The organism is Amorphus sp. 3PC139-8 (assembly GCF_040750475.1).
Taxonomy (GTDB): Bacteria; Pseudomonadota; Alphaproteobacteria; order Rhizobiales; family Amorphaceae; genus Amorphus.
This window is the reverse complement of the sequence record NZ_JABJVY010000002.1, coordinates 115,344-171,976: the sequence shown is the minus strand read 5'-3', so window position 1 is coordinate 171,976 and position 56,633 is coordinate 115,344. Positions and strand designations below refer to the sequence as shown.

Genomic DNA, 56,633 nt, shown 5'->3' with positions numbered 1-56,633 from the left:
GCCGGCACCGTTCGGCCCGAGCATGCCGACGTCGTCGACATGCGCTCCTATTGTGCGACAGGGAGCAACCGTGCCCTCGCCTCGGCCGGCTGCCTCGACATCCTGCCGAGCCACTATTCGGCTTTGGCTCGACAGCTCGGGCACACCGTCGACGTTCTGTTTCTGCAGCTCGCGCCGACGGCCGACCCGGGCCGGTTCAGCTTCGCGCTCGCGTGCGACTATCCCCATTCGGCAATCGCCAAGGCTCGCGTGGTCGTCGCCGAAGTCAACGATCAGGTGCCGTCCACCCGATCGGACTGGACGATCGGACTGGACGACATCGATATCATCGTGCGCACCTCCCGTGCGCCGGTTCCCGCCCCCGAGGCACCACCCAATCCGCTCGATGCCGCCATTGCCGCCAACGTCGCCGATCTGATCCCCGATGGCGCGACACTTCAGGTCGGGCTCGGCGCAATGCCTGCCGCCATTCTCGAGGCCCTTTCCGGCCACCGCGATCTCGGAATCCATTCCGGCCTTCTGAATCCGGGGCTGATCAAGCTGATCAACGCGGGGGTCGTAACCAATACCCACAAGGGCCTGCAGCAGGACGCGTCGATCGCCGGCGTGATCGTGGGCGATGCCGACACCTTCCGCTTCTGCCACGACCACCCCACGATCAAGCTCGCGCCCACGAGCTTCACCCACGACCCCAAGGTACTGGCCGGTTTGTCTCGCTTCGCGGCCATCAACTCCGCGATCGAGGTGGACCTCACCGGCCAGATCAACGCCGAGGTCGCGGGTGGCCGCTATGTGGGCGCGGTCGGGGGCGGGACCGACTTCCTGCGCGGCGCGGCCGCCTCGGATGATGGGCTGCCGATCATTGCCTTGCCGTCATCCACGCTGACCAAGGACGGCCGGCGCGTCAGCCGGATCGTTCCGACCCTCTCGGGCCCGGCCAGCATCGCTCGGGCCGATGCTGGCGTGATCGTGACGGAGTTCGGCCACGCCGACCTGCGCGGCAAGACCGACGCCGAACGCCGCAAGGCCTTGATCGCCATCGCGCATCCGGAGCTGCGGGAGGCGTTGGGCTAAACCGAGAACCGCGGACAAAACGCTTTGGCGCCTCGTATCGCCCTGTCCGGACGCGCCCACACCTCTTTACTTAAGACGACTGTTCGGTTTATTTTTTAATGCGCAATCGATGACCGTCAGAGAAGACATCGCCGCGCGGGAGGAAAGATCCAACGATGAGAAAGTGCACGACGGCGTCCCGCGCCGGGGCCCGCGACGGCCTAGAGCGTTTCCAGTCGAAGCGGGAAGAGGCTCGTCGACCTAAACTCCGCCCGGACCGGACCTCATGAGCGGATCGCACGAGCCGGACGGTGAGATCTGGACCTTCGCCGATTTCCAGCCCGGCATGGCGCTCGGTACAATCGATCTCGCGCTGGATGCCGATCGCCGCGCCCATTGGAACGAGGTCTATGGCGAAAGTGTCGGAGCGGCCGGGGCGATGGTGCCTCAAGGCCTCGCCGTCGCGCTGATGATGGACGCCTATGTGAAGGTCATCCAGCCGCGCCCGCCGGGAAATGTCCACGCGATGCAAACGCTTTCGTTCACTGGAACGGACGCCGCCTGGGGCGATCTCATGCATTTTGATTTCAACGTCGGCGGCAAGGAGATGAAGCGCGAGCGCCGCTGGGTCACCTTCTCCGTCACGGGCCGAACCGACGCCGACATCATCCTGACCGGCGAGATCCGCGCGATCTGGGCCGCATAGAGGGAGCACCGGAGTTGAACCCCATGTCATTGCCCCCCTCTCCGCTCATTCCCGCGCAAGCGGGAATGAGCGGAGCAAATGGCGGCCCCATCGGTTCGACCCGGGGAAATGCCCGATGACCTCAATCTTTCCTCAAGACCTGCCGGCCGTGTCTCTCGACTGCACCGCACAGACCACCCTCGCCTATGCGGGGCTCACCAACGACTTCAATCCACTCCATGTCGATGCCGAGTTTGCCGCCGGCACACCATTCGGCGGCCCGATCGCCCACGGTACGATGGCGCTCAATCTACTGCTTGCCGGGATCGAACGACGCGTCGGGCCGGACCTCATGGTCGCGGACGTGTCGGTGCGTTTCGTTGCCCCAACCCCGCTCCCGAACCGGCTGACCTCGAGCGCCACGCGTCGCGATGACGGTGGTGCTTACGATGTCGCGGTCGTCCGCGAAGACGGTACGGCCGTTATGGCCGGCTCCCTCACGCTCGCGCCCCGCGCAGCCTCGGAGGCGCAATCGTGACCGCGCCGGAGACGAGCGAGGCCCAAGTCCTGTCGGAGCGACGCGGATCGACCCTGATCCTGACGCTCAACAATCCCGCTCGCCGAAACGCGCTGAATCCGCATGTGGTGCAAGGCCTGGAAGCCGGCTTTGCAGAACAGGAGAATGATCGGGAAATCCGTGCGATCGTGCTCACTGGCGCCGGAGGCCATTTCTGCTCCGGCGGCGACCTCTCCGCGATGGACCTGGGGCGCGGCGCAAAACGGGTCCAGTTCGATATCTCCCGCAAGCTTGCGCTTCAGATCGCGAGCGCGTCGGTGCCGGTCGTCAGCGCGGTTGAGGGATGGGCGGCCGGCGCCGGGTTCGGCTTCGCGCTTCTCGGCGATACCATCGTTGCCTCACGCGAGGCCGGCTTCCTGCCCGCCTTTCCCAAGGTCGGGCTCATTCCGGACTATGGCCTTCTGGAGACCCTGCCCCGCCGCATCGGTCTCGCCAGGGCCAAGCAGATCCTGCTCTATGCACGTACCGTAAAGGGGCCAGAGGCGCTCGACATTGGTCTGGTCGATGAACTGGTCGAGCCCGGGGCGACATTGGACCGCGCCCTTGAGCTTGCCGGTACTCTGACGGCTCTTGCGCCGCGTCCCTTGCGGGCCATCAAAGACTACTATGCCCTGAAAATCGCGCCGGCCCTGGATTTCGAACGCTTGATCCAGCCCGAGCTCCTATTAAGCGACGATGCCGCCGAAGGCCGGGCCGCCTTCCTGGAAAAGCGGCCGCCGGAGTTCAAGGACCGGTAGAGCAACCCGAAGCGCCGGATCCGGCGAGAACGATGAGCCAAAGGCCGTCGGCAGACGACAAGCCGACCGGCTCCAAACGCGCACAAGGAGGACTCCCCGACCATGCTGGACGGCAAAGTGGTGCTGATTACCGGCGCCGGAAACGGCATCGGACGCGACCTGGCACTGGCCTGCGCCGATGCCGGCGCGGCGATCGTGGTCAACGATGTCGGCGTGACGCTCAGCGGCGAAACGGAGAACCAGGGCGCCGCACAAGTGGTCGTCGACGAGATCGTCGCCAAAGGCGGCCGCGCGCTCGCCTCCACCGCCAGCGTCACCGATGCCGACGCCGTGCGGGCCACCGTTGCGGAGGCCGTCGACACCTTCGGCGGCCTCGACGCGGTGGTGAACAACGCCGGCATCACGCGCGACGGCTTCTTCCACAAGATGGAGGAGAGCGACTTCGACGCGGTCCTGAAGGTCCATCTCTACGGCGCCTTCAACGTGTCTCGGGCAGCGGCCGATGTGTTCCGCAATCAGAACTCCGGCTCGCTGATCCACATGACCTCCACTTCCGGCATGATCGGCAATCTCGCCCAGGCCAACTATTCCGCCGCCAAGATGGGGATTCTCGCCCTCTCCAAGTCGATCGCGCTCGATCTGGCGCGCTGGGGCGTGCGCTCCAACTGCGTTGCACCCTTCGCGTGGAGCCGCATGACCTCCTCGATCAAGGTCGACAGCCCCGAGCAGGAGGAGCGCGTTCGCCGGCTGAAGGAGATGAAGCCAGAAAAAATCGCACCGCTGGTGATCTACCTTGCCTCGGATCGGTCCGAAGACGTAACCGGCCAGATCTTCTCCGTGCGCAACAACGAGATCTTCCTATTCAGCCAGCCGCGGCCTGTTCGCTCCGTCCATCGCGGCGAAGGCTGGACCGCCGAAACGGTGGCCGAGCATGCGATCCCCGCACTCAAGGCGAACTTCTACGATCTCGAGGTCTCGGCCGACGTCTTTAGCTGGGATCCGATTTAATCGCCTTCAGACCCAACGCATGCGAGGACGCCCCCTTTGAAGACCAGCGCGCCCACTGCCCACGACGATTTGCGCGAGGCCCTGCGCGATCTCTCTGCCCAGTTTCCGCCCGAATATCACCGCGACCACGGCGCTCGCGAAACCTATCCGGAGCAGTTCGTCGACGCCCTGACCAAGGCGGGATGGCTTGCCGCGATGATCCCGGAATCCTATGGCGGCTCCGGGCTCGGTCTGACCGAAGCCTCCATCGTCATGGAGGAGATCAACCGTGGCGGCGGCAACGCCGGCCATTGCCATGGCCAGATGTACAACATGGGCACGGTGCTTCGGCACGGCTCGGAGGCACAAAAGCAGAAATATCTGCCGAAGATCGCCGCGGGCGAGCTGCGCTTGCAGTCGATGGCGGTCACCGAGCCGACCACGGGCACCGACACCACCAAGCTCAAGACCACTGCCGTGAAGCGTGGCGACCGCTACGTCGTCAACGGCCAGAAGGTCTGGATCAGCCGGATCAAACACTCCGACCTGATGATCTTGCTTGCCCGCACCACGCCGCTCGCCGATGTGAAGAAGAAATCCGATGGGCTGTCGGTCTTCATCGTGGAGCTGAAGGACGCGCTCGGCAAAGGCATGGAGATCAAGCCGATCCGCAACATGGTCGGCCACGAGACCTACGAGGTCTTTTTCGACGATTTGGAGATCCCCGAGGAGAACATCATTGGCGAGGAAGGCCGGGGCTTCCGTTGCATCCTGTCCGGGCTCAATGCCGAACGCGTCCTGATCGGCGCGGAGTGTATCGGCGACGGCTATTGGTTTCTGGAAAAGGCGGCTGCCTATGGCAAGGAACGGCTCGTCTTCGACCGCCCGATCGGCCAGAATCAGGGTGTGCAGTTCCCCCTCGCCCGCGCCTATGTCAACGTCGAGGCGGCCAACCTGATGCGCTTCGAGGCCTGCCGGCGGTTCGACGCCAACGAGGACTGCGGCGCCCAGGCAAACATGACCAAGCTGCTTGCCGCCGATGCGTCCTGGGAGGCGGCCAACGCCTGCCTGCAGATCCATGGCGGCTTTGGCTTTGCCGAAGAATATGATGTGGAGCGGAAGTTCCGGGAGACACGACTCTACCAGGTAGCGCCGATCTCGACGAACCTGATCCTCTCCTATATCGCCGAGCATGTGCTCGAAATGCCCCGATCGTTTTAAGATGGCACAGTTCTCGCGTTTCTCCTTCCCGCTGTTCGTTCCCGGCACCCGGCCGGATCGCTTCGCCAAGGCCCGCGCGGCCGGTGCCGATCTCGTGATCGTCGATCTGGAGGACGCCGTCGCGGAAAGCGAGAAGGATGCGGCCCGCGACGCGGTTGCCGCCGCCCTTTCCGAGTCCGGTGACGGCGCTCCAGTCTTCGTAAGGATCAATGGAGCGGACACCGAGTGGCATCCGCGGGATCTTTCGGCCGTGTCGGGGCTCCCAATCGATGGCCTCGTCTTGCCAAAGGCCGAGGATGGCGCCGGCCTGGACCGGGTCAGGACCGCTCTTGGCGACGAGATGAAGCTGATCGCACTGGTGGAATCGGCTACCGGGATCGCCAATGTGCGCGAGGTGGCGCGGCATTGCGATCGCATAGCCTTCGGTTCCATCGACTTTGCCGCCGATGTCGGATGCGCTCATGAGCGAGACGCGCTGCTGTTTGCCCGCTCCGAAGTGGTGCTGGCCGCCCGGCTTTCCGGCCAACCCGCCCCGGTGGATGGGGTCACCACAGCCGTTTCCGATGCCGCGCTAATCGAGGCAGACGCCGCCTACGGCGCGATGCTCGGCTTTGCGGGAAAGCTGCTGATTCACCCCGCCCAGCTGGCACCAGCCAAGCGCGGCTACGCACCCGCCCCCGATCGGGTCGACTGGGCGAAGCGTATCATCGCCGCCAGCGTCGACGGCGCGGCCCGATCGGTCGACGGTCAAATGGTCGATGCCCCCGTTCTCGCCCAGGCCCGCGACATTCTCGGGCGGCTGGAGGCCCTGACATGAGCGAACTGGACATCGACCACTATAAGAGCTGGATCGGACGCAGCCATGAGGCCAGCGACCTCGTCACGGAGGCGCTTGTCGCCAAGTTCCGCGCGACCTTCGGCGAGCGGCTTGCCACCGTGGACGGCGCCCCTCTCGGTCTGCACTGGTGCCTGTCGCCGGAGATCGCCCCGCCGGAGGGCATTGCTGCCGACGGCCACCCGAAGCGCGGCGGCTTTCTGCCGCCGATTCCGCTTCCTTCGCGCATGTGGGCCGGCGGCGAGCTCCACTTTCACAGCCCGCTTGCGGTCGGCGATACAGTCCGTCGGGTGTCGACCATCACGGACGTGTCCGCGAAATCCGGCCGCAGCGGCCAGCTCGTCTTCGTCACCGTAACGCACGAGAATTTCGTCGGGCAACGCCTTGCGATCACCGACATCCAGCACCTCGTCTACAAGGACCTGACCGCCGCACCGCCCGCGCCGGAACGGACGACGGCGGCACCTGATGCACTCGTGGCCGACCCGGTGCTGCTGTTTCGCTACTCCGCGATCACCTTCAACGGTCACCGGATCCACTATGATCGCGACTATGCGGTCAACGAGGAAGGCTATCCCCGGCTTGTTGTGCACGGGCCTCTTCAGGCGACGCTGCTGATGAACCACGCGGCCGGGCAGAAGGGCGCGACCCCGTCCGTCTTCCGCTATCGTGGCCAGACGCCGCTGTTCGAAGGCCAGCCGTTCCACCTGAAAAGCGCCGGCGAGGAAGTCTGGGTGGAGGCCGTCACCGGCGCCAAAACGATGACGGCGAGCCACTCCTGATCGTGCATGAGGCTTCGATGACCGACCCGGCCACTTCCCGAACCGCCACCCGCCCGACGAGCGAAGCCGCCGATACGCTCGAGCGCCTGCTGCGCGGACGCTACAGTTGCCGGGGCTTCCGGCCCGATCCCGTTCCTCGCGAAACGGTCGTTCGTATCCTTGAAATCGCCGGCCGCACACCATCCTGGTGCAACGTTCAGCCGTGGCACCTGACCATCGTTGAAGGCGCGCGTCTGAAAGCTCTGAGCGAGCGCCTTTACGATCACGTCCAATCCCACTCCGACACGCCGGACTTCGCATTTCCAACGGGATATTCCGAAGAGCGCCATGCCCGGCGTCGCGAATGCGGCTTCCAGCTCTATGAATGTGTCGGCGTCGCGCGCGGCGATCGGGAGGCCGCCCGGCGACAGGCGCTGGAAAATTTCCGCTTTTTCGGCGCGCCGCACGTGGCCTTCGTCACGTCGCACAAGGAACTCGGTCCCTACGGCGCCATCGATTGCGGCGGCTTCGTCACCGCGTTCCTGCTCGCAGCCCGTAGCCTTGACGTGGACACCATTCCACAGGCGGCGGTGGCGGGCTTTCCGGATTTCCTGCGCCAAGAGCTCGGTATCCAGGACGACCGGGCGCTGATCTGCGCCATCTCCTTCGGCTACGGCGACGAGACCCACCCGGCCAACGCGTTCCGCACCCGTCGCGCCTCGGTCGACGAGATCGCCACGTGGCTGGATTGAGCCGCAGAACACCTTACCGATCAGGCCGCGTTGTCGGCCGCATCCAGGCCATTGGACCGCCGATCCCCGATCAATGCCTTGAGTGCTTCGAACACCGTCTCGGGCGAGCGCTCCGAAAGACCAACGGCATTGAGCGCGCCCAGGATCGCGTCGCGCAGCAGCTCCGGATCGGGTTCCCGGGCAAGCATATCTTCACGCTGCGCCGCATCGACGAGCTCTGTCCATCGCGCCACGTAGTCCCGTCGCAGCCGGCGCGCGTTGGCCCCTGCCGCATCCTTCGGAAAGGACGGTCCAAGCACGGCAATCGTATAGTCCCGCATGTCACGCACCGCGCCGATATGTGCACGCAGCGCCGCATACAGCCTGACGGCGGGATCGGCATCCGCGGGACAATCGGCGAGCGCGGCGTCGAGGCGATCGAGAGAGGCGGAGAGACCTGCCTCAAACATTGCCTCGACGAGCTTGTCTTTCGATTCGAAATGAAAATAGAGGCTGCCCGTCTTCAGACGCGCAGCCGCCGCAATCGAGTTGATGCTGGTTCCTTCGACACTACAGCGCGCCACTTCCGCGGCTGTTGCATCGAGGATCCGCTTACGAGTCCGTTCGCCCTTCGACCCCGTAGCGGCTTCATCGCCGGCCTTGGCCCTGTCCTTTCTCACAGCATCCTTTCGATCGCTCCGGTTGGCCGCTCAGTTTATGCGACGATCATAACCCCGCCAATACGGCTCCCTGAGCACGTGTTTGAGCACTTTGCCCGTCGCCGTGCGGGGCAAGGCCGTCACCACGTCGACAACGGTCGGGCATTTGAATTTGGCAAGCCGTTGACGCACGAAGGCGATTACGTCCTCGCCGTCAACGGTCTCGCCGGCGCGGGGGACGACGATCGCCATCACGGTCTCTCCCCACCGGTCGTGCGGCACGCCGATGACCGCAACTTCGGCCAGTTGCGGATGAGCGGCGAGCACATTTTCCACCTCCACCGGATAGACGTTTTCGCCACCGGAAATCACGAGATCCTTGGCGCGATCGACCAAGAAAATATGGCCGTTCTCGTCGACGCGGCCCAGATCTCCCGTCTTGAGCCACCCATCCGCCGTCAACACCTGGCTGGTGCGCTCCGGATCGTTCCAATAGCCCACGAGGTTCTGCTCCGAGCGTGTCCAGATTTCGCCGATCTCCCCGACCGGCATGTCCCGTTCGTCCGTCATCGAGACGACACGCACCTCCACCCAGGGATATGCCCGCCCGGCCGACAGCAACAGATGCGCAAGCGGTCCTTCCGGATCATGCTCATGCGGCTGAAGCTGCGCGAACGCGCCCGTCGCCTCCGTCAATCCATAGATCTGGACAAAGTCGCAGTGGAGCGCCGCCATCGCGCTCAAGAGCGCGGTCGGACTTATCGGCGCACCGGAATAGAACACCCTGCGAAGGGCCAAGCGTCTATCGCCGATCCCGGGAACTGCGCAGATCGCGGACAGCATCGCCGGAACGAAGAAGGCGATCGTCACGCCTTCGCGCTCGATCATGTCGACGACTTGGGCCGGGTCGAAATCTCGGACGACGACCGCACGTGCACCGCGCGCCATGCCGGCCAGCGCCCAGGCGAGGCCGCCCATATGAAAAAGCGGCAGCGCGACGAGGCTAACATCGTTCTCCGTGAAACCCCATTCGACGGAAATCCGCTCCAGAAGGACACGAAGGTTGGTGGCATTTTCGAACATGGCCCCTTTGGGTCGGCCTGTCGTGCCGCTGGTATAGAGCTGGAACGCGATGTGATCGGCGGCGACCGGAATCGCCGGATCTTCGGCGGGCCCGATCCAGTCCGCGTAAGGTGCCCACGTTTCGTGGTCTCCCAACGCAACGACCCTGCCGGGCCCAACATCCAGCGAGGTGACCACCGAAGTATCGAGAAACGCGATCTTCGCTTCGGCATTGGCAACGATCGCGGCAAGCTCGCCGGGCGCAAGTCGCCAGTTCACCGGAACGATCACCGCGCCCGCAAGCGCGCAACCAAACATCACCTCGAAGAAGCGAGGGCTGTTCTTCCCGATGTAGATTACCCGCTCTTGGGGCGCGACGCCGTCGCGGACCAGCGCCGACGCTACGCGACAGGCCGCCTCCTTCAATTCCGACCAGGTCATTTCTTCCGCACCCGCCGTCACGATCACTTTATCCGGTGTGGATGCCGCGTTGAATTCCAAAAACTCCCTCAGGCTTCCCGCCATCAAGTCCCTCCCAAGACTATAATTTTATTTTATTCGAAGGCTGTATTACCGCGCGGTCACTCCCTTATAGAGACCGACCTGCTTCATAAGACCGATCAGATCGTAGGTGGCGTAAAGACGACACGCGCGATCGCCACGGAATTCAAAGACCTCGATGCCGGCGAATTCAAAAGGACGCCCAGTCCCTTCGACGCCCGGAGGATCTATTCTTCCAGAAAAGTGCCCGGTTCCGTTCCAGAAATAGCCCACACGGGCGATGCCGTCGGCGAACATTGGAGGGGCAGTCACCTGCCATTGCAGGTCGGGATAAGCAGTCAGGACGTATTTGACATAGGCGACAGTGGCCTCGTGGCCCTGGACCCGCCAGCCGGTGTGACGCGTGGTGGGGCTGTCCAATACGAAGTCTTCGGTCACGATCTCGCGGACACGCTCGGGCCGGTTGCTGTTCCAGCAATCGATCCATCCATCGGCATACCAGTTCACTGCGAATGCGCGATCGAGGGACACGGCATCGGGCACGGGGGATTGAAAAGACACATCTACCTCGCTCAAAAAATCTAACTTGTATAAGAAAATTATAGTATTTAGTTTTTTGGTCAAGCCCGGATCCGAAAGGGAGGAAACGATTTGACGATCGAGACGACGAAAACGCAGCTGGTGCGCGACTTTTACGCCGCGCTGGCCGCTGGCGATCGCGACACGCTGGAGGCTTTGATCGATCCTGCGTTCGTGGGGCACGGCGCGGAGGGGATGCCATTTGGAATCGGCGGGGCGCATGACGGCGCGGAGGCCATGCGGCGCAACTTCTGGGGCGTCATCGCGCGCAATTTCGAAGCCCGCGCCGAGGCAGACGAGATCGTCGCCCTGGACGACGGACGCCTTCTCGTGACGGGTCGCTACCGCGGCAAAGGGCGTAACGGCGGCGGCCCTCTGGATGCCGCCTTCGCCCATCTGATCTCGACCGCGAACGGCCGGATCACATCGCTCTCCCAGTTTACCGACACCGCCCGTTGGCAGGACGCTGCCCGCACGCGCACCTTGGATCTTGCCATCGCCGATGGCGTGGCCACCCTGCGGCTCAACCGACCCGACAAGGGCAACGCAATCAACGAAGCCATGGCCTATGAGCTGCTCGACATGGCAACCGAAATCGCCGAACGTGACGATGTCCGGGCGATCCTGATCGCCGGAAACGGACCGAATTTCACCGTCGGCGGCGATGTGGGCCTGTTTGCGAAAACGTCCCGCGAGGATCTGCCGAAGCGATTGCGGCGGATGATCGATCGCTTCCATCTGGCAATCGAAAAACTGACGAGCCAAGACGCCCCGATTGTCGCAGCCGTACGCGGCGGCATCGGCGGCGGCGGGCTCGGCCTGCTCTATGTGTCGGATATCGTGCTCGCATCCGACACCGCGCAGTTTGCGCTTGGCTACGGCCGGCTCGGCCTCACCGCCGACGGCGGCAACACCTGGTTTCTCCCGCGCCTGGTCGGCATGCAGCGGGCCAAGGAACTCTTTCTCCTGAATCGACGTCTGAACGCCCAGGAAGCTGCGGACATCGGTCTGGTGTCGCGGGTTGTGGCGGACGACGCGCTCGACGCAGAAGCGGCCGCGGCCGCTGCAACGCTCGCAGCCGGCCCGACCAACGCCTACGGAAAGATGCGCCGGCTGCTGCGTCAGTCGTTCGAGACCAGCCTTGCCGACCAGCTCAACGACGAGGTGGAGGCGATCGTTGACGCCAGCCGGTCCGACGACGTTGCCGAAGGCATTGCCGCTTTCGTCGAAAAGCGCCCGGCCGTCTTTCGCGGCAAGTGAGACAGCAATACGTCAGACCGACCCCGGTTCGGCCTGACGTCCCGATCACGTGATCACGCCGCGCGTGGTCATCTCCGCAATTTCGGCGTCCGAATAGCCGGCCTCGGCGAGGACATCGGCACTGTCGCCGCCCTGGGCGCACGGCGAACGTACAGCGCCGGCCGGAGTGCGGGCAAAACGCGGAGCCGGGGCCGCCTGCAACACTTCCCCCTCCCCTCGAAACACGACGTCGCGCGCGCTCAAATGCGGATGTCGTTCCGACTCCTCGATCGTCAGCACCGGCGCCACGCAGGCATCGCTGCCGGCAAAAATCGCCGCCCACTCGTCCCGCGTCTTCTGCCGGAAGATCTCGGCGAACTTTTCCGTCAATCCCGGCCACGCGCCCTTGTCGTACTGCACCTCCGGCGGATCGTGAGGCAACCCCGCCTTCTCGCAGAGTTCGGCATAGAACTGCGGCTCGATGGCACCGACGGACACCGCCTTGCCATCCTTGGTCTCGTAGCAGCGATAGAAATGCGCGCCGCCGTCGAGCATGTTCGCTTCGCGCTCCGACGACCACGCGCCCCGCGCCCGCATGGTGTAGAACATGGACATCATCGCCGACACGCCATCGACCATCGCGGCATCGACGACCTGTCCCTGGCCCGACTTTTCGCGCTCCAGGAGGGCGGCGAGCACCCCGAAGATCAGGAACATCGAACCGCCGCCGTAGTCGCCGAAAAAGTTCAACGGCGGCACCGGCGGTCGATCCTTGTGGCCAACGGCATTGAGCGCCCCGGACAGCGAAATGTAGTTGATGTCGTGGCCGGCCGCCTTCGCCCAAGGCCCCTCCTGCCCCCAGCCCGTCATCCGTCCGTAGACGAGCCGCGGATTGGTTTCGAAGCAGGACTGCGGGCCGAGGCCAAGGCGCTCCATCACCCCGGGGCGGAACCCCTCGATCAACACGTCAGCGCCATCGATCAGGCGCCGGCAAGCGCGCGTCCCGTCGGGATCTTTCAGGTTAAGCGCCACCGAGCGCTTGTTGCGGCGACTGACGTCGGTCGGATCGACCGGTCCCGACTTTCGATCGACCGTGATGACGTCCGCCCCGAGATCAGCCAAGAGCTGCGCCGCAAGCGGTGCGGGTCCAAGCCCGGCCATCTCGATGATCCGTATCCCGTGAAGGGGACCTTTGTTCTCCATCTCTTTCCTGACCGCTTGCGAGACACAAAAAAGGGGCACGCTGGGCCGCCCGCGGCGCGGGCGCCACCTCAAGTCCGAGTATTGCGGAAAGTGCTACCCCATCACAATCGCTGGCGTGCCCGACAGGATCTTGTCGACGACCACTTTCGCGGTTTCCGCGCAGGCCTGAGTGCCACCGTTGCCGTAGAGCTTGACGGCATCGCCAACGCACCAAAGGCCGTCGATCCCCGTCGCCCGATCCATATCGTAACCTGCGCCGCTGCGCTGGGCCGGCCAGTCGTCCCGCATGACGCGAACCGACAGCATCTTCACCTTGTCGTCGAAGCCGGGAAACTGCTCGCGCAGGTCTTCCAGACCGAGCGTCACTTCCGCGTCGCTCTCGAAATCGCCGATCGCGGGTTTGGGTACCGCATAAGCGACATATTGGTGCCAGCCATCGGGCGCCAGCTCGGGGCACGTGGCCGTCAGGTTGGCCATATTGCACAGCCGCCGCGTCTTGCCGAAGGTCATGATCCCCGGCGCCGGCATAATGTCCTCGCGGGAGGCGAAGTTGTAGACGATGTTCGCGGCCGGCTTCAGCAGATCCCTGGTCTGCCGCACGTAGTCGGCGGAAAGATGGTCTTCGCCCGCGAGGGTGACCACCGCTTTCGGGCCGCCATTGCAGATGATCGTGTCGGCTTCCACGCGAACGGCCTCGCCGCCCTCGCGCCGGATCCGCACGGCAACCGCTCGGCCGTTCTCGACTTCGATCTTCTCCGCCGGAGAGGACAGCCAAACCTCGCCGCCCAACCTGACAACCGCATCGGCAAGCGCCTGCCAGGCCCCCATGGTGCCTTCGGGATGGAAACCGAAACGCTTGAAGGCGCCTTTCGACGTGAAATAAGTGAGAAAGGCGCGGGCCGGGATCTCGTCGGCGTTCATGGCGAAGATCGCCGCGCAGAGATTGCGAAAGATCGCGTGGACGGTCTCGTTCTTGGTGTAGCCTTTGAGCCAGTCCTCCGTCGACTGGCGGCCGTCCGGCAAATCGCCGCTGCGCGCCTTGGCAAACTGGTCCAGCACGCGGGACGCATGTTTCGTCAGGCCGCCAAGGAGCAGCCCCAGGCCGCCTTTCTGTACGTTCACGACTTTGCCTTCGAGAAAGAACACGGTGGCCGGGTTGGGCTCGCGAATCTCCAACGGCGCACCGCAGAGCGCGAAGGTCTCCTCGAACACGCCACCCGGCTCGAGCGCGATGGCGCCCATGTTGACCTTGTGGCCGTCGATGATCTCGGTACCGGCCCGCCCCCCGAGATAGTCGTGATCATCGATCAAGAGCGTACGCCGCCCCGCAGCCGCCAACCGCGCGGCCGCATGGCATCCCCCCGCCCCGGCACCGATGACAATCGCGTCGAAGCGCATGGCTGCATTCATGGCGTTCTCTCCCGGATCTATTGGTTGGGAGGAACTTGCTTTATATTAAACCGACCGTCCAGCTTTTTATTCCCTGCAATGCGGCTGACGCTGCTGACTGCACTGGCCCTCGGCGGCTCAGTAGCCGCGGCCGAGATCGACGAGATTTTGCAGCGGCCGTCACCAAATAGGCCGGCTCTCCTCAAAACGCGGTGAGTGAGGACGGGACGTCGGCAGACAGCCGCCCCCTTTTTTTGCGGCGCGCCCTATGCCGTCGCATGGCCGCCAGCGGCACAGACCGACGAAAGATCTCCTAGAGAGTGTTTCCAGGCCGAGCGGAAACCGGGTGGCTGCAAGCGCGTCGAAACAAGAATTTAGCCCCGCCCCGCGAGTCCGAGAGAAACGGAACACGCTCAAGGAGAACATTGGCCCAATGCCGGCTTCCGCGTCACACTGTGGCAGGACCCAGCCGGTTGACAGCATTGCGCACAAAAATATAACAAGTTAATTATTTGGGAGGAAAAATATGAAACTGGCGAGTTTCGGGTATCGTGGGGAGGATTTTGTCGGGTTCGAAGGAGTCGGCGGCATTGTCGAGCTGACCGCTGCCGCTCACGCGGCGGGCCTCTCCTGCGACTATCGCAACATGAGCGATCTGATCCAGGCCGGCGCTTCGGCGCGCGACACCCTGCAGGCCGTCTTTCGCCACGTCAGCGACAATCCTGGCGCCGTCGAGGCGATCCCGCTCGACGAGATCACCTGGCACCCGCCGGTTCGGCGACCCTATAAGATCATCGGGATCGCCTTGAACAACTCCGCCTCCAATGCCCGCAAGATCAGCGCGCCCGACCATCCGCTGTTCTTCCTGAAGCCCGCCTCCTGCCTCGTCGGCCATCAGCAGCCGATCGTGACGCGCAGCGAGATGGGTTCCGTCCATCCCGAGCCCGAGCTTGCCGTCGTGATCGGCAAGGACTGCAAGGACGTCGCGGCAGAAGACGCGATGGACTGCGTGTTCGGCTACTCCATCATGAACGACATGACCGGCAACGCGATGCGGGCGGAGGACATGGTCCATTACTATGCGCTCTATCCGAAGAAGGACGATCCGGATATCGTGGAAAAGCGCGAGCAGCATCTGAGCTATACCGCGCGCTACAAAGGCTCCGACACCTTCGGGCCGATGGGGCCGTGGCTCGTCACAAAGGACGAGCTGACCGATCCGCACAATCTTTCGGTCAAATGCTGGCACAAGGACACCCAGATCGCCGAGGATTCGACGGCCTTCTACACCTACTCCGTGGAGCAGGTGATCGCCTTCGTGACGCGCTTTCACACGCTCTGGGCCGGCGACGTCATTTCGATGGGCACGGCCTTCCGGCCGCAGCCGGGCGTTAAGCGCAGCCTTCACACAGCCGACGTGACGTCGCTGGGCGGTCCCGTCAGCGTCGAGATTTCCGGGATCGGGCGGCTGGAAAATCCGGTGGTGAACCAGTGACCGACTTGCGGCTCGACGATCGGCTGGCCATTCAGGCGCTGAACGACGAGTTCGGCCACCGCCTCGACCATGGTGACCTCGACGGCTTCGTCGACCTGTTCACCGAGGACGTCCGCTATGCCAATGGTGCGCGGCAGTTGAACGGACAAAAGGAAATGCGCGCATTCTTCGCCGCACGCGCGGCGGGGGATCGCGTCTCCCGGCATCTCTACTCCGGGCTGCGGATCGCGTTCGAAGGCGTCGACCGGGCAAGCGGCACCAGCGTCTGGCTGACGTTCGCAGGGTCCGGCCCGCTGCCGATCCGGCCGGCCGATCCGTTCGCAGTAGCCGATGTCAGCGATCGCTACTTTCGCACGCCCGACCGCGGCTGGCGCATCGCGGTGCGGCAGATCGCACCCGTCATGCTGAGCGACACAGTACCCGAACTGCCGTCGAGGTCTTCGTCATGACGGATAGCGGGATCCTGGAGCTGCAGGGCGCTTCGCTCGCCTGGGATACCGCCGGGCATGGACCTGGCGTGGTGCTGCTCCACGGCTTTTCCTGCGATACCCGCATGTGGGACCCCCAAACGCGGGCGCTCGCCCCCACCTATCGGATCGTGCGCTACGATTTGCGCGGCTTCGGCGCGTCGTCCCTCCCTTCCGGCCCGTACGATCACGCCGACGACCTTCTGGCGATGATCGACTCCCATGGTCTTCAGCGGCCGCTCGTCGTCGGCCTGTCTCTTGGCGCCAACATTGCGTTGGCTTTCGCCCGCCGCTTTCCGGACCGGCTCTCCGGCCTGCTGCTTGCCGCCCCCGGCCTGCCGGGCCATGTGTGGACGGAGGAACGCCCTCCGGAGGCGGCGAAGGCCTACGCCCGGACGCACGACGTGGCTGCGGTGAAAGCCTTTTGGTTGGGGCATCCGCTGTTTGCTTCCCTTGCCGATGCGCCGAGAGCGCGCGACGTGATGACGGCGATGGTCGAGGATTATTCCGGCTGGCACTGGACCAACACCGACCCACAAGCGCCGATCCCCGGGCTTCCCGAGGCGCTTCCCACGATCGCCACGCCAACCCTCGTGATCAGCGGCGAGCGCGACGCCGCCGGCTACCGGGAGATAGCCCGCCGCATCGCCGCGGACATGCCACAGGCCCGGCTCGTCTCCTTGAAGGACGTCGGCCACATGGTGAATCTCGAAGCCGAAGACGCGTTCAACCGACTGCTCTTGCAGTTCGCGGACGAGACGGCACCGGCGACCAGCGAGGCCACCCAATGAGCAACACCATCCCGTTGAGCCTCGATCCGCCCGGCACCTTCCTCTACACCGGCGAGATGGCGACCAAGGGCTACAACCTCACCCGGTTCGGCTTGAGCTTGCGCCGTCCGGACAACCGCAAGGCGTTCCTCGCCGACGAGGAAGGCTATATGCGCGGCGCGGGTCTCAGCGACACGGAAATCGCGCTCGTGCTCGCCCGCGACTGGACCGGCCTGATCGAGGCCGGCGGGCATCTCCAGTCGATGCTGAAGGTCGCCGCCACCGTTGGCGAGAATCTCTGGCACATCGGCGCCCACAACGCCGGCATGACGGCGGACGAGCTGATGGCGATCTGTCCGCGGAAGGTCTCCGCACTGCCTGGAGAGGAAAGCTGATGGCCCGAATTGTCGCCGGTTTCGGCATTTCGCACACGCCGTCGATGGGCATCGAGTACGACCGCGGCATCGCGAATGGCTTCGCGCCGCACTGGCAGCCCTGGTACGACGGAACGCGGCCGGTCAAGGCGTGGCTCAGCAAGCTCAAGCCCGACCGGATCGTGATCGTCTACAACGACCATCTGAACCACTTCGATTTCGACGCCTACCCGACGATCGCCATCGGCGTGGCGCCGGAATTCCGCCAGGCGGACGAAGGCTGGGGGCCTCGGCCCTATCCCTCGCTGACCGGCGACGTGGCGCTCGGCTGGCACGTCACGGAGCATCTGGTACGCGAGGCCGGGTTCGATCCGACCGTCTGCCAGGATCTCGCGGTGGATCACGGGATCTACTCCTGGCTGCCCTATCTGATGGATCCGCCCTGGGACGTGCCGACCACGCCGATCGCGATCAACATGGTCCGCCATCCGATTCCGACGTCGCAGCGGCTGCTCTATCTCGGCCAGGAACTACGCAAAGCGCTGGAGAGCTTTCCGAGCGATGACCGCATCCTCGTGGTCGCGACCGGCGGCATGTCGCACCAGATCTCGGGCGCCCGCTTTGGCATCGCCAACGAGGCCCTCGACGAATGGTTCCTCGACAAGATCGGCCCCGAAGTGAACACGCTCGTTGAGGTGCCGCAGCGCGAGCTGATGCGTCTGGGCGGCACCGAGGCCGCGGAACTCGCGATCTGGTTCGCCATGCGCGGCGCGCTCTCCGACGAGATCCGCGAAGTCTACCGCTACTACACCTTCCCGGCGATCACCGGCTGCGGCGTGATCGCGTTCGAAGAAGGCCCGGCCGCGTAAAGCATGCCCCGTTCACGTTAATCGCTTGGAACCGGACATGCTCAAGCAATTGAATCTGGGCCCATTTCTTATCGCTCGGATATTTCCGTCCGAACGGATAGGGCTCTTGACCCGCTCCGCTATTCTCGGAAAAGCAGAGCGGGTCAAGTTATTGTTTCGACGCGTTTCCGGACAGCCGACCGGTTTCCGCTTGACCTGAAAACGCTCTAAGCCGTCGTGCTGCCCCAGATGGCCTCAGCCGTTTTGACCACGAGCTCCAGCTTCCGGCGCTGGTCGTCTTCGGTCACCTTGTTGCCCTCCTCGGTGGAGGAGAAGCCGCACTGCGGCGCGATGCCCATCTGGTCGAGATCGGCATATTTCGAGGCTTCGTCGAACAACCGCCGCAGATGATCGAGCGATTCAAGCTCCGGCGTCTTGGTGGTGATGAAGCCGGGCATAACGCGCTGCTTGCCCTTGGGCAGCAACCGCAACGGCTCCAGGCCACCGGCCCGGTCGCTGTCATATTCCATGAAGAAGACGTCGATGCCGGTGGAGAAGACAGCCTCCGCGGCCGGATCGTAGCCGCCCTCGGCGACCCAGGTCGACTGGTTGTTGCCGCGGCACATGTGCATGCCGATCACCATGTCCTCCGGTCGGCCGGCGACCGCATTGCGCATCATGGTGGAGTATTCGGAGATGAGCCAATCCGGGTCGATCCCGCGATCGCGCCATTCCTGCCGGATCGTCTCGTCGCACAGATAGGCGTAGAAGATGTCATCCATCTGCAGATACCGGCAGCCGACATCGTAGAAGGCCTTCACCGCGTCCTTGTAGGTCTGCGTCAGATCGGCAAAGTAGGCGCCCAGGTCCTCCTGATACTCCCGCACGTGGTTGTTCTTATCCATCAGCCGATAGTGGCAGGCGGAGGGCCCGGGAATTGAGATTTTCGGCGTGACCTTGGTGTTCTCCGCCACGAACTTGAAGTGCGCCAGCATCGGATGATCTTGGGGAAAGCTCACCCGGTCCTTGAGCACGATGACCTGCGGCTTCGTCGTCAGCCCCTTGAACTTGAGGCCACCGCCCTCCTGGGTCTCGATATCGAGGCCATTCAGCATGCCCATGAAGTCGTAGTGCCACCAGGACCGGCGCAACTCGCCATCGGTCACCACCGGCAACCCGACCTCTTCCTGCATGGCGATCGCTTTCCGAATCTCCGTGTCCTCCACGGCGCGGAGCTCGTCGGCGGAGACGGAATGCTCCTCGAAGTGCTTCTTGCGCGCTTGCTTGAGCGAGGCCGGGCGCAGCAGGCTTCCGACATGGTCGGCGCGGAACGGCGGTCGGGCGGTCATCAGTCTCTCCCTTGTTGTGGACCTTCGATGGACCTCGACAGTCGGGCCACGCCCTTGGGCGCGGACACTCAAACTTCGACCCAAAAGACCCATTTAAATCAGTAGCTTGCTGGCAGATCTTCAATCTCGGTATTGGCGCGAACGTTCCGTGGAACGACGCCGATGCTCTCCAGCCTAGCGCCGCATTTCAATAACACGTTAATTACTGATGGCAAGACTCGGTGGCGCCATCCGGCACCTGCGGTGTATCCCCGAATGGCCCGCCAGCCTCTGCGGCCGCGATCCGCTCCGCAATCGAAATAATGAGGGAACGGAACCACTTATGCGCCGGAGAGGTGTGCGTCCGTCCAGTCCACGACATCTCGACGGGAAACGTGCAATCGAAGGGCGCGGGCACGCAAGCAATCCGCGGCGAATAGAGCCTGCTGAGACCCCCGGTCGCCGTCAGCACGAGGTCCGTCTCCGAGATGATCCGGTCGATCTCGCCGAAGGACGGCACTTCCAGCACCGGCGAGATCGCCAGCCCGAGCCGGTCCAACGCTTCATGGAAAAAGGGCCGCCAGCCGAGCGCAGGTTTCACCACCAGGTGCCGCGCGTGAGCATAGTCGTCGAGGGTCATGCGCCTTTTGGCATAAGGACTCTCGTGGGAGACGAAGCAGGCATAGCGCTCGGTCAGCAGGCGCTGCGAGTAGATGCCCGCACTGCGTACCAGCAGGGGCGCGATCACCACATCGCAAATACCAGCTTCGAGCTGGCGATGCCCTTCGGAATTGGCGTGGATCACCGACACTCGCACATGCGGCGCCGTTGCGGCGATTTCCGCCATGATCGCCGGCAAGAATGTGCTGCGCTCATAGAAATTGCAGGACAGGACGAACCGATCTTCCGCCACCGACGGATCGAAATGGTCGGTGACGGTCAGCGCCTCGAAGCGGCGAAGCAGCGTCTCCGCCCCCGCCACGATCTGGGTGCAGCGCTCGGTCGGCTCCACCGACCGGCCGAGCCGAACGAACAACGGATCGCCGAAGATCGTGCGCAGACGGTCGATGGCGTAGCTGACGCTCGATTGCGTCATGCCCAACTCGTCCGCCGCCGCACGGAAGGAGGACATGCGATAGACCTGTATGAGGATGCTCAGCGAATGAAAGTCCGTCTTCAACGGATCCGGTTCGCTCGGCGTCGTCATGGATACCCCTTTTCTGGCGAAGAGCCTGGGACTGACGATCTTGATCGAAAATATCGATCACATCCATCGGTCTCGTCCTGTTGTTCCGTTCATTTCCGCCGCATAGCGTCTCGCCACCGTCACGCGGACGAAGGGAGGAGCGTTCGCGCGGCTGACACCGGGAACGCGCCCGCGTCGTGGCCCGGCTTTCTCCTCCCATGCGGACATCGCAGCGGCCCGATCGGCCGGGAAAAGGAGAGGATATGACCGACTATAGCCAACAAGGCCTGGAACTCAGGCGTCAGATGTTCGGCAAGGCGGGCGCAGACGACCATATCGCCAATGCCAGTGAATTCATGCAGCCGGTGCAGGACCTTGTGACCCGGGTCTGCTTCGGCGAGATCTGGCAGCGTCCCCATCTGGATCTGAAGATGCGTTCCATGCTGACGCTCGCCATGCTGGTGGCCCAAGGCCGCACCCATGAGATCCGGATCCACACCCGCGGCGCCCTCGCCAACGGCGCCACCAAAGAGGAGCTGAAGGAGCTGTTTCTTCACTCCTTCCCCTATATCGGCCTGCCGTTGATGATCGACGGTATCCTCGCTTGCGAGGACGAGATCCGGAAGGTCGAGGCAGGCCAAGCGATCGGCGATCTGCACGAGGGCGACCATGGTTGATCGGATCGGGTTTGTCGGCCTCGGCCACATGGGCAATCCCATGTCGGCGCATATCGCCGCATCGGGGGCTCCGCTCACCGTCTATGACATCGACCCGGCGCTGACGCGCGCCCATGCCGCGGAGATCGGCGCGACCCCGGCCGCCGATCTGGCGGAGCTCGGTCGCAATTCGGATGTTGTGGTGACCATGCTGCCGACCGGTCAGGTGGTCCGCCAAGCGGTGTTGGAGCAAGGTCTTGCAGACACATTGGCCAAAGGATCGCTGATCATCGATATGAGTTCGTCGGTGCCGACCGGCTCGGTCACGTTGCATGACGAGCTGGAAAAACGCGGGATCGGCTTCATCGATGCGCCGGTGTCGGGTGCCGTGCCTCGGGCCAAGACCGCCACGCTGGCGATCATGGTCGGCGCCTCGGACGAGGCCCAGTTCGCCCGCGCCGAGCCGATCTTGAAATTGATGGGCGACCGCATCTTCCGCACCGGCGGTGTCGGAACGGGGCACGCCATGAAGGCGCTCAACAACTACGTTGCGGCTGCGGGCTTCGCTGCCGCCTCCGAAGCCCTGATCCTGGGTGAAAAGTTCGGGCTCAACCCGGAAACCGCACTGGACATCATCAACGTCTCCACCGGCCGCAACTTCTCCACAGAGGCGACCTTGAAGACCGAGGTGCTGACGCGGGCGTTCAAGTCTGGCTTCGGCTTGGCGCTCCTGACCAAGGACGTGAAGATCGCCGCGGATCTTTCGGAGAGCCTCGATGCCGGACTACCGCTCGTCGCCGAGACGAGTGCCTGGTGGGATCGCGCGCTCGCCGAGCTCGGGGCGGAAAAGGACCACACCGAAGCCTTCACCGTCTGGGAGGCGACGGCGCGCACCTGATCAATCCCGGCGGGCGCTTCGGATGACCCGCCGGTCTAAAAAGAACCAAGGGAGGACATCATGACCCATTTTGCACGACCGCTTGCGATCGCCGCCGTTGCGGGGCTTGCCGCTGTCTGGACGGGCCCCGCCACGGCTCAGACCACGCTCACCCTCAACAACTGGCTACCGCCCGGCCATACCCAGATGACCGGCATCATCGAGCCGTGGATGAAACAGGTAGAGGAAGCCACCGACGGACGCGTCGTCATCAAGAAGACCGACGCGTCGCTGGGGGCGCCGCCACGACAGTACGATCTGGCGGTGGACGGTATCGCGGACATCACCGTCGGCGTGCTCGGCTACACGCCGGGCCGGTTCAAGCTGGCCAGCATTGCCGAGTTGCCCTTCGTGGGCGAGACCGCGCTTGGCCTGTCCAAGGGGCTTTGGGCCGTCCACGAGACATATTTCGATGAGGCCAACGAATATAAGGGCGTCAAGCTCCTGGGCCTTTATGCCAACGCCACCGGTCACATCATGACCACCGACGCGACCGGTCCGATCCTGTCGATCGACGACTATCAGGGGAAGAAATTCCGCGTCGGCGGAGGCATCGTGCAGAAGATCAATCCAGCGCTCGGCGGCGTGAACGTGGCCGTGCCGGCCAACGAGGTCTACGAGATCCTCAGCCAGGGCGTGGCTGACGGCACGCTCTTGCCGCTGGAGGCCTATCCGAGCTTCAACCTCACCGGCGTGATCGGCAACTCGACCGAGATTCCCGGCGGCTTCTACTCCTCAGCCTGGTTCGTCGTGATGAACCAGGACACTTGGGACAGCCTGTCGGAAGAGGACCAGAAGGCGATCATGGGCGTCTCCGGCGCGCATCTCGCCGAACTCGCCGGCCATTCGCAGGACGCGGAGGAACAGAAGGCCCGCGAGCTGATGAAGAGCGACGGCGTCGAGTTCCAGACCGCCGACAACGCCTTCGTCTCCGCCGTGCGCGAGCGTCTCGCCAGCATCGAGAAGCAATGGATCGCCGATGCCGACGGCCTCGGCGTGGACGGCGAGGCTGCTCTTGAGATGATGCGCAAGGAAGTCGCCAAGGTCGAGGGCGGCCAGTAAGCCACCATCCGAGGGCCGACAGCAATGTCTGAAACCCGTGATGCAGGGGCGGACGGTTCCGGCCGTCCGCCCGGCTGGTCCCGCGCGGTCGAATGGGTCTTTTCGGCTGCCGCAGCCCTTTTGCTGTTTCTGATGATGACGATCACCTTTCTCGACGTGCTCGGCCGGTATTTCTTCAATCATCCGCTGGGCTTCGCCTTCGAGGTCACGCAGCTGACGATGGCGGGGCTCGTCTTCACCGCTCTGCCGTCGGTCACCTTACGCGGCCAGCACGTCACCGCAGGGCTGTTCGAGAACGCCTTTTCCGGCCGTCTCAAGCACGCGCGCGATCTGATCGTTGCATTGATTGTCGCCGTCGGCTGCGGGTTTCTCGCCTGGCGCCTGTCGATGCTGGCGGAGCGCTTCATGATGTGGGGCGACGAGACGTCTGTGCTGAAATTTCCGATCGGCCTGGTCGCCTGGCTCGGAGTCGGCTGCCTGGTTGCCGGCGCGTTGGCCGCGCTGGTCCTCGCCGCCCAGGCACTCACCGCAGGAGGCGCTCGCCGATGATTGCCATCGCCGGCTTTGTCGCGCTGTTCGCGCTGCTGTTCTTCGGTGTGCCGCTGGCCTTCGCCCTCGGACTGGTCGGCTATCTGGGGTTTGCGCTTTTGAGCGGGTTCAAGCCCGCCGGCGCCATGAGCGCTCAGATCGCCTGGGACACAGTGTCGTCCTACAGCCTTTCGGTGCTGCCGCTCTTCGTCCTCATGGGCAATCTGGTGAACCGGGCAGGCCTGTCGCGCGACCTCTACGCCGCCTCCAACGCCATTGTCGGACATTTCCGCGGCGGCCTGGCAATGGCGACCATCGTGGCCTGCGGCGGCTTTGCCGCCGTCTCCGGCTCCAGCCTGGCCACGGCGGCAACGATGTCGTCGATCGCCATGCCCTCGATGCGGAGCTACGGTTATTCGCCTGCCCTCTCCAGCGGCTCGGTTGCCGCCGGCGGCACGCTCGGCATCCTGATCCCGCCTTCCGTCATCATGGTCATTTACGGCTCCATGACGGAGACCAGCATCGGACAGCTCTTCATCGCCGGGATCGTTCCAGGCGTCCTCGGGATCCTGCTCTATGCGCTGGCCGTGCGCGCAACCATCTGGTTCGATCCGTCCTCCGGGCCGGCCGGTCCGCGCCTTTCCCTTGGCGAGCGGTTGCGGGCGATCGGACAGGTCTGGGTGGTGCTCGGTCTTTTCGCCCTGATCATCGGAGGCATTTATCTAGGCGTCTTTACGGCGACGGAAGCCGCCGGGATCGGCGCCGCAGGCGCCTTCTTCATCGCCCTGGCGAAAGGGTCGCTCACCATCCGCAGCCTGATCGAGGTGTTGATCGAGACAGCGCGCACCTCCGCGATGTTGATGGTCGTGCTGGTCGGAGCGCTGATCTTTTCCAACTTCGTCAACATCGCCGGGGTGCCGAGCGCGGTGGTCTCCGGCATCGAAGCGGCCGGCCTCGGCCCGACCGGCGTGATCCTGCTCCTGATCGTGTTCTATCTGGTGCTCGGGTGTGTCTTCGACTCGTTGGCGATGATCCTGCTCACCGTGCCCATCTTCTTCCCGCTGGTCACGCAACTCGGTTTCGATCCGATCTGGTTCGGCATCCTTCTCGTGGTCACCGTGGAGATCAGCCTGATCACGCCGCCGATCGGTATGAACATCTTCGTCATCCGAACCGTGGTCAAAGACCTGCCGGTCACCACCATCTACCGCGGCGTAATGCCCTTCATCCTGGCCGATTTCGTCCGGCTCGCCCTGATTGTCCTTCTGCCAGCCCTGATCCTGTTTTTGCCGGATCAAATGGCACACTGAACACCATAAATTCGTGGAGGAAACCGAATGAGCGACCATCAGATGATCATTGGCGGCAAGCCGCAGCCCGCATCCGATCACCTCGATGTCGAGAACCCGGCCACTGGGGACGTCGCCGGCCGGATGCCGATGGGCACCAGAGCCAATCTCGACGCGGCGGTCGATGCGGCCCGCACCGCCTTTCCGGGCTGGGCCGCCGCGCCCGATGCCGACCGGAAGGCCGCCTGTCACGCCATCGCCGCCAAGATCGAGGAGGACGGCGACGCCCTTGCAAGCCTGATCACCAGCGAGCAGGGCAAGCCCCTCAACGGCCTCGGCTCGCGCTTCGAGGTGGGCGGCTGCGTCGGTTGGGCCCACGCCACCGCCGAGCTCGACCTGCCCGTCGAAGTGGTCCAGGACGACGACCAGGGCCGGATCGAGGTTCACCGCAAGCCGGTTGGCGTGGTCGGCTCGATTACCCCGTGGAATTGGCCGGTTCTGATCGCCGTATGGCACATCCTTCCCGCGGTGCGCGCCGGCAATACCGTCGTGATCAAGCCATCGCCGTATACGCCGCTTTCCACCCTTCGTCTGGTGGCGCTGATGAACGAGGTGCTGCCGGCCGGTGTGGTCAATGCCGTCACCGGTCCGGACGAGCTGGGCGGCGCCATGTCGGAACACTCCGGCATCGACAAGATCGTCTTCACCGGCTCGATTGCCACCGGCAAGAAGGTGATGGCCTCCGCCGCCGGCACGCTGAAACGCCTGACGCTAGAGCTCGGCGGCAACGACGCGGGCATCGTGCTGCCGGACGCCGACCCGAAGGCGATCGCCGAAGGCCTGTTCTGGGGGGCGTTCATCAACACCGGCCAGACCTGCGGCGCCATGAAGCGGCTCTACGTGCACGACAGCATCCACGATGCCGTCTGCGACGCCCTCGTCGAGATCGCAGGGCGGATGCCGATGGGCAACGGCCTGTCGGAGGAGAACGTGCTCGGACCGTTGTCCAACAAGATGCAGTTCGACAAAGTCGCCGGACTGGTCGACGACGCCAAACGCAACGGTGGCAAGATCCTCTTGGGCGGAGACCCAAAGGGCGGCGCCGGCTATTTCTACCCGATCACGTTCGTGTCCAATGTCGCCGACGGTACGCGGCTGGTCGACGAAGAGCAGTTCGGCCCGGTCCTGCCGATCATCCGCTACAGCGATGTCGATCAGATCGTGGCGATCGCGAACCAAAACCCACACGGGCTCGGGGGCTCGGTCTGGTCGTCCGATAGCGCAGCAGCCAAGAAGATCGCACAGCGGCTCGAGTGCGGGTCGGTCTGGGTCAACAAGCACGGCGCGATCCAGCCCAACGCACCTTTCGGCGGCGTGAAATCCTCCGGAATCGGGGTCGAATTCGGGCCCGAAGGATTGAAAGAGTACACTACCATCCAGACGGTTTTCTGCTGAAGCCTTTCCAAGCAACGCGGAATCCGGATGCGGAACAGTGGAGCAGACGCGCTAGCGAGCGTTTCCCGGCCAAGTAAGTGGAAACCGGTTGCCCGTTCGGAAACGCGTCGAAACAAGAACTTAGACCCGCTCCGTGATTTCGAGAAAAGCGGAACGGGTCTAGGATCAGGACCCTAGACCGTCGGTTTTTCTTCAAACCAGGTCTGAAGCGGCATCACGATCGGCGGCTCGCCATTGGCCTCGCGCCAGGAATCGACCGCGAAGGCATTGCCGGTCTCGCGCTCCCGAATCACGGCGGTAGCATGCGGATAGCGCCCATCGAGGAAGAAGCCGCGGGCGACCGGCCGGGCGACACTGTGGTGCACAAGGAAGCCGTGCTTTTCCGCCAGTAGCAGATAGCTCGTGGTGTTGGTGGCTTCGTCGATACAGTCCATCTGGCCGGCGACACCGGCATTCCAAAGGTCCAGCCCGCCGATGTCGTCGTCGGAGCCGACCGTCGGGGCCACCGCCTTTTCCATCCAGGCCACCGCCTGGCGGATCGCCTGGCGCTCCGCCTCGGGAGACGCTTCCCCGCGCGCAAGGATCTTGCGCAGGGTGCGCAGATTGGTTTCCGACAGCGTTACGCTGGTGCGGCGCGCGCAGCCGAAGCCGTGGCAGACGATCACCTTGGTCGCCGTCGGCGGCACCGCCTGGTTTGCCGCGTACCACATGGACGGCTGGCCCTGCTGCTGCATGCAGCCCGCCAGGGCCGCACTGACCACCAGGAGTGTGAGGAAACGTCTCGCCACCGAATCGTCCTCTTCGCGCGCGTCTCCCTGCCTATCCCGCGCACGGAAAAATAACCATATGCCTACCGCCCCGAGATCTGACGGAGGAGGCCCACCCTTCCGTCACTTGCGCGTGAACGATCGACAGGCACGACAAGAATTCGGACAATTGAGCGACGCGCCCCTGCAACCGGTTGACCGGCGCCCGCTTCGGCCGTCATAGGAGACCTTATGAAACCCGTACACGTTGTTGGCGGCGGACTGGCCGGAAGCGAGGCTGCGTGGCAGCTCGCCGAAGCCGGCGTCCCCGTCATTCTGCATGAGATGCGTCCGGTTCGCGAAACCCCGGTCCACAAGACTGATGGGCTCGCCGAACTCGTCTGCTCCAACTCGTTTCGCTCCGACGATGCGGAATCGAACGCTGTCGGGCTACTGCACGCGGAGCTGCGCGATGCCGGATCGCTGGTCATGGCCTCGGCCGATCGCCATCAGGTGCCGGCCGGCGGGGCGCTCGCCGTGGACCGCGAAGGCTTTTCCGCCGCCGTGACGGCCGCACTGGCCGGCCATCCGCTGGTGACGATCGAGCGCGGCGAGCTTTCCGGCCTGCCGCCCCAGGACTGGGGCACGACCATCGTGGCCACCGGCCCCCTCACCTCGCCCGCGCTGGCCGAGGCGCTGCGGGCCCTCACGGGCGCGGAGTCGCTTGCCTTCTTCGACGCGATCGCCCCGATCATCCATTTCGACAGCATCGACCTGGACGTGTGCTGGTTCCAGTCGCGCTACGACAAGACTGGCCCCGGCGGCACCGGCGCGGACTATCTGAACTGCCCGATGACGAAGGCTCAATATGAGGCCTTCGTAGATGCGCTGATAGCGGCGGACAAGACCGTGTTTCGCGACTTCGAGCGCGACACGCCCTATTTCGACGGCTGCCTGCCGATCGAGGTGATGGCCGAGCGCGGCCGCGAGACGTTGCGCCACGGTCCGATGAAGCCAATGGGGCTGACCAACCGGCACAACCCGGAGGAAAAGCCTTATGCCGTCGTCCAACTGCGCCAGGACAATGCACTGGGCACGCTCTACAACATGGTCGGCTTCCAGACCAAGTTGATCTACAGCGAGCAGACGCGCGTGTTCCGCCTGATCCCGGGGCTGGAGAACGCGCAATTCGCTCGGCTCGGCGGCTTGCACCGCAACACCTACCTAAATTCGCCTGAGCTCCTGGATTCGTTTCTGCGCCTCAAGGCGCGGCCGGATCTGCGCTTTGCCGGCCAGATCACCGGCTGCGAGGGCTATGTGGAATCCGCTTCCATCGGGCTTCTGGCGGGGCGCTTCGCCGCCGCCGAGCACCTCGGGCGCACGCCAGTCGGCCCGCCGGCAACCACGGCGATGGGGGCCCTGCTCGGCCATATCACCGGTGGGCACCTGTCTTCCGACGAAGAGGAGAACCGCGGCGCCCGCTCCTTCCAGCCCATGAACGTCAATTTCGGTCTGTTTCCACCGATGGACACACCCCGGACGGACGCTGACGGGCGCAAGCTGAAAGGACCGGCGCGCGGGGCGGCCCGCAAGAAGCTGCTGACGGCGCGCGCCCGTGCGGACTTCGCCGCCTGGCTGGGCTCCGGGCTCACGGTCGCCGCCGAATAGAGCGGAGATCAGATGCGGGTGACCGTCGAGATCGGCACCGATCCCGATTTACCGGCTGCCCGCATGCGCCGAGCGGCGCGCCAGAGCCGCCACAGCGTCGCCATCCGCGGGGGTGTCGGGTCGCTGGACCACGGCTCGTAGCCGGCCGCCCGGATTTTCGCAAGCGCGGGCGGAACCAGCGACAACGTCAAAAAGGCGGGTGCGACCCGGGCCGGCACCGTCGCACCGGCCTCTGAGGCGCGCTCCAGATGATGGGTCGCGTGCGCGGCCAGCTCACCGACCACTGCCTTCAAACCGGGGTCGTCCCGATTCGACAGAATGCCGCTTGGCGTGGTTCCGTGGCGCTCCAGCACGTCGCCCGGCAGATAGACCTGAGCGCGCGCGAGATGGTGCGGCAGTGCGCGGATGACGGCGACGATCGCCTCGGCGACCCCAGCGTGGCCGGCCAGCGTTCCCGTTCCCGGATCGGCCCCATCGGCAAGCACCAGAGCGGCGATCTGAAACAGGGCCCCATGGGTCTCCCCGGCATAGCCCTCGAAGGTGCCCAGATCCGGCATCGGGTCATCATAGAGATCGAACACCCGCGCCTCGGTCATCGCCACCAGCGGCGCGCGCGGCAGCCGGTAGTGCTCGACAGTCTGCAACAGCGCATCGGCCACCGGATGGCCGTGCACGTCGCCGTGACCGATCCCCTGCAAGAGATCGCGCCACCATTGCAGCCGGATCTCACCGGGCATCGGATCACGCACCACCTCCCGCACCCGCACCAGCTCCAGATGGAAGGCATAGAGCGCCATCAGCGCCGGCCGGTGGGCGGGGTCGGCGAACAAGGCCGCCGCGAACCGTTCAGGGTCGTGGGCGCGAACCTGTTCCTGGCAATGGAGAAATGCGTCGCTCATGAGAATCGAAAAATAGGGTGTGCAGGCGTTGCGGGGAGACCCCTACCACAACACGCCCGTCCGCCATCGCGTTCGCATGACGCCCGCAGGCATTTCTTCGCGCTCCACACATTCCGACTTTTGCGGCAATGAGCGGAGCGAGCCGGCGTGAGCGACAAAAACCGCGAAGCCAGCGAGCAACCCCGCGCCGGCCGGTCAGGCCGTCTTGTTCGGAGCGAAGCGGCCAAGCCGCGACAGCGTGAGGATAAAGCAACTTCCTACTTTTCCTGGCTTCGCTGTCTCCTTCCGCTCAGCCGGACGGAAAACCGCTTCGCACTTTTCCTGGCTTCGCTGTCTCCTTTCGCTCAGCCGGACGGAAAACCGCTTCGCACTTTTCCTGGCTTCGCTCTTAATGATGCAGGATCTGACTCAGGAACAGCTTGGTGCGCTCGTGCTGCGGGTCGGTGAAGAACGGCTCCGGCGCGTTCTGCTCCACGATCATGCCGGCGTCCATGAAGATCACCCGGTTCGCGACCTGGCGCGCGAAGCCCATTTCGTGGGTGACGCAGATCATCGTCATACCCGACTGGGCCAGATCAATCATCACGTCGAGCACTTCCTTGATCATCTCCGGATCGAGCGCCGAGGTCGGCTCGTCGAACAGCATGACCTCCGGGTTCATGCACAGCGCCCGCGCGATCGCGACGCGCTGCTGCTGCCCACCCGACAACTGCCCAGGATACTTGTTCGCCTGCTCCGGGATCTTGACCCGCGTCAGGTAGGTCATCGCGACCTCCTCCGCCTGCTTCTTCGGCATTTTGCGGACCCAGATCGGCGCGAGCGTACAGTTTTCCAGGATCGTCAGATGAGGGAACAGGTTGAAGTGCTGGAACACCATGCCGACATCGCGGCGGATCTCATCGATCTTCTTCAGATCGTCGGTGAGCTCGGTGCCGTCGACGACGATCGAACCCGCCTGGTGTTCCTCCAGCCGATTGATACAGCGGATCAACGTCGACTTTCCCGACCCCGACGGTCCGCAGATGACGATGCGTTCCCCCTTGTTCACAGTCAGGTTGATGTCCTTGAGGACGTGGAATTCGCCGAACCATTTGTTGACCCCGACCATCTTGATCATCACCTGGTCGGAAACTTTCATTTGCGCCGGGCCGTTTGTTTGCGGCGCGTCGACATCGGATACTTGGGTCATGGCCGTGCCTCTTTCACTTTGGTCCCCGTGCCCGCGCAATTTGTGCACTATTCGGTAGCGTCATCGCCCGCTCCGGTCCAGACGCTGCTCGATGAAGATCGAGTAGCGCGACATGCCGAAGCAAAAGATCCAGAATACGAACGCCGCGAAGATGTAGCCGGTCGCCGGCGTCACCGGTGACGCCCATTTGGGATCGACCATGCTTAGCTTGACCATGCCGAGCAGGTCGAACAGGCCCACGATCAGGACCAGCGAGGTGTCCTTGAACAGGCCGATAAAGGTGTTCACGATGCCGGGAATGACGTGCTTGAGCGCCTGCGGCAGGATCACCAGCCGCATTTTCTGCCAGTGACCGAGCCCAAGCGCATCCGCCCCCTCATACTGGCCCTTCGGCATCGCCTGCAGCCCGCCGCGCACGACCTCGGCCATATAGGCGGAGGCGAACATAGCCACGCCGATCAGTGCCCTCAGGAGCTTGTCGAAGGTCACATCGTCGGGCAGGAACAGCGGCAGCATCACGCTCGACATGAACAGGATCGTGATCAGCGGAACGCCACGCCAAAACTCGATGAAGGCGACGGAGAACATCCGCACGATCGGCAGCTTGGAGCGCCGGCCGAGGGCAAGCAGAATGCCGATCGGCAACGAGGCCGCGATGCCGCATAGCGCCACCACCAGCGTAACCAGCAGGCCGCCCCAGAGCGGGGTCTCAACCTCGCTCAGGCCGAAATCGATGCTGAGCACGACGAAGATCACCGTCAGCACCGCGAACGGGACCAGCGCCACCACCGCCGGTCGCATCCGTTCGCCGTAGGATCCGCCACCCATCAGCGCCGGCAGAAACACCATCAGTTCCGTCACCGCAAAGGCGAGGACGATGGCGATCCACCAGCTCACCCCGATCTCGAAAGCGCCGCCGGACAGCAGGATCAGCGACAGCACCGGAAAAATGACGAGCAGGAAGATTGCGTTGGCGCTCTTGAATGGCGCGCGCGGGATCGCGATCGGCACCAGCGAAAGCGCCAAGAGCGCGAACACGATGTTGACCCGCCAGCGCTCGTCAACCGGATAGCGACCGTAGATATATTGGGAAAACCGCGCATCCACGAATGCCCAACAGGCCCCGACCTGGGGCCCGAGACATGCCTCCCGGTCCGAGCCAGACCAGACCGCATCGACGAACAGGAACTGGATCGTCGGCGGTACGATCACCCACAGCACGTAAAGCGCCGACAGGGTCAGCAGCGAATTCCAGACGCCTGAGAACAGGTTCTGCCGCAACCAGCCCACAATGCCGCTTTCGCGCACGGGCGGCGGCAGCGCCTCGGCGGGTTCGGATCTGACATACGCGATCTCCATCGTCCGCCCCCTATCGTTCCACCAGCGCCACGTGGGCGTTGAACCAGTTCATGAACGCCGAGGTGGCGAGCGAAATCACCAGATAGACCAGCATGGTGAGGGAAATCACCTCGACCGCCTGGCCGGTCTGGTTGAGCACGGTGCCGGCGAAGACGGAGACAAGATCGGGGTATCCGATCGCGACGGCGAGCGAGGAATTCTTGGTGAGGTTCAGATACTGGCTGGTCAGCGGCGGGATGATCACGCGCATCGCCTGCGGGATGACCACCAGCCATAGCGTCATGCCGGGCTTTAGCCCGAGCGCGTAGGAGGCCTCCGTCTGCCCCCTGCTGACGGCCATGATACCGGCTCGCACGATCTCGGCGATGAAGGCCGCCGTATAGAGCGAAAGCCCCAGAAGCAGCGCGACGAACTCCGGCGTGATTTCAATTCCGCCCGTGAAGTTGAAACCCTTCAGCTCGGGCGTATCGATCCCGATCGATCCCCCCGTCAAGAGGTCGGCGATCAGCGGCAGCCCGACAACCAGGGCAATCCCGACCGGAAAGACGGGAAAGCGCTCGCCCGTGGCCATCTGCCGCCGTTTGGCCCAGCGCGCCAGAAACACCGCTCCGAGGATCCCCACCACCAGGGCGGCGACGACCACATCGCTGCCCGGCCCCATCACCGGGGCCGGCAGGTAGAGGCCGCGGATATTCAAGGACGCGCCGAAGCCCAGGGAGATCGACTGGCGCGGCCCGGGAAGCTGCTTCAGGACCGCGAAATACCAGAAGAACAGCTGCAACAGCAGCGGGATGTTGCGGATCACCTCGACATAGGCGGTGGCGATCTGGCGGATCAGCCAATTGCGCGACAGCCGCATCACGCCGATCAGGAAGCCCACGATCGTCGCCAGCACGATGCCGACGAAGGCGACCAGCAGCGTGTTGAGCAAGCCGACGACGAAGGCGCGGCCATAGGTCGAGGTCGGCGAATAGGAGATCAGCGTTTGAGAGATCTCGAAGCCGGCCGTTTCATCCAGAAAGCCGAAGCCCGACGCGATATGCTGACGCTGCAGATTGGCGATGGCGTTGCTTGCGGCCACGTAGAGCACGAAGCAAACCGCCGCCAGGACCACTGCCTGAAAGAACAGACCGCGAACCTTCGGATCGTAGATGATCGATCCACGCCGAGGCCCGCCATGCGGAGCCTCCGCGCCGTAATCGTGAACCGCCATGAGTGCCCCTCGGAAGGTGAGGTTGTTATTTGGGACACGCGGGACCTAGGTCATGAACTCAGAAATTTGGACGTTCCGGACGGATTTATGAATCCATGACCTAGGACCCCAAAACGAAGAGGGGCGGCCGACTTGTGGTCGACCGCCCCTCAAAGCCGGATCAGCGAACCGGCATACCGTATTGTAGACCGCCGTTGGTCCACAGCGCGTTGATGCCGCGCTCGATCGCCAGCGGCGTATCGGGACCGATGTTGCGATTGAAGATCTCGCCATAGTTACCCACGGCGCCGATCGCATTGGCCGCCCAATCGTTGTCGAGGCCGATGCCCTCGCCATAGGAACCTTCGGCACCGAGCAGACGCTTGATCTCCGGATTGTCGGAGCTCTTCATGTCGTCGACATTGCCCTTGGTCACGCCGAGTTCCTCAGCGTTCACGAGCGCAAAACCGACCCACTTGATCAGATTGAACCACTGATCGTCGCCCTGGCGCACCACCGGGCCGAGCGGTTCCTTGGAGATCACCTCGGGAAGGATCATGTGCTGATCCGCGTCCTTCAGCTTCAGGCGCTCTGCGTAGAGGCCGGAGGCATCGGTCGTGAAGGCGTCGCAGCGGCCGTCGTCATAGGCCTGGATCGCCTCATTGGCCGATTCGAACACCACCGCGTTCAGGTCCATGTCGTTGGCACGGAAATAGTCGGCGAGGTTCAGCTCGGTGGTGGTGCCGGTCTGGACGCAGACCGAGGCGCCGGAGAGCTCCAGCGCGGAGGTGATGCCGAGCGACTTGCGTACCATGAAGCCCTGGCCGTCATAATAGTTGACGCCGGTGAAATTCAGGCCAAGCTGGGTGTCGCGCGACATGGTCCAGGTGGTGTTGCGGACCAGGACGTCGACGGCGCCGGACTGCAGCGCGGTGAAACGCTCCTTGGCGGTGAGCGGGGTAAACTTCACCTTGGATGGATCACCAAAGATTGCCGCCGCATAGGCGCGGCAATAGTCCACATCGAAGCCCGACCATTCGCCCTGGTCGTTGGTGGTGGCGAAGCCGGCAAGGCCGCTGGCATTCGCGCCGCACTGAACGAAGCCTTTCGATTTGACATCGTCGAGCGTGGCCGCGCTCGCTGCGGTGACGCCGAGCCCAAACAGAGCCGCCGCCGCGATCGTACACACGGTCTTGTTCATGATGGTGCCTGCTCTTTCCCTAGAGGTGTCGTTTTGGATGGTACCGCGCGAGGCGTCACCGTGGCGAGCTCACTGGCAACGACGGCAGTCTCGCCCGTCCACCGCCGACGACGATATCTCAGGCTATTCCGCGACGACGGTCAAGGCTTGCGCATGGCGCGAAAAGCGCCGAACACTGCCCGCTCTCGTCAAACCCCTCTCTATTTGTGATGAAATTTGCGTCATGACCAGCAAGACCACACCAAGCGGCGAAGCGGTCGCCACCTGGCTCGCCCATGCCGGCCCGTCGCCGCGCGACTATCACGGCTTCGTCAATCCGCCGGTGGTACACGCGTCCACCGTCATCTTCGACAATCTCGAGGCCTATCAGACGCGCTCCCAGCGCTATGTCTACGGGCTGATGGCGACGCCCACCACGGACGCCCTCACGGACACGGTCACCGAGCTGGAAGGGGCCGCCGGCACCGTTCTGACCGGGTCCGGACTGGAGGCGGTGACCGTTGCGCTGATGTCCTGTGTCAGCGCAGGAGATCACCTCCTGGTTGTGGATAACGTCTACGGGCCGACCCGCCGCTTCTGCGACAAGACGTTGTCGCGCTTCGGCGTGGAGGTGAGCTACTTCGATTCCGGGGTGGGATCGGCGATTGTCGATCAGTTCCGGCCCAATACACGGGCGGTGTTTCTGGAGGCGCCCGGCTCGCTTACTTTCGAGATGCAGGACATTCCGGCAATCGTCGAAGCGGCCCGTCCGCGTGGCATTCTGGTGGCGATCGACAACACCTGGGCGACGCCGCTCTATTATCGCCCGCTCGACCACGGGGTGGACCTGTCGATCCAGGCGGCGACGAAATATTTCGGCGGCCACTCCGATCTCCTGCTCGGCACCGTAGCAGCCAACGAGGCCGCTTTGCCGATGCTACAGGAGACGCGACAGAATCTCGGCGTCAACGCCGCGCCGGACGACGTGTTCATGACCTTGCGCGGCATGCGCACGCTGCCTCTGCGCCTCGCCCGGCACTATGAAAGCGGGCTCACCGTTGCCCGCTGGCTGGTGAGCCGGCCGGAGGTAAAGCGCGTGCTTCATCCCGCGCTGGAGAGCGACCCCGGCCATGCCATCTGGAAGCGCGATTTTACCGGTGCCTGCGGACTGTTCGCGCTGATCCTGCAGCCGGGCTCCCAGGCGCAGCTCTCCGCCTTCGTGGACGGGCTCAGCTATTTCGGCCTCGGCGCCTCCTGGGGCGGGTTCGAAAGCCTGGTAACCTGCCCCGATCCGCGCTCGATGCGCACGGCCACGCCGTGGGCCGAAGACGGCGCGCTTGTGCGGCTGCACATCGGACTTGAGGAACCCGCCGACCTGATCGCGGATCTGGAAGAAGGGCTCAAACGCTGGAAGGCGGCCGGGTAGAGCATTTCCAGGCCAAGTGGGACCCGTTGGCCCTCCGGAAACGCGCCACAGCAAACGGCTAGACCCGCTCTGAGATTCTGTAAGAGGCTGAACGGGTCTAACGGGCGCTTCGGAGCCTTTCGCTCCGCTCCGTCCTGAAAAGAGCAGAGCGGACGGGCTCCGTGATCGGCATTCAAACACCGCTCATTCCCACAAAAGCGGGAATGAGCGGAGTAAAAGGCCTGCCACTTTTCCTGGATTTGTTCTCCACCAGCGCGCGACCGCGCCGGCCGGTCAGGCCGCCCCACCCGGAGCCGGTGAGCGAAGCGAACTCGGCGCGAGCGGAAACAACTTCTCACCGCAAATCCGGACGGAAAACCGGTACCCACTTTTCCTGGATTTGCTCTCCACCAGCGCGCGACCGCGCCAGCCGGTCAGGCCGCCCCACCCGGAGCCGGTGAGCGAAGCGAACTCGGCGCGAGCGGAAACAACTTCTCACCGCAAATCCGGACGGAAAACCGGTACCCACTTTTCCTGGATTTGCTTAGTCCGTCTTCACCAGGGCGGCGCGGTGCTCGCGGAAAATAAGCCAGAGATTGCGCGCGTAGATAATCAGGCCGGCGCCCTGACCGGCGATGAACACCGGGTCCTTCTGGTGCAGCGCGTAGGCGAACAGCATCGAGCCGCCGGCCACGGAGAAGAACCAGAACGTGACCGGCACCACCGACCGGCGCGCCCGTTCGCTCGCGATCCATTGCAGCAGGAAGCGCATGGAGAACATGGCCTGCGCCGCAAAGCCGAGGATCAGCCAGAGATCGAGCTGCGAAACGAAGACGTGGTGGAACCAGTCGGCGATCTGAGCGAAGACGCCTTCACTTCCCATCGGGGAATACCTCCATCGGGCTCTGGATGCGCTTTCTGCGCCGCATGAGCCACCAAACTCCGAACAAGTCGAGCACACCCACCGCCGCGCGGTCCCAAAGGCCATAGTGGGACGCGCCGTAGCGGCGTTCCCGGTCGACCACATCGACATAGCGCACCCTGCCGCCCTCTCGCTTGACGAGCGCCGGCAGATAGCGGTGCCACCCATCGAAATAAGGCAACTCCAGAAACACCTCGCGCCGGATCGCCTTCAGGCCGCAGCCGGTGTCGCGGGTTCCGTCGTTCAGGAGCCCGCGGCGCAAGGCGTTCGCGCCGCGCGAGGCGTAGCGCTTGGCGAAGGAGGCTTTGCGGCCCTGCCGCTCGCCCGCCACCATCACCACGTCCGGGCTGCCCTGGTCGAGAGCTTCGAGCATCGCGGGCATGAATTTCGGGTCGTTTTGGCCATCGCCATCGATGGTGAGGACGACCGCACCGCGGGCGAAGCGTACACCGGTACGAATGCTCGCGCTCTGGCCGCAGGAGTGCGGATGACGGATATGGCGCAGCCAAGGGTCCGCCGACGCCATCTCGCCGAGCAACTTCGGTGTCTCGTCCGTCGAACCGTCGTCGACGACGATCACTTCGAACACCCGGCCTTCGAGCGCGCGCGCGATCTCGGCAATGAGATCCGGCAGATTGCCCGCTTCGTCCTTGGCCGGAATGACCACGGAGACTTCGGGCGCACCGCGTCCTGGATCGAAAGGAGACGACAAGGGGCTCTCAAGGGACAAGGCGGCGACCCGGTTCGCGGGGGGATGGGCAAAAACGGCAAATGGATGGGCGGCGACGGACAACCCGCTACCGCGCGATGGACAGCCTGCTAACCGCCTTCGGCGGCTCAATCAAGGCGTCGCCCTGCGGTAGAGGGTGACATCGAGACGCTTCCCGTTGGCGATATTGACGCCCTCCTCCTGACCGACCTCCTGCAAGGCTACCCCTTTCGCCGCCATTGCCGACAAGGTGACGTCCTTTTCGCGTGCGACGACGGCCAACACCGCACAGGGCTCGCTCTTCATCGCATCGGCGGCCATCTCCGGAGACGCCAGCAGCGTATCGGTGCCGGCGAGGAAGACCAGGCTCATCTCCCGGTAGCCAACGGAGACGAGGCGCGGGTCGGGACAACCGGCCACTTCGGCGGTCGCGTCGGCGATGCGGGGGGCTAGCCACACGCTTTTCAGGTTCGGAATCACCAAACCCCAGGCCGTGGCATTGAGGATCACCCCCGCCCCGGCGACGGCGAGAACGGCACGAACCCGGTCCTGATCGGCCGCAACCCGCCGCGCGGCCTGCACCGCCAGCACTGCGGCAATCGCGACCAGCACCACGGCGACGATCGAGACCTGATCGCCCAAAACCAGGGGCAGCGCGATCGTCGCCGGAAACAGAAGCACGGCCACGCTCGCCAGCTCGAACGCCCCGAGCCAGCGCAGCCAGCGCCATTCCAGTGGCCGCGACTCTTCCAGATAGATGGCCGCCACCGCAATCGACAGCGCCGGCAGCAGCGGCAGCGTGTAGTGCGGCAGCTTGGTGGAGACGATCTCGAACACGATCCACGACGGCACGGCCCACGCCATCAGGAAGCGGATCGCAGGCGTCGCACGCGCCGCCCAGATGGCGCCGGCGCCGGCAACGGTCAGCGGCATCACCGGCCAGGCGACCGCGACGGACAGCACCAGATGGGTGAACGGCGGCGCCCAGTGACCCTCCTGCCCGCTTCCCGCCTTACCCAGGAAGTCCTTCATGACCGCTTCCTGGAAGAAAGCGCCGTCGGTGGCCAGATGGATCGCCACGAACCAAGGAAGCACCAGCGCGAGCAACAGCAGAAGACCGGGCAGCCAGCGAATGCGCCCGAGCCAGCGCCAATTGGCGCGGTCAGAAAGCGTGAGCCAGGCGATCGTCAGACCGCTGACCATCAGTACGATCGGACCTTTGACCAACACGCCGGCGGCGACCGCGACCCAGAACAGAAACGGCCAGCCAAGTAGCGACGGACGCGGCCTGGCCATCCAGATCCGCGCCAGGGCCGCCTGGGCCCAGACGACGCAGCCAAGTAGCGCCGCATCGGTCTTGCCGAGGTGCGACTCCACGCTCAAAACCACGATGGAAAGCGTCAGGAAGCCGGCCGCAAGGGCCGCCGGTCGCCCGAGAAAGGTGCGCGCAGCCACCACGGTGCCCAGCACCGCCAATACCGCGCCGACGAGCGACGGCAACCGATAGGCCCAGAGCGAACCGTCCGCCCCGGTGGCCTCGACGGCGAGGGCCTGCAGCCAGTAGATCCCGATCGGCTTTTTGTAGCGTGGCTCGTCCTGCAGGCGGATATCGACGAAATTGCCGCTCTCCACCATCTGCTTGGTGGCCTGCACGTAGCGGGGTTCGTCGCGATCGATCGGCGGCACGCTGGCAAGGCCGGGCAGGAACGCCAGCACCGAAAGCAACGCCAAAAGCGCGATCGACAGACGGAAATGGTTGGTCACGAACCCGGTAAGTCCGCCGAGGCCCGACGCGGAGCCGCGAACTGCGGGATCGCCGAACGACGGCGAAGGGGCGGAAATGGTCGACTTCCTTTACTGACGGGTGCGGGCGCGGGGAACACTCCCTCCCGGCCGCACGGCGCGTGATAGCCGGTGGCGACATTCAAGGTCAACGCGGCGAAATTAGGGGTGGCCGGGGCATGAAAAGGCGATCGTCGTTCGCCGCAGATTCCACTAGGACCAGCGAGCGGCTTCAAGATAGGCTTCTGAGATGAACGGTGCGGCTTTGCCTGACCTTCCCACGATTGAGGACATTCGCGATGCCGCCCGCCGCCTCGCCGGTTATGCCGTCCGCACGCCGCTGTTGCAGGCCGAGGCGCTTAATGTCCAGGCCGGCGGTCGGGTGTTCGTGAAGGCGGAGTCCCTCCAGCGCACGGGGTCATTCAAGTTTCGCGGCGCCTACAATCGGCTGTCGCTGATTCCCGAGCCCGAGCGGCCGGCGGGCGTGATCGCGCGCTCATCGGGCAACCATGCCCAAGGCGTTGCCGAAGCCGCCCGGCTGCTCGGCATGCCGGCCACCATAGTCATGCCGTCGGACGCCCCCGCCATCAAGCGCGCGCGAACCCTGCGCTCCGGCGCACGCCTCGTCGACTACGACCGCGCACGGGAGGACCGGGACGCGGTCGCCGAAGCCCTCGGCCGCGAACTCGGCGCGACCCAGGTGCATCCCTTCGACGATCCGGGCGTAATTGCCGGCCAGGGCACCGTCGGGCTCGAGATCGTCGAGACGTTGAGCGAACGCGGCATCCACCCCGATCTGGTGCTGGTGCCGGCGGGCGGCGGCGGACTGACGGCGGGCGTCGGGCTCGCGGTCAAGGCCGCATGGCCCGAGGTCGCGCTCGTCACGGTGGAGCCAGAGGGCTTCGACGACCAGGCCCGTTCCTTCCAGACCGGCCAGCGGCAATCGAACACCCGGCTTACCGGCTCGATCGCCGATGCCTTGCTGTCGCCCACCCCGGGGCGACTGACCTTCGAGATCAACCGACATCAAGTCGCATACGGCGTCAGCGTTGACGACGCGGCGCTGCTGGCCGCCATGGCCGCGGCCGCTTCGGAACTGAAAGCCATCCTTGAGCCCGGCGGCGCGGCCGCGCTCGCCGCGCTTCTCCACCGCGCCGTGGACCTCCAAGGCCGCACGGCCGTGGTGATCGCCTCCGGCGGAAACGTCGATCCGCAGATGTTCGCCCGAGCGCTTTCAGGCGAAGGGGAGATCGGTTCGCCGTCCGAACACGCGTCAAACTAACGACTCTACGCGTTTGCCGATTTCGCTAACCCCAAAGCTCCGGCTCGGGCGGGTACAAAAGCGAGCCTTCGTAGCGCAAGCTGGGGTCCCGGTCCTCGGCCAGAAGCAACGGCCCGTCGAGATCGACGACAGCAGCCTTTTGCGCCACCAGCACCGCTGGCGCCATCGCAAGCGACGTCGAGACCATGCAGCCCACCATGATCGTCAGGCCCAGCCGCTCCGCCTCCGCCGCCATGACCAGCGCTTCCGTCAGGCCGCCGGCCTTGTCGAGCTTGATGTTGACGGCATCGTAGCGCGCCGTGAGGTCCGCCAGGTCGGCGGCAACATGGACGCTTTCGTCGGCGCATACCGGCACCGGCCGTCGGACCGTGGCCAGCAAGCCGTCGCGATCGGCCGGCAGCGGCTGCTCGACAAGCTCCACGCCGGCGTCCGCGCAGGCGGTAATGTTCTCGAAATAGGTGTCCTTGCTCCACGCCTCGTTGGCGTCGACGATCAAGCGGGCGTTGGGCGCGCCGGCCCGCACTGCCTTGATGCGCTCCACATCGCCGACACCGCCCAGCTTCACCTTCAAAAGCGGACGGTCGGCGGCGACTTCGGCCGCAGCCCGCATGGTTTCCGGGTCCGCCAGGCTGAGCGTGTAGGCCGTCGTCACGGGCTCCAGGCTTGCAAGACCGGCGGAGGTGAAGGCGCGCACGCCGGAGGCCTTCGCCTCCAGATCGAACAGCGCGCAATCGAGCGCGTTGCGCGCCGCACCGGGCGGCATCTCGTTGCGCAGCGTTTCGCGGTCGATCCCGCCGGCGATCGGGGCGGCCATGGACTCCAGCGCCGCGACCACGTCCTCCGCGCTCTCGCCATAGCGGCTATAGGGCGTGCCCTCTCCGCGGCCGCGATGGGCGCCGTCGGTCACTTCGGCCACGACCACGACGACTTCGGTCCGGCTCCCCCGGGAGATCCGGAATTCGCCGGCAATCGGGAATCGATCGACAGTGACGGTGAGGCTTCGGGTCATGCGGTGGGAAAGCTCCGTTTGATCTCCTCGACGATCGGGGCCACGCCGAAGCGGACCGGATCGGTCGCAGGCAGGCCGTGTTCGCCGGCCATCTCGTCCAGCATGGCGCGGGCCTCGGCCTCGCCGAGCGCAGCGGTGTTGACGGCGATGCCGACGCAGCGGATCTCCGGATTGGTCAGGCTGCCGCAGCGCACGGTCAGATCGATGACCTCGCGAATCGACGGCAGCGGATGCTGGACGCCGCGCATCTTGGTGCGCGTCGGCTCGTGGCAGACCACGAAGGCGTCCGGCTGGGAGCCGTGCAGAAGGCCGAGGGAAACGCCCGCGAAAGAGGGATGGAACAGAGATCCCTGCCCCTCCACGAGATCCCAATGATTCGGATCGGCAGCCGGCGTCAGCCACTCCGCCGCGCCGGAGATGAAGTCGGCCACGACGGCGTCGATCGCCACGCCGCGCCCGGAGATGAACACGCCGGTCTGCCCCGTGGCCTTGAAGTCGGCATCGAAGCCGGCATCGCGCATGCCGCTTTCCAGCGCCAGCACGGTATACTTCTTGCCGACCGAGCAATCGGTCCCGACGGTGAGAAGCCGCCTGCCCGGACGCTTGGCGCCCTTGCCGGTCGCGAAGCGTTCGGTGGAATGGCGCACGTCGAGCAGCTGGCCGCCGTGGGCCTCCGCCGCGGCCTTGATCTCGGGAATATCGGACAGCTTTTGATGCAGGCCGGTGGCAACGTCCATGCCGGCTTCCAGCGCCGCAACGATCGAGGCGACCCAATGGTCCGGCAACACGCCGCCGGCATTCACCGCCCCTACGACCATGGTGCGCGCCCCGGCCCGCGCGCCCGCGGCCGCGTCCATGTCCGGCAATCCGGCATCGGCGGCGCAGCCCTCCAGGCGCCATTGGCCGACGCACCAGTCGCGCCGCCAATCGACGATACCGAGCGCGGTCTTAGCCGCCAGCGCATCCGGGACATCGCCAAGAAACAGGAGGTAGGGTGTCTTGAGTTCCATAGTCTGTCCGTATCTGGGAGAAGGAACGGGCGCGGGTGCGCCTCTCGACGTGCGATGCCGGAGACACTAACACTTTGCATAGGGTTTGCCAGTGGCGCGCCGGCATAGGTGCTACGCAGCCACGCGGGCCGAGCCAAGCAGCCGCAAAGGCCGGGAATGAACGTACAGTCGGTTCAAGAAACAGCGCGGCTGAAGGTGGACGACGCCGATTCGGAGATGCCGACGATCGCCGTCTCCGGACCGTGGACGCTGGCGCAGGCGCGGCTGGCGGAAGATCTGGTGGAAACGGTCTCGCTACCCAACGCGCAGAATGTGACGATCGAGCTCGGTGGCGTGACCGCGCTCGACACCGCCGGCACCTGGCTGCTGCACCGCCTGCGCGCCGGGCTGGAATTCCGTGGCGCGCGGGTCGAGCTCGCCAACGTGGAAGACCGCTTCGCGCCGCTCTTCGCGGAGATCGAAACCCATGTCCCGCGCCAGTGGAAACCGCGCCGGACCGGCATTTCCATTGTCGCCGGGCTGGAGGCCATCGGCCGACAGGCGGAAATCCTGTGGAAAGACGCGATCTCCGTGGTCAGCATTCTCGGCGCCTTCGGCATCGGCCTTGCCGCCGCCCTGTTCAATCCCTCCCGCCTGCGCGGCACCTCCATCCTCGCCAATTTCGATCGCGCCTGCCGCGGCGCGGTGCCGATCGTGGCGCTGATGTCGTTCCTCATCGGGCTGATCATCGCCCAGCAGGGCGGCTTCTATCTGCGCCAGTTCGGCGCGGAGACCTTCGTGGTCGACCTGGTCGGCGTGCTGGTCTTGCGCGAAATGGGCGTGCTCCTGACGGCGATCATGGTCGCCGGCCGCTCCGGCAGCGCCTACACCGCCGAGATCGGCTCCATGAAGATGCGCGAGGAGATCGACGCCTTGAAGGTGCTCGGCCTGGAGCCGGTCGAGATCCTGGTGATCCCCCGCCTGATGGCGCTGATGCTCGCGCTGCCGCTGTTGACCTTCATCGCCGATATCGCCGCCCTCGCCGGTGCGGCCGTGGTCTGCTGGACCTATATGGGCATCCCTCCGGAAGCCTTCCTGCAGCGCCTGCACGAGGCGGTCAGCATGGAGGAACTGGTGGTCGGGCTCGCCAAGGGGCCTTTCATGGCGTTGATCGTCGGTTTGATCGCCTGCGCCGAAGGCCTCAAGGTTGGCGGCAGCGCCGAATCGCTCGGCGAGAAGACCACCACCTCCGTCGTGAAGGCGATCTTCATGGTCATCGTCGTCGACGGCTTGTTCGCGATCTTCTTCTCCGCGATGGGGATCTGACAAATGGCCGTTGCCTCGGCACCCGAAGCGCCTTCCCTCTCCGAGCCCCAAGACGGCGGCGGCTCTGAGCACGACATCATCCTGAAGGCGCGCGGCGTTACCGTCGGCTTCGGCGACACGCTGATCCTCAAGGACCTGGACCTCGACGTCTATCGCGGCGAAATCCTTGGCTTCGTGGGCGGCTCCGGCACCGGCAAATCGGTGCTGATGCGAACGATCCTGCGGCTGATGCCCAAGCGCGCGGGCACGATCGAGGTGTTCGGTCACGATCTGGACCGACTGTCGGTGAACGAGCTGTCCGATCTGGAGCAGCGCTGGGGCGTGCTTTTCCAGATGGGTGCCCTATTCTCTTCGCTGACGGTGAAGCAGAATGTTCAGGTTCCGATGCGCGAGCACCTGGATCTCAGCCAGCGGCTGATGGACGAACTTGCGCTTTTGAAGCTGGAACTCGTTGGTCTTCCGCGCGAATCGGCGGAAAAGTTCCCCTCCGAACTCTCGGGGGGCATGGTGAAGCGCGCGAGCTTGGCCCGTGCGCTTGCCCTCGACCCGCAACTGGTGTTTCTCGACGAACCGACCTCGGGTCTCGACCCGATCGGAGCAGGAGATTTCGACATTCTGATCCGGAATCTGCGCGACACGCTCGGCCTTACCGTCTACATGGTCACCCATGACCTCGACAGCCTCCACACCGTGTGCGATCGCATCGCGGTGCTCGCCGAGAAACGCGTGCTTCTGACCGGAACGATGGACGACATGTTGCAGTCGGATCATCCCTGGGTGCGTTCGTACTTCCATGGCGTCCGTGGCAGCCGGTTGGCAGGCTGAACGGGAATGGAAACACGCGCCAATTATATCGCCGTCGGATTGTTCGTGCTTGCCGTGCTGGCGGGCGCGCTCGGCTTCGTCTACTGGCTCTACTCGTCCGGCAACACCACCCAGCGCACGCCGATCCGGGTCATTTTCCATGATCCGGTGACCGGGCTTTCCGTCGGCAGCGCGGTGATCTTCAACGGGATCCGCATCGGCGACGTGACCAAGCTCGGCTTCGTGGCGCCCGATTCGCCCGTCGTGCTGGTCGAGGCGCAGGTCGACCGCAACGCCCCGCTGAAAACCGATACCAAGGCGGAGCTCGGCGTTCAGGGTCTGACCGGCGTTTCCTACATTTCCCTGTCCGGCGGCCAGGCGTCCTCACCCTCGCTCTTTAGCAAGGAAGGCGTGCCGGAAATCACCGCCCAGCGCTCCGCGATCCAGGACCTTCTGGAGGGCGCGCGCAGCATTCTCGTCAAGGCGGACGAGGCGGTGGACAATCTGAACAAGGTGATTTCCGACAACCGGGAAAAGATTTCCCAGACCGTCTCGAACGTCGAGACCTTCTCCAACGCGCTTGCGGAGAACTCCGACAATATCGACCGGCTGATCACCGATATCTCCGATGCCGGCGCGGCCATTGCCAAGGTGGCGCCGCACGTCGAATCGGTGGTTTCGCGCGCCGATACCCTGCTTGCCGAAGTTCAGCCGCAGGACGTGCGCACCGTGGTCGACAACGTCGTCACCTTCTCCAACCACCTGGTGGGCTTCCAGGACGACGTCACGAAGATCGTCACCGACGTGACCAAGGCCGCGCAGGATCTGCAGGTCTTCGCCAGCGGTCTCAACAAGTCGCTGGAGGACGTCGACCAATTGATTACGTCGCTCAACGCCAGCCAGATCCAGTCGATCGTGGATGGCGTGCAGTCGGTGGTCGCGGCCATCTCGGGGCGGACCGACGAGATCGACAGCCTCATCGCCGATGCCAGCGCGAGCGCGGCGCATATCCGCACCATCAGCGAGACCGTCTCCGACCAGAACGCCGACATCCAACAGACAATTGCCGCCGTGCGCAGCGCAAGCGAGCGCGCCGATGGCATTCTGGCCAGCTTGCAGCCGACGGCGGACCGGCTCGACGGCATTCTCGCCGCCGTCGATCCGACCCAGATCCACACCATTGTGGACAACGTCCAATCGGTGGTCTCCACCTTCGCCGGGCGGACTCAGGAGATCGACAGCTTCATTGCCGATGCAAGCGTGAGCGCTGCGAACGTGCGCACCGTCAGCCAGACGGTCTCCGACCAGAATGCGGAGATCCAGCAGGCGATCGCCTCCATCAGCAGCGCGAGCGCGCGTGCCGACAGCTTGCTTGCCAGCCTGCAGCCGACGGTCGACCAGCTCGACGGGTTGCTGGCCGCCATCGATCCCGCCAAGGTTGGCACCATCGTGGACAATGTCGGCAATGTGGTGCAGGCGGTGTCCGATCGCTCCGAGGACATCAGCGCGATGATCGCCGATGCCCGCGATACGGCGGCAAGTGCGCGCGCTTTCGCCGACAAGCTCGACGCCCAGAAGGACACCGTCGACCAGGTCGCGCAGAACGCCCGCGAGATCTCCGACAAGCTCAACGCGGCCTCGACCCGGGTCAACGATCTCGTCGACAAAGTCGGCACGATGGTCGAGGGCGACGGACAGGGGCTGATCACCGAGGCAACCGAGGCGTTCCGGGCGATCAAGGTGATCGCGCAGGCCTTCGAAAGCCGGGCGGTGCCGATCTCGGCCGGCCTGGAGCGCTTCTCGACCTCGGGCGTCGACGACTTCCGCGGCGTGATGGACCAGGCGCGCCAGACGCTGCGCGAGATCGAGCGCACCTTCAGCAACCTTGACCGCAACCCGAGCCGGGTGATCTTCGGTGGTCCCGAAGGCCCCCGTTATCAGCCCCAGCGACGTTAGTGACCGTCGGGCCCAATGAGGAGGCGCGCTTGACCCGCCAGTATGCAGCGTCGCGCGAGACGAAGGCCGGTGAGACGGCGCCCCGGCGCCGGCTGCTCCGCGCCTGTGCGGCGGCCGTGTTGGCAGCCGGCGTCAGCGCCTGTGCCGCGCTGGGCGGTGGAGGCTCGTCGGTCGAAGCGATCTACACCCTTGCCCCGCCGGCGGAGATAACGGGCCTCAACGGTCGCGTCGGATCCCAGCTCCTGGTCGCAACGCCGCTTGCCCTCGACGCGCTCAACACCAACCTGATCGCGGTTCGGCCGACCCCTGCCACCCTCTCCTACTATCCGAACGTCCAGTGGCCAGACCGGCTGCCGAACGTGTTCCAGTCGGTCCTGGCGGCCGCATTGGAGAACTCCGGGCGCGTAAAGGCCGTCGGGCTGCCCGGCCAGAGCCTGCTGATCAACTATCAGATCGTAACGGAGATCCGGGCGTTCCAGGCCGAGACCGCCGGCTCCGACCGCGCGCTCGTCACCATTTCCGCCAAGATCCTGGACGATCGCAATGGCCGGGTGGTCGCAAGCCGCGTCTTCACCGCCACCCAGCCGATGCGTGGCGACACCGTGCAAGCCGCCGTCGACGGCCTGGATCTCGCCAATCAGACGGTGGTCGAGGAGATGGTGCGCTGGATCGTCTCAACGATCCGCTAGAGAGCGTTTCCAGGCCAAGTGGGCACCGGTTGACCGTACGGAAACGCGTCGAAACAAGACCTTAGACCCGTTCCGCGATGCTGAGAAAAGCCGAACGGGTCGACGTCTTCCAGGCGTCTCCCCTGCCGGAATGCTTCGCTTGCTTCCCGGCTTTTGCAAGGCCTGCGCGCGACCGCGCCGGGCGATCGGCCGCCCTCGCGGAGCAGCGAGCTGGAGCGAGCGAAAAAACACGCGAAACCGGTTCCCACTTTCGCTGGCTTTGCTTAACGCTGATCCGATGCGTGGGCCTTAGCGAGTTCGGCGCTCAACAGCTCCGCGCTGTCGCCGGCCTCCATCAACGCCGCGCGGGCGCGCGTCATCGCCGCGATTGTCTGTTCGCTGGGCTTATCGCTGTCTTCGACTTTGATCTCCGCCAATGCGGCACTCGCTTCGCCGATCGACGCAGCGACCCGTTCGGCGTGGACGCGGTAGGGCGGTTCGGTGGCGTCCACCAGATCCACGGCCTGAAAGAACTGGCCCAGGCCGCGCACCTCCGCCTGCTGATAGAGCATGACGAGTTGGCTGCGATCGAATGGCCCGAGCGCGGCGCCAGCCGCCTGATCGGCGGTGAAGCGCTGGAGCCGATCTCCGGCCGCCCGGGTTCCCCGGACGAACGCCGCCAGGACTTCCTCAAGCGCGAGCTCGACTTTCGGATAGACCGGATTGTCGGGAGCCGGCGCGGCCAGCCAATCCCCGTAGCCGCCATCTTTTGCCCAATCGGAATCAAGCGCCGTCGCAATCGCCCGGACGTTGGCGGCGACCAGGCCGGCAAAGCGGCAGGTCTCGGCGAAGCGGTCGCTGCCGGGTTCCGCAGGCGCGGCCACCAGCAGGCGCTCGAAGGCCGGAAGCCCCTGGATCTGAGGCGGTTCCTGGGCAAGCGCACCGACATCCTCCGGCCCCGCTTGCGAGCCATCGCCCGCGACGATCGGCGGATTCTCCTCGCCATCCTTTTCCGGCGCGGGCGTGTTCAGACGCTCCAAACGACGGTTGATCCCGGCGGGACCGAAATCGATGAACGCCACCGCCCCCAACGCCTGAACGGTGCGGCGGAAGCTCTCATCGACGGCCGCACGCGTGGTGTCGGACGGGTTGGCGCAGTAGCGCACCGTCGCCGCCTGAAGCGAATTGGAGGCATCGGCAAGGGCGGCATAGCCGGGCCGGATATAGCCCTCCACCACGGCCGACAACGTGCTTTCCACGGGCCGATTGAGCTGGGCGGCGGCCGGCTCGACGCGCACCCCGGCCCCGACGACAACGCAAGCTGCCACCGCAATTGAGACGAGTGCGCGAGATAGACCACCCGAAGCCACGTTCTGCCCTTGTGCTCACAATCCGAACCAGTTCCCCCTTCTAGACGATATGCCCTTGGTCGGAGAAGCTGTGGATTGTCGTTAAGGGTCACAGAAACGGTCTGGGGCTGAGAAATCGCCTGTGGACGAATTTTCTATTGTCCCTCACCCCTTGCGCCATCGCCGCCGGCACCCTATACGAAGGACCTTCTCGGCTCGGGCGCATAGCTCAGTTGGTAGAGCAGCTGACTCTTAATCAGCGGGTCCACGGTTCGAGTCCGTGTGCGCCCACCATCCCTTCTCCAAGGGATCCGATGTCCGAGACCCTCCGACAAGCCTGCGCATAATGCGCAAACATCGCTGCGCAGTGCGCAAGGTCTGCGCACATCGCCACGGAGTGGTCCCGGCTTCCGCAAGCACAAATTGATCAATTTGATTTATTAACCGCTATTCGACCCACGCGCCAGTGGTCAGAGACCGGCAAGCCGCCATCCAGAATTTAGAAGGCCCTATGGTTGCCTGCGCAACCTTTGCGAGGCAGACCGCGAAACGTCGGACACAGGCAGTCCCTCTCGCCTTGACCAATCCGCCTCGCAGAGCGAGTGGACAGCGAGCGATCAGGTGTTGCGCCCTTCCCTCACGGCTTCGATGATCGCCCCCACAATCAACCAGACAAAGGGACTGTTCATGGGTGCCGCGCGCGACGAACGCCTTATCGACGTCCTCAATGGACCGAATCTCAATCTTCTCGGCCAACGCGAGCCGGAGATTTACGGCCATACGACCCTTGCCGACGTCGAAGTCAATTGCGCAAACGTGGCGGCCGAGTGCGGCCTGCAGCTCCGCTTTCGCCAGAGCAACGCGGAACACGAGCTGATTGAATGGATCCACGAAGCCCGCACCCAATCGGCCGGGCTGGTGATCAATCCGGGCGCCTATACCCACACGTCGATCGCGATCCTGGATGCGCTCAGCGCCTGCACCTTTCCCGTGTTCGAAGTGCACATTACCAACATCCACAAACGCGAGAGCTTCCGCCACCATTCCTATGTCTCGCTCAGGGCCGACGGCGTGATCGCCGGCTTCGGAACCGACGGCTACGAGTTTGCCATTCGCCGGCTTGCGAGCCTGCTCGCCAGCGAAGACAGGTCGGATCGTCCCTGAAGACGTACGTGCGGCACGCATAGAGGCCGTCTGCGAGCAAAACCGCACAGACGGCGCGCTTCCCCCAAAAAAATAGATCACGACGACCCCGCTTTTCGCTGCGCGAGATCATCGTGATCTATCTTCTGCAGTCCGGGCCAGCCGTTAAGGCATGTCCCGTTCAAATTGTTTCAATTCGACCGAAAAAGACTTTCTCAGCCTCTTGAATCCGCAGTCGCCTCTTCTTGATCGGATATTTCCATGTAAGCGAAAAGGCTCTAGGACCGCATCGACCCGGATCCTATCAATTCAAGTTCCTGTCTAAGGTCGTCGGACCAGATGCATAACCACCGAGACGACCAGCGCGATCAGGAAAATGAAGAACAATATCTGAGCTATGCTGGCTGACGCCCCTGCGATGCCGCCAAACCCCAGAACACCGGCGATGATCGCGACGACCAAAAAGATCAATGCCCATTGCAGCATCGCCCACTCCTTTCGTTGATTGCGATGTGGAAGTGCAACGCGCGACGCAGGGAAAAGGTTCTCTTGGAAATGACGTAAATGTGTTTCTTAACCACGTTTCGCATTACTGGTGCGCGGCGAGGCGGCGCCGTAAACGGTGAGGTCGGGTCAAACGCGCGAAAGCGGGTCCGGCGGAGCGGACGGGGCCGGTCGCGCCACCTCTTCGAAGAACAGCACCTGGCTGACCATCGCGCGCAGCGCATTGCGATCAAAGGGTTTGGAGAGCAGGAACGCCGGTTCCGGCTTGTCCCCGGTCAACAGACGCTGCGGAAACGCCGTGACGAAAATCACCGGGATCGAGAACTCCGCCAGAACCTCGTTCACCGCCTCCAGCCCCGAGCTGTCGTCGGCAAGCTGGATGTCGGCCAGGATCAGTCCGGGACCGGTCTTGCGGGCCAGCAAAACCGCCTCACGGTGCGTGGAAGCAACGCCGGAGATTTCGTGACCGAGCTCGCGCAGTTCGGTTTCCAGATCGAGCGCGATCAGCGGTTCGTCCTCGATGATGAGAACCAGGGTCGCGATGCGATCGGCGATCTCGGCCCCCGCCGCGGCAATCAACTCGTCGACGGTCGGCTGCGAACATCGCAGCATCTTCGCGATCTGCTCCCGCCGGAACCCCTCCAACGCCGACAGAAGAAAGGCCAGCCGAACCGGCTGGGACATCGCCTGCAGCGTGCGAACGTGGAGCAGGTCCGATGCGGCGTTGTTTTCCTGGTCGAGCGCACCGGCCCCGACAAGCTGAACGAAACAACCAAACAGCGAGGCGCGCGCGTCTTCACCTTGTGTCAACACGTGCGGGGTTTCGATGATGGTCTGAAGACAGCGCGACACCAACGCATCGCCTTGCGTCTGGCTGCCAGCCAACGCCCGAGCAAAACGGCGCAAAGCCGGCAACTGAAGTCGAACCTCAGCAGCGCTCGTCATCTCGTGCGGCTCTCGCATAACGGGTCAACGCAGGGCGGCATCCCAGGCAGGTTACAGGCCCAATGTGACGGAAATCTCAGGCACCGGAGTCAAGCGCAGGTCGTATGGAGCATGACACAGCTTAGCCGGATGCCGGGAACTATTACAGAGCCGCAACGTTGCATTTGCGAAACGCGGACAAATGCTTGAACGCGTGAGGAGAGAATGAAATTTGAGAAGGAGACTTCGACCGCTCTCCCCCAGGCCGAAGACGCGCGTGCGCTGACATTGGCGCCCCTGCGACCTGGCGATGTCAGCGACCACGTCTCGCTTGCACCGCACTTGACCGCACATATCGGGCGCACATTGCGCCGTGTCTACGAACCTCAGCTCGGCGAGCAAATGCCGGACGAGATCGAGTGCCTGATGGAGAAGCTTCACGCCCTGCCCGCACGATCGGATCCCAGATCGTGACGCAGATGGCGAGCTTGCACGGATCATAAGCGGCCGGAGCCGGAGACGGCTTCGGCCGTTTTCATGCGTGCGCGAGAGATCGATTGGCGCACAGTTCAGGCCTTCGAAGTCTGCGCACAGCGCTTCAAACACAGTTTACAGATAGGATTCGGGAATGAAGCGCTGGAACCGGGCGAAGCGACGCGCAGCCCCGAGCTTATAGGGAACGGCGAACCCGTTCCGCTCTCCCGGCGCGCACTCCAGATTGGCGAATGCGGTCCGACGCCAAAGCTCCAGCGCGGAAACCTCGCTTGCATCGGGCGCGCGAACGGCCGCGCCGAGATGTTCGGCGAACAAGCGATCCTGCAAGGCCGAAATGCGCGGATCGTCGCGCCAGTCCAGGGCCGCCTCGGTGTCCATCTTGAGGCTGCGCCCGTTGAGATTGGCCGATCCGACCAGGGCGCGGCGGCGATCGGCGATCATCACCTTGGCGTGCGGATAGATGATCCCGCTCCCGAAGGCTCTGGCGCGATGGTCGAGACCCGGCTCCGCCCGCGCGGCCCGCACCAGCGAGAACACGCCCACGCGCCGGCTGCCAAGGGCGATCAACCGGCGGAGCGCACGCACCTGGAGCCATTCGCCAAAGCGCATTTCGGGCCCGTGCTGACGCTCGAAGGCAACCGTATCGGGCGCCATCGGCAACAAGAGGACGACTTCCAACTCTTTTTCGCGTTGCATTTGCGCGCCGATGGCATCTGCGACGCGCCGCAAGCGGAAAAACTGATTCTCGATATAGAGAAGCAGTCGCGCCTCCCCGATCACATCCAGGACCGCCGCTTCGATTTCGGTGACGACCGGTATCGGTGTGACGGCGAAGGCGCCCGAACGCACGGCAGACAACGTCCGGCGCAATCGGATCGACGGGGTGCCACGATCGGGTTCGCCATCGCCAATGTCGGCCGGGGCCACCGGCGGCACCATCATGCGCGGAATCTGCTGATGATCGTAGCCCGGCGGCCGCTGCCAACCCGACACCTGCGCATCGCCGCCGTAGCGCGTGACCTCGCGATTCCACACATCGGCGAAATGTCGCTCGGCGTCGGCGGCCACCAGCCCATCCGCGAACAGGCTGACATCGTGCCAGGTCTGGTCGGACGGCCGATCGTGCCGCGCGTCGTCGTAGCGCCGCTCGTCCACGTCGATTCCGCCGATCACCGTCCGCTCGCCGTCGACCACCAAGAGCTTCTGGTGATGGCTTGCCGGCCACAGGCGGGCCGGCGGCACGAAGCGCGGGCGCTCGCCGAGCATGAAATGCGCAACGCCCGGCCAGTCCACCGCATCCGGCCTGGTCCCGACGAGACGCTTCAACTTTTGCCGAAATGCCGGCCACAACCCCGTCCGCACGCCGAAGCCCAGCTCGCCTTCGTGTAAGGCGACCAGCAAGTCGATCTCGCCCGGCGCATCGGGCGGCAACCGATCGGCATAGGCCATAATGCGGCGCGCGTTGCGCCATGCCAGGCGATGAAGATCGTGCGCCATCACCGGTTCAAAATCGGCAAGGAGGATGCGAAGGTGAACGCCCCGCATGGCGGCGTCGACGAACACTTCCCCCCAGGACGAAAGCCCGCGCTCGCTCGCCGCTTCCGAGTGAGTCTTGGTATCGGGATCGAGAATGCGAAAGGCCAGCGACGCGGTGTTATGGGCGCCGAGGATCAGCGTCTCCATGACCGGAAAGGCGGAACTTGCCTCAACCAGCGAGACGACCTCGCCGGCGCGGCGGGGCGGAAAATAGGGTGAGAAGGCCGGCCATTTCGGGCCCGACCCGCCTTTCGCCGACACCGGATCCGAGCTCACCTCTTCGAGCCGCGTCTTCAGCATTGCCGTATCCAGCCAGTCATCCGCCCTCAGACAAAGAGGTCCCATCGAGACACAGGCGAACAATCGGCATCACCTGATGCTCTCGTTTTCCCTATCGCGCCGATCTTTGCGAAAATCGGTGCCCATTTTTCGTCCGGAACGCCCAGATTTACGAGGCCATGACCTAAGCAAACACCGGCCGCGGATCCTCGTCGCCGGCGTCCTGCGCCCTGATCTGGGCCAACGGAATGCGGAATACCCCCTTCAGGCCGTCCGAGGCGAAATCGAGGCGAACCTCCGCACCGAGCGAGCGCGCCACGTTGCGCTCGATCACGATCCGCCCGAAGCCGCGTCGCTTCGGCTCAATCACGGGCGGTCCGCCCTCCTCCGTCCACTTGAGCTCCAGGATCCCTTCGCGCGGATCGATGGTCCATTCCACCCGCACCTTGCCCGTCTCGTTGGACAAGGCGCCATATTTCGCCGCGTTGGTCGCAAGTTCGTGCAGCGCGAGGCTGAGCGTCTGCATAGCATCCGGCGAGAGCCGAACCTCCGGACCCTCCACCACCAGCCGGCCGCCATCCTCCGGCACGTAGTGGCCGAGCTGGCCGTCGACCACATCGGCCAGGCTCGCGCCGCTCCAGTTGCCAGCCACCAGCAGATCCTGCGCACCGGCAAGCGCGCGCACCCGTTCACCGAACTTCTCCAGGAATTCCTTCACCGAATCGGCCTGCTGCGCCGTCTGGCGGGCGATCGCCTGAACTACGGCGAGAAGGTTCTTGGACCGGTGGCTGAGCTCGCGCATCACCAGCCGCATGCGCTGCTCGTGATCCTTTCGTTCGGTGATGTCGACGGCGGCGCAGATGACGCCGCGCAGCTCGCCGTCCGGCGCGAAATCCGGCTCCACGGTCAATATATACCAGACATAGTGGTCGCCGAGCTGAACGCGGATTTCCGACGACTGGGCCTCTCCGCTGTCCATGGCCGCCTGTTTCAGAGACACGATCTGCGACCGCTCGGGCTCGCGATACATGTCCGCGTCGGTCTTGCCGATCGCGGGCCCGCCGAAGTCGGCCGACCAGTTCGACCACGTGTAGCGAAGATCCCGGTCCTGGCTGAACACCAGGATTTCACTGGACCGCAGAGCAAGATTGAAGCGCTGCACCGTCGCCGACAGCCGCCGGCTCAAATCGGCCCGCATCGCCTCCAGCCGTTTCGACCGCGTGATGTCGATCGCAGTCCCCACCACACCGTCGACCTCGCCCTGGTCGTTGTGGGCGGGCGTGACATTGACGCGGAACCAGGAAGTGGCGGTGCCGTCGGGAATTTCGACCTCGAAGGTCTCCGCCTCGCCGGTCTTGAGGATGCGCTGCTTGTGGTCGGTCACGGTCTGCGCCGCCTCGCCGGAGACGAGATCGACGTCGCGCTTGCCGACCATCTCATCGATCTCCAGGCCGAGGCTGGGATTGTGAACCCAGGTGTAGCGCAGGTCCTGGTCCTGGGCGAACACCGTAATCTGAGCCCCGCTGGTCGCCACGTCGTAGAGCTGTTTGATGCGATCGAGCTCGCGCGTGCGATCGGCCACATCGCGCTCCAAATTGGCACGCACCGCCTCAAGCTCCTCATAGGCCTTCCGGCGCGCGTCCACCTCCTCCAGAAGTTGCTTGTTCATCCGCTCGACCTGGCTGATCGACGGAAGACGCGACAGAGCCGGCAGCAGCCGCCACACCACGACCGCCGTCATGATGGAGACGATGGCCGTGGCGATCTTCGCCAACGCGTGCAGGCCGTAGATGGGATACCAAAGGGTCAGCAGGCTGCCGATATGGGTGATGCCACAGGCAAGAATGAACGCCGAAAACAGCACCACCACATGGCCGACATCGCCGGTGAGGTCGCCGCGGCGGCGCGCCAACACGATGATGGCAAGCGGGATAGCAAAATAGGCCAACGCGATCGCCCCATCGGAAACCGCGTGCATGATGAGGAGATCCGGTCGCCACAAGAGGCAATAGCCATGCGGCATGTAGCTCGCCTGGCCGAAGAGATATTGGAACAACGCTTCCATATGTTGCCTCTGTGCCGTTCGGCTTCATTTTTCTCGCTGCTCGAAAAGAGCAGATTTCAAGCAAACCGTGCGCCGGATCGTCGAGAGCCTTTTCCGCTCGGATGGAGGCATCTGAGCGATAAGAAACGGCACCAGATTCAATAACTTGAGCAAGTCCTTATCGTTCAAATCGATTCAATTTGGACGGGACATACTCTAGCCGGCTCCGCAACGGCCACACCTGAAACCTGATTCTCGGCAGACCCCAGCCACAATCGGCGGGTTGGGAGTCTGGAGCAACCCGCCGCTCTCCTAGGTCATGGACTCATAAATGCGGACATTCCGGGCGGAGGCGATTTGGTTGACTGCACCGATCGGCCGGCGTTCGGCGGATACCGAATGCGGACGGGTCGATCGGACGGAGGAAAGGCCCCGCCAGTCGCGGATCTTCTGGCATCTCTTTGCCATTTCAGGCGCCGGAACAGTCGCATTTATAAGTCCATGACCTAGTGCGCCGGCATCCCGACCGGGCGAGACGAAAAAGGATGCATATCAACGAGGAAATGGCCGGCGCGTTTCAGCCAGGAGAAGAAAACCGCGCTTTGCCCCCAAGGCAGCGCCGTCCGAGGTTCAGGCGCGAACACGGACCGCCAGCACTTC

53 protein-coding genes and 1 tRNA gene (1 of these 54 only partly in view) are annotated in these 56,633 nt (G+C 64.4%); 31 read left to right on the top strand and 23 right to left on the bottom strand.

Translation table 11 applies throughout. The features are described from left to right. From HNS03_RS03190 to HNS03_RS03150, 9 genes are all read left to right on the top strand, one after another. Nucleotides 1-1,074: the 3' portion of an acetyl-CoA hydrolase/transferase family protein gene (locus HNS03_RS03190; RefSeq protein ID WP_367193030.1), read on the top strand. 171 nt of this gene lie to the left of the window's left edge; only the last 1,074 of its 1,245 coding nucleotides appear in the window; the start codon falls outside the window, past its left edge; the stop codon is at nt 1,072-1,074. Nucleotides 1,075-1,339: 265 nt separating this feature from the next. Continuing rightward, on the top strand, nt 1,340-1,759 hold the full coding sequence (locus HNS03_RS03185; RefSeq protein ID WP_367193028.1) for a hypothetical protein: 420 nt from the start codon (nt 1,340-1,342) through the stop codon (nt 1,757-1,759). Between the two features lie 115 nt (nt 1,760-1,874). Next, nucleotides 1,875-2,276 carry a MaoC family dehydratase gene (locus HNS03_RS03180; protein WP_367193026.1) on the top strand — a complete coding sequence of 134 codons (402 nt, stop codon included), beginning with the start codon at nt 1,875-1,877 and terminating at the stop codon, nt 2,274-2,276. Beyond that, the gene (locus HNS03_RS03175; RefSeq protein WP_367193025.1) at nt 2,273-3,052 is read left to right on the top strand and encodes an enoyl-CoA hydratase/isomerase family protein; all 780 of its coding nucleotides are present in this window, start codon (nt 2,273-2,275) and stop codon (nt 3,050-3,052) included. The genes HNS03_RS03180 and HNS03_RS03175 overlap by 4 nt, the downstream gene beginning before the upstream one ends. A 102-nt stretch (nt 3,053-3,154) precedes the next feature. Next, the gene (locus HNS03_RS03170) at nt 3,155-4,060 is read left to right on the top strand and encodes an SDR family oxidoreductase (protein ID WP_367193024.1); all 906 of its coding nucleotides are present in this window, start codon (nt 3,155-3,157) and stop codon (nt 4,058-4,060) included. 36 nt (nt 4,061-4,096) lie between these two features. After that, complete coding sequence (locus HNS03_RS03165) at nt 4,097-5,260, top strand: acyl-CoA dehydrogenase family protein (protein ID WP_367193022.1); 1,164 nt, start codon at nt 4,097-4,099, stop codon at nt 5,258-5,260. 1 nt (nt 5,261) lies between these two features. Next, nucleotides 5,262-6,077, top strand: a complete 816-nt coding sequence (locus HNS03_RS03160; protein WP_367193021.1) for a CoA ester lyase — start codon at nt 5,262-5,264, stop codon at nt 6,075-6,077. After that, nucleotides 6,074-6,877 (top strand): MaoC family dehydratase N-terminal domain-containing protein, encoded by an 804-nt coding sequence (locus HNS03_RS03155; protein ID WP_367193020.1) that lies wholly within the window; start codon nt 6,074-6,076, stop codon nt 6,875-6,877. The genes HNS03_RS03160 and HNS03_RS03155 overlap by 4 nt, the downstream gene beginning before the upstream one ends. Before the next feature lie 17 nt (nt 6,878-6,894). Then, on the top strand, nt 6,895-7,608 hold the full coding sequence (locus HNS03_RS03150) for a nitroreductase (protein WP_367193019.1): 714 nt from the start codon (nt 6,895-6,897) through the stop codon (nt 7,606-7,608). 20 nt (nt 7,609-7,628) lie between these two features. Here the strand turns inward: HNS03_RS03150 and HNS03_RS03145 are convergent, their stop codons facing one another. Genes HNS03_RS03145 through HNS03_RS03135 form a run of 3 tightly spaced genes read right to left on the bottom strand, consistent with a single transcriptional unit; the run spans nt 7,629 to nt 10,433 of the window. Then, nucleotides 7,629-8,267, bottom strand: a complete 639-nt coding sequence (locus HNS03_RS03145; RefSeq protein ID WP_367193017.1) for a TetR/AcrR family transcriptional regulator — start codon at nt 8,265-8,267, stop codon at nt 7,629-7,631. A 30-nt stretch (nt 8,268-8,297) separates the two neighbouring features. Continuing rightward, nucleotides 8,298-9,833, bottom strand: a complete 1,536-nt coding sequence (locus tag HNS03_RS03140; protein ID WP_367193016.1) for a long-chain-fatty-acid--CoA ligase — start codon at nt 9,831-9,833, stop codon at nt 8,298-8,300. Nucleotides 9,834-9,878: 45 nt separating this feature from the next. Further along, nucleotides 9,879-10,433, bottom strand: coding sequence for an ester cyclase (locus HNS03_RS03135; protein WP_367193015.1), 555 nt, complete (start codon nt 10,431-10,433; stop codon nt 9,879-9,881). A 27-nt stretch (nt 10,434-10,460) separates the two neighbouring features. On the opposite strand from HNS03_RS03135, the gene HNS03_RS03130 reads away from it, so the two are divergent. Beyond that, nucleotides 10,461-11,648, top strand: a complete 1,188-nt coding sequence (locus tag HNS03_RS03130) for an enoyl-CoA hydratase-related protein (protein ID WP_367193014.1) — start codon at nt 10,461-10,463, stop codon at nt 11,646-11,648. 45 nt (nt 11,649-11,693) lie between these two features. Here the strand turns inward: HNS03_RS03130 and HNS03_RS03125 are convergent, their stop codons facing one another. Next, a complete protein-coding gene (locus tag HNS03_RS03125; protein WP_367193013.1) occupies nt 11,694-12,830 on the bottom strand; it encodes a CaiB/BaiF CoA transferase family protein in 1,137 nt (378 codons plus the stop codon). Between the two features lie 93 nt (nt 12,831-12,923). Continuing rightward, on the bottom strand, nt 12,924-14,240 hold the full coding sequence (locus tag HNS03_RS03120) for a phytoene desaturase family protein (RefSeq protein WP_367193011.1): 1,317 nt from the start codon (nt 14,238-14,240) through the stop codon (nt 12,924-12,926). Between the two features lie 505 nt (nt 14,241-14,745). Here HNS03_RS03120 and HNS03_RS03115 point away from each other — a divergent pair. Genes HNS03_RS03115 through HNS03_RS03095 form a run of 5 tightly spaced genes read left to right on the top strand, consistent with a single transcriptional unit; the run spans nt 14,746 to nt 18,194 of the window. Then, nucleotides 14,746-15,714, top strand: a complete 969-nt coding sequence (locus HNS03_RS03115) for a fumarylacetoacetate hydrolase family protein (protein ID WP_367193009.1) — start codon at nt 14,746-14,748, stop codon at nt 15,712-15,714. Then, complete coding sequence (locus tag HNS03_RS03110; protein WP_367193008.1) at nt 15,711-16,163, top strand: nuclear transport factor 2 family protein; 453 nt, start codon at nt 15,711-15,713, stop codon at nt 16,161-16,163. The genes HNS03_RS03115 and HNS03_RS03110 overlap by 4 nt, the downstream gene beginning before the upstream one ends. Continuing rightward, on the top strand, nt 16,160-16,972 hold the full coding sequence (locus HNS03_RS03105; protein ID WP_367193006.1) for an alpha/beta fold hydrolase: 813 nt from the start codon (nt 16,160-16,162) through the stop codon (nt 16,970-16,972). Before HNS03_RS03110 ends, HNS03_RS03105 begins: the two co-directional genes overlap by 4 nt. After that, entirely contained in the window at nt 16,969-17,346 is a 378-nt protein-coding gene (locus HNS03_RS03100) for a protocatechuate 3,4-dioxygenase (RefSeq protein WP_367193005.1), read from the top strand. The genes HNS03_RS03105 and HNS03_RS03100 overlap by 4 nt, the downstream gene beginning before the upstream one ends. Then, entirely contained in the window at nt 17,346-18,194 is an 849-nt protein-coding gene (locus HNS03_RS03095) for a class III extradiol dioxygenase family protein (protein ID WP_367193003.1), read from the top strand. The genes HNS03_RS03100 and HNS03_RS03095 overlap by 1 nt, the downstream gene beginning before the upstream one ends. Before the next feature lie 206 nt (nt 18,195-18,400). On the opposite strand, the gene HNS03_RS03090 is transcribed toward HNS03_RS03095, so the two are convergent. Together HNS03_RS03090 and HNS03_RS03085 are read right to left on the bottom strand one after the other, a co-directional pair. Continuing rightward, nucleotides 18,401-19,522 carry a 5-methyltetrahydropteroyltriglutamate--homocysteine S-methyltransferase gene (locus HNS03_RS03090; protein WP_367193001.1) on the bottom strand — a complete coding sequence of 374 codons (1,122 nt, stop codon included), beginning with the start codon at nt 19,520-19,522 and terminating at the stop codon, nt 18,401-18,403. A 202-nt stretch (nt 19,523-19,724) separates the two neighbouring features. Beyond that, nucleotides 19,725-20,708 carry a LysR family transcriptional regulator gene (locus HNS03_RS03085; protein WP_367192999.1) on the bottom strand — a complete coding sequence of 328 codons (984 nt, stop codon included), beginning with the start codon at nt 20,706-20,708 and terminating at the stop codon, nt 19,725-19,727. Between the two features lie 242 nt (nt 20,709-20,950). On the opposite strand from HNS03_RS03085, the gene HNS03_RS03080 reads away from it, so the two are divergent. From HNS03_RS03080 to HNS03_RS03055, 6 genes are read left to right on the top strand one after another with little or no spacing between them, the layout of a single operon-like run. Further along, nucleotides 20,951-21,364, top strand: coding sequence for a carboxymuconolactone decarboxylase family protein (locus HNS03_RS03080; RefSeq protein ID WP_367192998.1), 414 nt, complete (start codon nt 20,951-20,953; stop codon nt 21,362-21,364). Continuing rightward, on the top strand, nt 21,357-22,241 hold the full coding sequence (locus tag HNS03_RS03075; RefSeq protein WP_367192996.1) for an NAD(P)-dependent oxidoreductase: 885 nt from the start codon (nt 21,357-21,359) through the stop codon (nt 22,239-22,241). Before HNS03_RS03080 ends, HNS03_RS03075 begins: the two co-directional genes overlap by 8 nt. Before the next feature lie 60 nt (nt 22,242-22,301). Next, nucleotides 22,302-23,342, top strand: a complete 1,041-nt coding sequence (locus tag HNS03_RS03070) for a TRAP transporter substrate-binding protein (protein ID WP_367192995.1) — start codon at nt 22,302-22,304, stop codon at nt 23,340-23,342. 24 nt (nt 23,343-23,366) lie between these two features. Beyond that, complete coding sequence (locus HNS03_RS03065; RefSeq protein ID WP_367192993.1) at nt 23,367-23,891, top strand: TRAP transporter small permease; 525 nt, start codon at nt 23,367-23,369, stop codon at nt 23,889-23,891. Continuing rightward, nucleotides 23,888-25,180 carry a TRAP transporter large permease gene (locus HNS03_RS03060; RefSeq protein WP_367192991.1) on the top strand — a complete coding sequence of 431 codons (1,293 nt, stop codon included), beginning with the start codon at nt 23,888-23,890 and terminating at the stop codon, nt 25,178-25,180. The genes HNS03_RS03065 and HNS03_RS03060 overlap by 4 nt, the downstream gene beginning before the upstream one ends. Before the next feature lie 27 nt (nt 25,181-25,207). Continuing rightward, on the top strand, nt 25,208-26,614 hold the full coding sequence (locus HNS03_RS03055) for an aldehyde dehydrogenase family protein (RefSeq protein WP_367192989.1): 1,407 nt from the start codon (nt 25,208-25,210) through the stop codon (nt 26,612-26,614). A gap of 173 nt (nt 26,615-26,787) precedes the next feature. On the opposite strand, the gene HNS03_RS03050 is transcribed toward HNS03_RS03055, so the two are convergent. Continuing rightward, nucleotides 26,788-27,402, bottom strand: coding sequence for a hypothetical protein (locus HNS03_RS03050; RefSeq protein ID WP_367192988.1), 615 nt, complete (start codon nt 27,400-27,402; stop codon nt 26,788-26,790). A gap of 210 nt (nt 27,403-27,612) precedes the next feature. On the opposite strand from HNS03_RS03050, the gene trmFO reads away from it, so the two are divergent. Further along, the gene (gene trmFO, locus HNS03_RS03045; RefSeq protein ID WP_367192987.1) at nt 27,613-29,028 is read left to right on the top strand and encodes a methylenetetrahydrofolate--tRNA-(uracil(54)-C(5))-methyltransferase (FADH(2)-oxidizing) TrmFO; all 1,416 of its coding nucleotides are present in this window, start codon (nt 27,613-27,615) and stop codon (nt 29,026-29,028) included. 8 nt (nt 29,029-29,036) lie between these two features. Here the strand turns inward: trmFO and HNS03_RS03040 are convergent, their stop codons facing one another. From HNS03_RS03040 to HNS03_RS03020, 5 genes are all read right to left on the bottom strand, one after another. Then, nucleotides 29,037-29,927, bottom strand: a complete 891-nt coding sequence (locus HNS03_RS03040; protein ID WP_367192985.1) for a phytoene/squalene synthase family protein — start codon at nt 29,925-29,927, stop codon at nt 29,037-29,039. 388 nt (nt 29,928-30,315) lie between these two features. Next, nucleotides 30,316-31,116 carry an amino acid ABC transporter ATP-binding protein gene (locus tag HNS03_RS03035; RefSeq protein ID WP_367192984.1) on the bottom strand — a complete coding sequence of 267 codons (801 nt, stop codon included), beginning with the start codon at nt 31,114-31,116 and terminating at the stop codon, nt 30,316-30,318. Nucleotides 31,117-31,176: 60 nt separating this feature from the next. Then, nucleotides 31,177-32,475, bottom strand: coding sequence for an amino acid ABC transporter permease (locus HNS03_RS03030; protein ID WP_367192982.1), 1,299 nt, complete (start codon nt 32,473-32,475; stop codon nt 31,177-31,179). 10 nt (nt 32,476-32,485) lie between these two features. Next, nucleotides 32,486-33,688, bottom strand: a complete 1,203-nt coding sequence (locus HNS03_RS03025) for an amino acid ABC transporter permease (RefSeq protein ID WP_367192981.1) — start codon at nt 33,686-33,688, stop codon at nt 32,486-32,488. A 160-nt stretch (nt 33,689-33,848) separates the two neighbouring features. Then, on the bottom strand, nt 33,849-34,868 hold the full coding sequence (locus tag HNS03_RS03020; RefSeq protein ID WP_367192979.1) for an amino acid ABC transporter substrate-binding protein: 1,020 nt from the start codon (nt 34,866-34,868) through the stop codon (nt 33,849-33,851). A 223-nt stretch (nt 34,869-35,091) separates the two neighbouring features. Here HNS03_RS03020 and metC point away from each other — a divergent pair, with 223 nt between their 5' ends. Beyond that, nucleotides 35,092-36,273, top strand: a complete 1,182-nt coding sequence (metC, locus tag HNS03_RS03015; RefSeq protein ID WP_367192978.1) for a cystathionine beta-lyase — start codon at nt 35,092-35,094, stop codon at nt 36,271-36,273. Between the two features lie 523 nt (nt 36,274-36,796). Here the strand turns inward: metC and HNS03_RS03010 are convergent. The 3 genes from HNS03_RS03010 to HNS03_RS03000 all read right to left on the bottom strand — a co-directional run bounded on the left by HNS03_RS03010 (nt 36,797) and on the right by HNS03_RS03000 (nt 39,647). Continuing rightward, the gene (locus HNS03_RS03010; protein WP_367192976.1) at nt 36,797-37,135 is read right to left on the bottom strand and encodes a lipid-A-disaccharide synthase N-terminal domain-containing protein; all 339 of its coding nucleotides are present in this window, start codon (nt 37,133-37,135) and stop codon (nt 36,797-36,799) included. Further along, the gene (locus tag HNS03_RS03005) at nt 37,125-37,886 is read right to left on the bottom strand and encodes a glycosyltransferase family 2 protein (protein WP_367192975.1); all 762 of its coding nucleotides are present in this window, start codon (nt 37,884-37,886) and stop codon (nt 37,125-37,127) included. Before HNS03_RS03005 ends, HNS03_RS03010 begins: the two co-directional genes overlap by 11 nt. 129 nt (nt 37,887-38,015) lie before the next feature. Further along, the gene (locus HNS03_RS03000; protein WP_367192973.1) at nt 38,016-39,647 is read right to left on the bottom strand and encodes an ArnT family glycosyltransferase; all 1,632 of its coding nucleotides are present in this window, start codon (nt 39,645-39,647) and stop codon (nt 38,016-38,018) included. 268 nt (nt 39,648-39,915) lie between these two features. Here HNS03_RS03000 and HNS03_RS02995 point away from each other — a divergent pair, with 268 nt between their 5' ends. Further along, nucleotides 39,916-40,947: a threonine/serine dehydratase gene (locus HNS03_RS02995; RefSeq protein WP_367192971.1), complete on the top strand. Its 1,032-nt coding sequence runs from the start codon at nt 39,916-39,918 to the stop codon at nt 40,945-40,947. A 25-nt stretch (nt 40,948-40,972) separates the two neighbouring features. Here the strand turns inward: HNS03_RS02995 and dgcA are convergent, their stop codons facing one another. Both dgcA and dgcN read right to left on the bottom strand, forming a co-directional pair. After that, the gene (gene dgcA / locus HNS03_RS02990; protein ID WP_367192970.1) at nt 40,973-41,956 is read right to left on the bottom strand and encodes an N-acetyl-D-Glu racemase DgcA; all 984 of its coding nucleotides are present in this window, start codon (nt 41,954-41,956) and stop codon (nt 40,973-40,975) included. Beyond that, the gene (gene dgcN, locus HNS03_RS02985; RefSeq protein WP_367192968.1) at nt 41,953-42,966 is read right to left on the bottom strand and encodes an N-acetyltransferase DgcN; all 1,014 of its coding nucleotides are present in this window, start codon (nt 42,964-42,966) and stop codon (nt 41,953-41,955) included. Before dgcN ends, dgcA begins: the two co-directional genes overlap by 4 nt. Nucleotides 42,967-43,122: 156 nt before the next feature. On the opposite strand from dgcN, the gene HNS03_RS02980 reads away from it, so the two are divergent. Genes HNS03_RS02980 through HNS03_RS02965 form a run of 4 tightly spaced genes read left to right on the top strand, consistent with a single transcriptional unit; the run spans nt 43,123 to nt 47,720 of the window. Continuing rightward, complete coding sequence (locus tag HNS03_RS02980) at nt 43,123-44,271, top strand: ABC transporter permease (RefSeq protein ID WP_367192967.1); 1,149 nt, start codon at nt 43,123-43,125, stop codon at nt 44,269-44,271. 3 nt (nt 44,272-44,274) lie between these two features. Continuing rightward, on the top strand, nt 44,275-45,096 hold the full coding sequence (locus HNS03_RS02975; RefSeq protein ID WP_367192965.1) for an ABC transporter ATP-binding protein: 822 nt from the start codon (nt 44,275-44,277) through the stop codon (nt 45,094-45,096). Nucleotides 45,097-45,102: 6 nt separating this feature from the next. Beyond that, on the top strand, nt 45,103-47,031 hold the full coding sequence (locus HNS03_RS02970; RefSeq protein WP_367192963.1) for an MlaD family protein: 1,929 nt from the start codon (nt 45,103-45,105) through the stop codon (nt 47,029-47,031). A gap of 29 nt (nt 47,032-47,060) precedes the next feature. Beyond that, nucleotides 47,061-47,720, top strand: a complete 660-nt coding sequence (locus HNS03_RS02965; RefSeq protein ID WP_367192961.1) for an ABC-type transport auxiliary lipoprotein family protein — start codon at nt 47,061-47,063, stop codon at nt 47,718-47,720. 263 nt (nt 47,721-47,983) lie between these two features. Here HNS03_RS02965 and HNS03_RS02960 read toward each other — a convergent pair whose 3' ends face one another. Then, on the bottom strand, nt 47,984-48,997 hold the full coding sequence (locus tag HNS03_RS02960; protein WP_367192959.1) for an imelysin family protein: 1,014 nt from the start codon (nt 48,995-48,997) through the stop codon (nt 47,984-47,986). Nucleotides 48,998-49,266: 269 nt separating this feature from the next. On the opposite strand from HNS03_RS02960, the gene HNS03_RS02955 reads away from it, so the two are divergent. Continuing rightward, nucleotides 49,267-49,342, top strand: a tRNA-Lys gene (locus tag HNS03_RS02955). 393 nt (nt 49,343-49,735) lie between these two features. Then, nucleotides 49,736-50,212: a type II 3-dehydroquinate dehydratase gene (gene aroQ, locus HNS03_RS02950; RefSeq protein ID WP_367193276.1), complete on the top strand. Its 477-nt coding sequence runs from the start codon at nt 49,736-49,738 to the stop codon at nt 50,210-50,212. A 300-nt stretch (nt 50,213-50,512) separates the two neighbouring features. Here the strand turns inward: aroQ and HNS03_RS02945 are convergent, their stop codons facing one another. Together HNS03_RS02945 and HNS03_RS02940 are read right to left on the bottom strand one after the other, a co-directional pair. Then, nucleotides 50,513-50,677, bottom strand: a complete 165-nt coding sequence (locus HNS03_RS02945; RefSeq protein ID WP_367192957.1) for a DUF1328 domain-containing protein — start codon at nt 50,675-50,677, stop codon at nt 50,513-50,515. A 147-nt stretch (nt 50,678-50,824) separates the two neighbouring features. Continuing rightward, entirely contained in the window at nt 50,825-51,640 is an 816-nt protein-coding gene (locus tag HNS03_RS02940; RefSeq protein WP_367192956.1) for a response regulator, read from the bottom strand. A 204-nt stretch (nt 51,641-51,844) separates the two neighbouring features. Here HNS03_RS02940 and HNS03_RS02935 point away from each other — a divergent pair, with 204 nt between their 5' ends. Beyond that, nucleotides 51,845-52,093 carry a hypothetical protein gene (locus HNS03_RS02935; protein WP_367192955.1) on the top strand — a complete coding sequence of 83 codons (249 nt, stop codon included), beginning with the start codon at nt 51,845-51,847 and terminating at the stop codon, nt 52,091-52,093. Between the two features lie 135 nt (nt 52,094-52,228). Here the strand turns inward: HNS03_RS02935 and HNS03_RS02930 are convergent, their stop codons facing one another. Together HNS03_RS02930 and HNS03_RS02925 are read right to left on the bottom strand one after the other, a co-directional pair. Further along, the gene (locus HNS03_RS02930) at nt 52,229-53,950 is read right to left on the bottom strand and encodes a phospholipase D family protein (protein WP_367192953.1); all 1,722 of its coding nucleotides are present in this window, start codon (nt 53,948-53,950) and stop codon (nt 52,229-52,231) included. Nucleotides 53,951-54,113: 163 nt separating this feature from the next. Beyond that, the gene (locus HNS03_RS02925; protein WP_367192952.1) at nt 54,114-55,994 is read right to left on the bottom strand and encodes a sensor histidine kinase; all 1,881 of its coding nucleotides are present in this window, start codon (nt 55,992-55,994) and stop codon (nt 54,114-54,116) included. Nucleotides 55,995-56,633 lie beyond the last annotated feature (639 nt).

Coding starts and splice junctions, on each gene's coding strand:
- HNS03_RS03185 (WP_367193028.1), top strand. CDS start 1,340: ATGAGCGGATCGCACGAGCCGGACGGTGAGATCTGGACCTTCGCCGAT.
- HNS03_RS03180 (WP_367193026.1), top strand. CDS start 1,875: ATGACCTCAATCTTTCCTCAAGACCTGCCGGCCGTGTCTCTCGACTGC.
- HNS03_RS03170 (WP_367193024.1), top strand. CDS start 3,155: ATGCTGGACGGCAAAGTGGTGCTGATTACCGGCGCCGGAAACGGCATC.
- HNS03_RS03160 (WP_367193021.1), top strand. CDS start 5,262: ATGGCACAGTTCTCGCGTTTCTCCTTCCCGCTGTTCGTTCCCGGCACC.
- HNS03_RS03155 (WP_367193020.1), top strand. CDS start 6,074: ATGAGCGAACTGGACATCGACCACTATAAGAGCTGGATCGGACGCAGC.
- HNS03_RS03150 (WP_367193019.1), top strand. CDS start 6,895: ATGACCGACCCGGCCACTTCCCGAACCGCCACCCGCCCGACGAGCGAA.
- HNS03_RS03140 (WP_367193016.1), bottom strand. CDS start 9,833: ATGGCGGGAAGCCTGAGGGAGTTTTTGGAATTCAACGCGGCATCCACA.
- HNS03_RS03125 (WP_367193013.1), bottom strand. CDS start 12,830: ATGGAGAACAAAGGTCCCCTTCACGGGATACGGATCATCGAGATGGCC.
- HNS03_RS03120 (WP_367193011.1), bottom strand. CDS start 14,240: ATGAATGCAGCCATGCGCTTCGACGCGATTGTCATCGGTGCCGGGGCG.
- HNS03_RS03115 (WP_367193009.1), top strand. CDS start 14,746: ATGAAACTGGCGAGTTTCGGGTATCGTGGGGAGGATTTTGTCGGGTTC.
- HNS03_RS03105 (WP_367193006.1), top strand. CDS start 16,160: ATGACGGATAGCGGGATCCTGGAGCTGCAGGGCGCTTCGCTCGCCTGG.
- HNS03_RS03100 (WP_367193005.1), top strand. CDS start 16,969: ATGAGCAACACCATCCCGTTGAGCCTCGATCCGCCCGGCACCTTCCTC.
- HNS03_RS03095 (WP_367193003.1), top strand. CDS start 17,346: ATGGCCCGAATTGTCGCCGGTTTCGGCATTTCGCACACGCCGTCGATG.
- HNS03_RS03090 (WP_367193001.1), bottom strand. CDS start 19,522: ATGACCGCCCGACCGCCGTTCCGCGCCGACCATGTCGGAAGCCTGCTG.
- HNS03_RS03085 (WP_367192999.1), bottom strand. CDS start 20,708: ATGACGACGCCGAGCGAACCGGATCCGTTGAAGACGGACTTTCATTCG.
- HNS03_RS03080 (WP_367192998.1), top strand. CDS start 20,951: ATGACCGACTATAGCCAACAAGGCCTGGAACTCAGGCGTCAGATGTTC.
- HNS03_RS03075 (WP_367192996.1), top strand. CDS start 21,357: ATGGTTGATCGGATCGGGTTTGTCGGCCTCGGCCACATGGGCAATCCC.
- HNS03_RS03070 (WP_367192995.1), top strand. CDS start 22,302: ATGACCCATTTTGCACGACCGCTTGCGATCGCCGCCGTTGCGGGGCTT.
- HNS03_RS03065 (WP_367192993.1), top strand. CDS start 23,367: ATGTCTGAAACCCGTGATGCAGGGGCGGACGGTTCCGGCCGTCCGCCC.
- HNS03_RS03060 (WP_367192991.1), top strand. CDS start 23,888: ATGATTGCCATCGCCGGCTTTGTCGCGCTGTTCGCGCTGCTGTTCTTC.
- HNS03_RS03055 (WP_367192989.1), top strand. CDS start 25,208: ATGAGCGACCATCAGATGATCATTGGCGGCAAGCCGCAGCCCGCATCC.
- trmFO (WP_367192987.1), top strand. CDS start 27,613: ATGAAACCCGTACACGTTGTTGGCGGCGGACTGGCCGGAAGCGAGGCT.
- HNS03_RS03040 (WP_367192985.1), bottom strand. CDS start 29,927: ATGAGCGACGCATTTCTCCATTGCCAGGAACAGGTTCGCGCCCACGAC.
- HNS03_RS03035 (WP_367192984.1), bottom strand. CDS start 31,116: ATGACCCAAGTATCCGATGTCGACGCGCCGCAAACAAACGGCCCGGCG.
- HNS03_RS03030 (WP_367192982.1), bottom strand. CDS start 32,475: ATGGAGATCGCGTATGTCAGATCCGAACCCGCCGAGGCGCTGCCGCCG.
- HNS03_RS03025 (WP_367192981.1), bottom strand. CDS start 33,688: ATGGCGGTTCACGATTACGGCGCGGAGGCTCCGCATGGCGGGCCTCGG.
- HNS03_RS03020 (WP_367192979.1), bottom strand. CDS start 34,868: ATGAACAAGACCGTGTGTACGATCGCGGCGGCGGCTCTGTTTGGGCTC.
- metC (WP_367192978.1), top strand. CDS start 35,092: ATGACCAGCAAGACCACACCAAGCGGCGAAGCGGTCGCCACCTGGCTC.
- HNS03_RS03010 (WP_367192976.1), bottom strand. CDS start 37,135: ATGGGAAGTGAAGGCGTCTTCGCTCAGATCGCCGACTGGTTCCACCAC.
- HNS03_RS02995 (WP_367192971.1), top strand. CDS start 39,916: ATGAACGGTGCGGCTTTGCCTGACCTTCCCACGATTGAGGACATTCGC.
- dgcA (WP_367192970.1), bottom strand. CDS start 41,956: ATGACCCGAAGCCTCACCGTCACTGTCGATCGATTCCCGATTGCCGGC.
- dgcN (WP_367192968.1), bottom strand. CDS start 42,966: ATGGAACTCAAGACACCCTACCTCCTGTTTCTTGGCGATGTCCCGGAT.
- HNS03_RS02980 (WP_367192967.1), top strand. CDS start 43,123: ATGAACGTACAGTCGGTTCAAGAAACAGCGCGGCTGAAGGTGGACGAC.
- HNS03_RS02975 (WP_367192965.1), top strand. CDS start 44,275: ATGGCCGTTGCCTCGGCACCCGAAGCGCCTTCCCTCTCCGAGCCCCAA.
- HNS03_RS02970 (WP_367192963.1), top strand. CDS start 45,103: ATGGAAACACGCGCCAATTATATCGCCGTCGGATTGTTCGTGCTTGCC.
- aroQ (WP_367193276.1), top strand. CDS start 49,736: ATGGGTGCCGCGCGCGACGAACGCCTTATCGACGTCCTCAATGGACCG.
- HNS03_RS02945 (WP_367192957.1), bottom strand. CDS start 50,677: ATGCTGCAATGGGCATTGATCTTTTTGGTCGTCGCGATCATCGCCGGT.
- HNS03_RS02940 (WP_367192956.1), bottom strand. CDS start 51,640: ATGACGAGCGCTGCTGAGGTTCGACTTCAGTTGCCGGCTTTGCGCCGT.
- HNS03_RS02935 (WP_367192955.1), top strand. CDS start 51,845: ATGAAATTTGAGAAGGAGACTTCGACCGCTCTCCCCCAGGCCGAAGAC.
- HNS03_RS02930 (WP_367192953.1), bottom strand. CDS start 53,950: ATGCTGAAGACGCGGCTCGAAGAGGTGAGCTCGGATCCGGTGTCGGCG.
- HNS03_RS02925 (WP_367192952.1), bottom strand. CDS start 55,994: ATGGAAGCGTTGTTCCAATATCTCTTCGGCCAGGCGAGCTACATGCCG.